We start from the raw sequence: 57,671 nt of genomic DNA, 5'->3' as shown, positions 1-57,671 counted from the left end.
CCGTGAGGCGGTCGGCACCGACCCCCAGCAGCGGCTGCTGCTGGAGATCTGCTGGGAGGCGCTGGAGCGGGCGGGCATCGACCCGCTCGCCCTGCGCGGCAGCCGCACCGGGGTGTTCGCCGGCACCAACCTCCAGGACTACTCGACGCTGCTGAGCCTGTCGTCGAACGCGGAGGACGGGGTCGGCAACGCCTCCAGCGTGGTGTCCGGGCGGATCTCCTACGCCCTCGGCCTGGAGGGCCCGGCGGTCTCGGTCGACACCGCCTGCTCCTCCTCGCTGGTCGCCCTGCACCTGGCGGCCCAGGCGCTGCGCGCCGGCGAGTGCGACCTCGCGCTCGCCGGCGGCGTCACCGTCATGTCCACCCCCACCGTCTTCCTGGAGTTCAGCCGCCAGCGCGGCCTGGCCCCCGACGGCCGCTGCAAGGCGTTCGCCGACGCGGCCGACGGCACCGCCTGGGGCGAGGGCGCCGGCGTCCTGGTCGTCGAGCGGCTGTCCGACGCGCGCCGCAACGGGCACCCGGTGCTGGCCGTGCTGTCCGGCAGCGCGATCAACCAGGACGGCGCCAGCAACGGCCTGACCGCGCCCAGCGGTCCCGCCCAGCAGCGCGTCATCTGGGAGGCCCTCAAGAGCGCCGGCCTGTCCGCCGCCGACGTCGACGCGGTCGAGGCGCACGGCACCGGCACCAAGCTCGGCGACCCGATCGAGGCGCAGGCGCTGCTGGCCACCTACGGCCAGGACCGGCCCGCGGACCGCCCGCTGTGGCTGGGCTCGGTGAAGTCCAACGTCGGCCACACCCAGGCCGCCGCCGGTGTCGTCGGCGTCATCAAGATGGTGCTGGCCATCCGCGAGGGACTCCTGCCGCGCACCCTGCACGTCGACGGTCCCACCAGCCACGTCGACTGGACGCAGGGTCAGGTCGAACTGCTGTCCGAGGAACGTTCCTGGCCGGCGGTCGACCGCCCGCGCCGGGCCGGCGTCTCCTCCTTCGGCGTCAGCGGCACCAACGCCCACGTCATCATCGAACAGCCCCCCGCGCCGGCCGCCCCGGCCGACGCGGCACCGCGCCCGGACACCACCGGCACACCGCTGGCGTTCACCGTCTCCGGCCGCACCCCCGCCGCCCTGCGCGCCCAGGCCGAACGGCTCGGCGAGCACCTGCGCACCGGCGCCGGAGCGGCCCAGCGCCCCGAGGACCTCGCCTGGTCCCTGGCGGCCACCCGGCCCGCGCTGGAGCACCGGGCCGTCGTCGTCGCCCGCGACCGCGCCGAACTGCTCACCGGCCTCGACGGTCTCGCCGCCGGCGAGCGCAGGCCCGAGGTGGTCCAGGGCGCGGCCGACCTCGACGGCGGAACCGTCTTCGTCTTCCCCGGGCACGGCCCGCAGTGGGAAGGCATGGCCACCGGCCTGCTCGCCGACGACGCCGGCTTCCGCGAGCACTTCACCCAGGTCGCCGCCGCCGTCGAGGCGCACACCGACTGGTCGGTGCTCGACGTCCTCAACCGCACGCCCGGCGCACCGCCGCTGGAGCGCCTCGACGTCGTCCAGCCCGTGCTGTTCGTCGTGTGCGTCGCGCTGGCCCGGCTGTGGCAGTCCTGCGGCCTGCGCCCCTCGGCCGTCGTCGGGTCCAGCCAGGGCGAGATCGCCGCCGCCCACGTGGCGGGCGCCCTCACCCTGGAGGACGCCGCACGCCTCGTCGTCGCCCGCGGCCTGGCCCTGGCCCCGCTGGCCGGCCGCGGCGGCATGATCTCCGTACCCCTGCCGCTCGCCGAGGTCGAGGCCCGGCTGGAGCGCCACGCCGGCCGGCTGTCGGTCGGCGGCGTCAACGGCCCGCGCTCCGTCGTGGTCTCGGGCGACGCCGACGACCTCGCCGAGCTGCTGGAGCAGCTGACCGGCGAAGGCGTCAGGGCCCGCCGGGTGGCCATCGCGTTCGCCTCGCACGGCGCCCACGTCGAACAGGTCCGCGACGAGCTGATGGCCGGATTCGCCCCGGTGCGCCCGCGCGCCGGCGACGTGCCGTTCTTCTCCACCGTGACCGCCGGCCCGCTGGAGACCACCGGGCTGGACGCCGGCTACTGGTACGACAACGCCCGCCGGCCGGTGCGCCTGGAGGAAACCGTGCGCGCCCTGAGCGCCGCCGGACACCGCGCCTTCGTCGAGGTCGGCCCGCACCCGGTGCTGACCGCCCCGATCCGCGACACCCTCGACACCCTCGACGTCACCGACGCGGCCGTCGTCGGCACGCTGCGCAGGGACAACGGGGGAGCCGCGCGCTTCCTGCTCTCCCTCGGCGAGCTGTCCGTGCGCGGGGTGCCCGTCGACTGGCCCGCGGCCCTGCACGCCGGCGGCAGCCGCGTCGACCTGCCCGTCTACGCCTTCCAACGGCGCCGCTACTGGCCGGAGTTCACCCTGCCGACCGCGGCGGCGGCCACCGCCGGCTCCTCGGACGCCGGGTTCTGGCAGGCCGTCGAGGGCGAGGACAGCGGGACGCTGGCCGCCGCGCTGGGCGTGGAGGAGGCCGCCCTGTCGCAGCTGCTCCCCGCCCTCACCCAGTACCGCCGCCGCGCCGCGCGTACCGCGGCCGCCGACGCCTGGCGCTACCGCATCGTCTGGCGCCCGCTCGACGACGAACGCCCGGCCCCCTCGGCCGCCGGCACCTGGCTGGTCGTCGTCCCGCGCAGCCACGAGAGCGACCCCGCCACGACCGCGCTGCTCGGCGCGCTCGCCCGGGCCGGCGCCTCGGCCGTCACCGTCGCCCTGGACCCCGAGGGCGACCGCGCGGCCTTCGCCACCGCGCTGGCCGGCGCGCACGACAACGCCCGCGGTGTGATCTCGCTGCTCGCCCTGGACGACGCGCCGCACACCACCCTCGCCGGCCTGCCACGCGGCTTCGCCGCCACGGTGACCCTGGTCCAGGCCCTCGACGACCTGACGGCACAGCTCCCGGTGTGGTTCACCACCCGCGGCGCGGTGGCCGTCCAGCCCGACGCCGGGGTCGACGCCCCCTGGCAGTCCCTCGTCTGGGGCTTCGGCCGGGTCGTCGCCCTCGAACAGGCCGACCGCTGGGGCGGCCTGGCCGACCTGCCGCAGACGGTGGACGACACCGCCGCCGACCGCCTGGTGGCGGTACTGGCCCGCGGCGACCACGAGGACCAGGTCGCCATCCGCCCCAACGGAGTCCTGGGCCGGCGCCTGAAGCGCGCCGCGACCGGCGACCTGTCCGCCGACCCGGTGTGGACCCCGACCGGCACGGTGCTGGTCACCGGCGGCACCGGCGCACTGGGCCGGCACGTCGCCCGGTGGCTCGCCCGGGCCGGCGCCCCCCACCTGCTGCTGGTCAGCAGGTCCGGCGCCGACGCGCCGGGCGCCGGCGAGCTGAGCGCCGAACTGACCGCCCTGGGCGCCCGGGTGGAACTGGCCGCCTGCGACATCGCCGACCCCGCCGCGCTCACCGCCCTGGTCGCCGCGATCCCCGCCGACCGCCCGCTCACCGCGGTCTTCCACACCGCCGCCGTCCTCGACGACGGCGTCATCACCTCCCTGAGCCCCGAACGCCTCGCCCAGGTGCTGCGGGTCAAGGTCGGCGGCGCGCTCAACCTCGAAGCGGCCACCGCCGGCCTGGACCTGTCGGCGTTCGTGATGTTCTCCTCCTCCTCCGGCACCTTCGGCAGCCCCGGCCACGGCAACTACGCGCCCGGCAACGCCTTCCTGGACGCGCTGGCCGAGGTGCGCCGCTCCCGCGGCCTGCCGGCCACCGCCATCGCCTGGAGCGGCTGGGCCGACGGCGGCATGGCCACCGGCAACGTCGGTGAGCGGCTGGAACGGCACGGGGTGCGCCTGATGGACCCCGACACGGCCGTGGACGCCCTCCAGCGCGCCCTGGACCACGACGACCCCGCCCTGGTCGTCTCCGACATCGACTGGGAGGTCTTCGGCCCCGAACTGGTCAAGGGCCGCCCCCGCCGCCTGTACGCCGACCTGCCCGAGCTGCGCGGGCTGCTGGAAGCCCGCCGCGACGACGCCGAGCGGCCCCGCGACGAGACCACCCTGGCGCAGCGGTTCGCCGCGCTCGCCGAGGGCGACCGGCGCCAGGCGGCGATCGACCTGGTGCGCGGGCACATCGCCTACGTGCTCAACCACCCCAGCCCCGACGACGTCGAGCCGACCCGCGCCTTCCGCGAACTGGGCTTCGACTCGCTGACCGCCGTCGAGCTGCGCAACACCCTCGGCGAGGCCACCGGCCTGCGGCTGCCCGCCACCATCGTCTACGACTACCCCACCCCCCTCGCCCTCGCCGACCACCTGCGCACCACCCTGGCCCCGGCCGGCACGCCGACCGCCGCCGCGCCCGCCGTGGTGAGCGTGCGCCGCGACGACGAACCGGTCGCCATCGTGGCCATGGGCTGCCGCTTCCCCGCCGGGATCGACTCCCCCGAGGGCCTGTGGCGGCTGCTGAACGACGGCGCCGACGCGATGGGCCCGTTCCCCGCCGACCGCGAGTGGGACCTCGACGCCCTCTACGACCCCGAACCGGGTCTGCCCGGCAAGACCTCCACCCGCGAAGGCGGCTTCCTCGACGGCGTCGCCGACTTCGACCCCGGCTTCTTCGGGATCTCGCCGCGTGAGGCGACCGCGATGGACCCCCAGCAGCGGCTGCTGCTGGAGATCTCCTGGGAGGCGTTCGAACGGGCCGGCATCGACCCGGCGCTGCTGCGCGGCAGCCGCACCGGCGTCTTCGCCGGCACCAACTACCAGGACTACTCCTCCCGCGCGCTGGCCCCCGGCCAGGAGGACGCCACCGCGCACCTGGGCACCGGCAACTCCGCCAGCGTGATGTCGGGCCGGCTGTCCTACACCTTCGGCCTCGAAGGCCCCGCCGTCACGGTGGACACCGCCTGCTCCTCCTCGCTGGTCGCCCTGCACCTGGCGGCCCAGTCGCTGCGGCTGGGGGAGTGCGACCTGGCGCTGGCCGGCGGCCTGACCGTCATGTCCACCCCCGGCCTGTTCGTGGACTTCAGCCGGCAGCGCGGCCTGGCCGCCGACGGCCGCTGCAAGTCCTACGCGGACGCCGCCGACGGCACCGGCTTCTCCGAGGGCGGCGGCATGCTCCTGGTGGAGCGGCTGTCCGACGCCCGCCGCAACGGCCACCCGGTCCTCGCGGTCATCGCCGGCTCCGCCGTCAACCAGGACGGCGCCTCCAACGGCCTGAGCGCCCCCAACGGCCCCGCGCAGCAGCGGGTCATCCGGCAGGCGCTGGCCAACTCCGGCCTGGCGGCCGCGGACGTCGACGTCGTCGAGGGCCACGGCACCGGCACCACGCTGGGCGACCCCATCGAGGCGCAGGCGGTGCTGGCCACCTACGGCCAGGACCGGCCGCAGGACCAGCCGCTGCTGCTCGGCTCGGTGAAGTCCAACATCGGCCACACGCAGGCCGGCGCCGGTGTGGCCGGCGTCATGAAGATCCTGCTGGCGATGCGGCACGGCCTGCTGCCCAGGACCCTGCACGTCGACGCCCCCTCCACGCACGTCGACTGGGACGCCGGCCAGGTGCGCCTGATGACGGAGAACTCCGCCTGGCCGCAGCGCGAGGACCGCCCCCGACGGGCCGCGGTCTCCTCGTTCGGCATCAGCGGCACCAACGCCCACCTCATCCTGGAGGAGCCGCCCGCCGAGGCCGCTCCCGAAACCCCCGCCGACTCTGCCCCCTCACCGCGGCCGGCGGCCGCAGGCACCGTGGCGTGGCCGCTGTCGGGCCGCACCCCGCAGGCCCTGCGCGACCAGGCCCGCCGCCTGCTGGACCACCTCACCGACCGGCCGGCGCTCGACCCGCGCGACGTGGGCCTGACGCTGGCCACCGGCCGCTCCCTGCAGGACCACCGCGCCGTCGTGCTCGGCGAGGACCGGGTGGCCCTGATGGACGGCCTGCGGACCCTGGCCGACGGCAACCCCACCCGCGAGACCCCGGTCGGCTCCGCCAGGACGGGCGGCAGGACCGCCTTCCTGTTCACCGGCCAGGGCGCCCAGCGGCTGGGCATGGGACGCGCGCTGCACGAGGCGTTCCCGGTCTACGCCGAAACCTTCGACGCGGTCTGCGCCCGCATCGACGGACTGCGCGAGACGGTCTTCGGCACCGACGCCGCCGCCCTGGAGCGCACCGCGTTCGCGCAGCCCGCGCTGTTCGCGGTCGAGGTCGCCCTCTTCCGGCTCCTGGAGTCGTGGGGGGTGACCGCCGACCACCTGGCCGGCCACTCCGTCGGCGAGATCGCCGCCGCCCACGTCGCCGGCGTGCTGTCGCTGGACGACGCCTGCGCGCTGGTCGCCGCCCGCGGCCGCCTGATGCAGGCCCTGCCGTCCGGCGGCGCCATGGTCGCCGTCCAGGCCTCCGAGGACGAGGTCCGCCCGCTGCTGGAGCCCGAGAACGGCACGGTGGACATCGCCGCGCTCAACGGCCCCGCCGCGACCGTCGTCTCCGGCGACGAGCAGGCCGCCCTGCGCGTCGCGGCCCACTTCGAGGCCCTGGGGCGCCGGACCAGCCGGCTGCGGGTCAGCCACGCCTTCCACTCCCCGCTGATGGAACCCATGCTCGACGAGTTCCGCGCGGTCGCCGCCGGCCTGAGCTACGCCCCGCCCCGGCTGGGCATCGTCTCCTCCGTCACCGGCCGGGCGGCCACCGCCGCGGAACTGACCGACCCCGAGTACTGGGTGGGCCACGTGCGGGCGACCGTGCGGTTCCACGACGCGGTGCGCACCCTGCGCGAGCTGCGGGTCACCCGCCTGCTGGAGACCGGACCGGACGCCACGCTGACCGCCATGGCCCGCGGCTGCCTCGACGCCGACGAGGCGCTGGTGGTGCCGGCCCTGCGCAAGGACGCCCCGGAGGTCCGCAGCCTGCTGACCGCCGTCGGCGCCCTGCACACGCACGGCCTGTCGCCCGACTGGCGCATCCTGTTCGCCGGCGCCCGGCAGGTCGAGCTGCCCACCTACGCCTTCCAGCACGACCGCTACTGGCTGCGGGGCGCGACGTGGGCCGGCGACCTCGAAGCGGTCGGCATCGACCGCGTCGGCCATCCCTTCCTCGGCGCGGCGCTGAGCCCCGCCGGGTCCGACAGCGTCGTCTACACCGGACGGCTGTCGGTGCACACCCACCCCTGGCTCGCCGACCACGCCGTACTGGGCCGGGTCATCCTGCCCGCCACCGGTTACCTCGACCTGGCCGTGCACGCCGGTGACCGCGCCGGCTGCGGCCACCTGGCCGAACTCACCCTCCAGACCCCGCTGGTGCTGCCCGAGGACGGCGGCGTGCAGATCCAGCTCGTCGTCGAAGCGGCCGACGACAACGGCCGCCGCGCCTTCGCGGTGCACTCGCGGGCCGAGAACGACGACGCCGCATGGGAACGGCACGCCCAGGGCACCCTCGCCCCGCAGCCGGACACCCTGCCCGAGCGGCTGACCGAATGGCCGCCGCCCGGCGCCCAGCAGGTCACCGACGGCGCGCACTACGAGCTGTTCGCCGCCGCCGGGTTCGACTACGGCCCGGCCTTCCAGGGCCTGCGGACCGTCTGGCGGCGCGGCGAGGAACTGTTCGCCGAGGTCGCCCTGCCCGAACCCGACCGCGCCGAGGCCGACCGCTTCACCCTGCACCCCGCGCTGCTCGACGCCGCCGTCCAGTCGCTGCTGGTCAACGCCGGCGCCGACACCGGCGCCGACACCGATGCCGGACAGCAGGCGGAGCCGGCCGGTGAGGCGATGCTCCCGTTCGCGTGGAACGGCCTGTCGCTGTACGCCCGGGGCGCCACCGACCTGCGGGTCCGCCTGGCCCCGGCCGGCCACCCCAACGGGTTCTCCGTGCTCGTCACCGACCCCGAGGGCGCCCCGGTCGCCTACGCCGACGCGCTGACCCTGCGCGCGGTCTCCGCCGACCAGATGCCGGACCGCGCGGCCGCGGCCGGGCAGAGCCTGCTCCACCTGGAGTGGCGCGCCCTGACCGCCGCGACCGCGGTGCCCGCCCCGGAGTCGGTCCGCTGGATCGTGCTGGGCGAGGGCGACGACCGGGTGGCCGGCGCGCTGGACGCGGCCGGTGTGCACCTGGAGACGTACGCCGACCTGGAGTCGCTGGGCAAGGCCGTCGACACCGCCATGACCATGCCCGACGTCGTCCTGGTCGCCCCCGAGGCGCGCGACGGCGACGGCTCGGCCGTACCGCGGGCCGTGCGCGGCCTGCTGGCCGCCAGCCACGACATCTGCCGCGGCTGGCTCCAGGACGAGCGCTTCAGCGGCTCGCGGCTGGTCTTCGTCACCCGCCGGGCCATCGCCACGGTCCCCGACGAGGACGTCGCGGACCTGGCCTCCGCCGCGCTGTGGGGCATGATCCGCGCCGCCCAGACCGAGAACCCCGACCGCTTCCAGATCATCGACCTCGACGCCGCCGAGACCTCCGACCAGGGACTGCTGGCCGCGGTCGCCGCCGCGCACCCGCAGTCCGCGGTCCGCGACGGCCGCCTGCTGCTGCCGGGACTGGCCCGCACCGAGGCCGGCGAACCCGCCCCGGCACTGCCCGACGGCGCGACGGTGCTGGTCACCGGCGCGACCGGCGCGCTGGGCCGGCTCGTCGCCCGGCGCCTGGTCGACGCCCACCGGGTGCGCAGCCTGCTGCTCACCAGCCGCAGCGGGCCCGACGCCCCCGGCGCCGCCGACCTGGTCGCCGAACTGACCGCCGCCGGGGCCCGGGTGGACCTGGTCTCCTGCGACGTCGGCGACCGCGCGGCCGTCGAACAGCTGCTGGCCCGGGTACCGGCCGACCACCCGCTCGGCGCGGTCGTGCACGCCGCCGGCGTCCTGGACGACGGCACCGTGACCTCGCTGGACGCCGCCCGCTTCGACCGCGTGCTGCGGCCCAAGGCCGACGCGGCGTGGCTGCTGCACGAGCTGACGGCGCGACTGCCGCTGGCGGCGTTCGTCCTGTTCTCCTCGGTGGCCGGCTCCTTCGGCTCCCCGGGACAGGCCAACTACGCCGCGGCCAACGCCTTCCTCGACGGCCTGGCCGCCAGGCGCCGCGGCCTCGGCCTGCCCGCGACCTCCCTGGCGTGGGGTTCGTGGGACGTCGGCGGCGCGATGACCGGCAAACTGGGCGAGACCGACCGGCGCCGGATGGCCCGCGGCGGTATGCGCCCGCTGTCGGCCGAGGAGGGACTCGACCTGTTCGACGCGGCGCTCGCCGTCGCCGACCGGTCGGCCCTGGTCGCCATGGGCACCGCGCCCGGGCGGCACGCCATCGACGCGCTGCTGCGCCCGTCCGCCGCGGCCCCGCGCCGCGCCGCGGCCGGGGCGCTCGCCCCGGCGGGCGGCCTGCCGGCCCTGCTGGCCGGCCTGGACCAGGACAAGCGGCGCGAGACGCTGGTCGGCCTGGTGCGCGAGCGGGCCGCCGCCGTGCTGGGCCACGCCTCGCCGGACGCGGTCGAGCCCGACCGGCTCTTCACCGAGCAGGGCTTCGACTCGCTGACCGCGGTCGAACTGCGCAACCAGCTCGCCACGGTCACCGGGCTGCAACTGCCGCCGACGGTGCTGTTCGACTACCCCGACGCCCACGCGCTGGCCGGCCACGTCGACCAGCTGCTGCTGGCCGGCCCGGCCGCGGCCGGCGCGCAGGCGGGGGTGCCGGCCAGCAGCTCCGGCGGCGAGGACACCCTGGGCGCCCTGTTCAAGCAGGCGTGCGAGTCGGGCAAGGTCGACGAGGGCTTCACCCTGCTGCAGGCGGCGGCCGAACTGCGGCCGCGGTTCAGCAGCCCCGGTGAACTGCCCGTCGTCCCCGAGGCGATCCGGCTGACCACCGGCGCCGCCGGGGTCGCCCCGCTGGTGTGCTTCAGCTCCTACGTGGCGCTGGCCGGCGTTCACCAGTACGCGCGGTTCGCCTCCGCCTTCCGCGGTGAGCGCGACGTGTGGGCGATGCCCACCCAGGGCTTCGGCGCCGGGCAGATGCTGCCCGAGTCGCTCGACGCGGTCGCCGAACTCCAGGCGGAGTCGGTGGCCCGGTGCGTGGGGGACGAGCCCGTGGTCCTGCTGGGTTCCTCCTCCGGAGGCATCCTGGCCCTCGCGACCGCCTGCCACCTGCAGAAGGCGGGCCGGCCGCCGGCCGCGGTGGTCCTGCTGGACACCTACATGCCGCGGGCCGACTCCCCGTTCCTGCGGTTCTCCCAGGAGATGATCGGCGGGATGTTCGACCGGGAGTCGATGTTCGCGCACATGGACTCGGCCCGGCTGACCGCCATGAGCTGGTACGTCAGCATGATCGGCGAGTGGGAACCGGGCGAGCTGTCGTGCCCGGTGCTGCTGGTGCGCTCCTCCGAGCCGCCGCTGTCGGCCGACATCATCGGGGTGCTGGAGCCCGAGGAGTGGCAGGCGGCCTGGGAGCGGGCGAACACCGTGATCGACGTGACCGGCAACCACTTCACGATGATGGAGGCCTACGCCCGCGGCACCGCCGCGGCCACCGCCGACTGGCTGGCCACCACCATCGGGAACTGACCGGCGGCACCGCAGGACCCGGCGCCGTGGCGGAGCGGACCCCGCCACGGCGCCGTCCTGTCACCGCCCGGCCGCCCGGCCCCGCCCGTCCTCACCCGTCTCGATCGGCACACCGAAACGCCCGCCGGCCACCGCGTATCGCGGTGGCCGGCGGGCGTTCGTCCTGCCGGGCGGTGCGGTCAGACCGCCCAGGGCGGGGTGTCGGTGATGGTCACCACGGCCGCGGTGGAGATCCAGCCGGGCCCCTGGGAGAACAGCAGGACGTTGTCGCCCGGTCCCACCTCCCGGGTGCGCACCAGGTGTTCGAGGGTGATGAAGACGTCGGCACCGCCGACGTGGCCCACCGACTTGCCGAAGTCCCAGGCCGAGCGGGACATCGGCAGACCCAGCGGCATCATGATCGAGTACTCGATCATCCGGCCGTCCATGTTGATCGAGACGACCTTCGCGATGTCGGAGGCGTTCAGGCCGGCGTCGACCAGCGAGCGCTGCATGACGTCCAGGCCGAACCGGGTGACCTTGTCCAGCGTCTCCGACAGCGACATCTCCGTCTCGTTGAACTGGGTCGCGCGCTCCGGCATCCCCGGCGTCGGCACACCCGTGTCGCGCAGCAGCAGCGGCCCGTTGCCGCGGTGCCACTTCTCCAGCACGTTCAGCACACCGGCGTTGAGCGAGCGGACCCGGGCGAACCCCTCCTCGGCGCCGACCAGCACCGCGGCGGCGCCGTCACCGGAGATGTAGGACTGGCCGAAGCCCTTCCAGCGGTCCACCCCCGGCGCGGAGAAGTTCTCCCCCGTCGTCAGCAGCACCGCCTCCGCCTCCGCGGCCCCGGTGATCTGCCCGATGGCCACCTCCAGGGCACCCAGCATGCCGTTGCAGCCCTGCTGGAGGTAGAACGCCGGCATCACCGGCAGCCCGAGCTCGCGCAGGATGTACCCGGGCGGGTACGACGCCTCCGGCCCCTGGTAGTGCACGGCGCTGTGGATGTGCGCGCCGATCTCCTCCGGGTCGAGCTTGGAACGCTCCAGTGCCGTGCGCGCCGCGGTCACCGCCATGTCCAGCGCGGGGACGTCACCGGCGATGTGCGCCCCGGTGAGCCCGTTCAGCTTGATGATCTCCGCGTCCAGCAGACCGTCGGCGACGGCCTGCTCGGCGCTGGCCCACTCGGGGAGCACGACCCCCAGCGAGTTGATGTGGACGTTGTCGACCTTCATCGCCCATCTCCTGTTCTGTCCGGTGTACGACGGGTACTCAGCGGGCGAGAAGCTCGCTCTTGAGGTGCAGCGCGAGCGCGGCCGGCGTCGCGAAGTCGAAGACCACGGCCTGGGCCAGGGTGAGGCCGGTGGCCGCGTTCAGTGCGTTGCGGACGGTCAGCGCCGTCAGCGAGTCGAAGCCGAACTCCTTCATGGTGCGCTGCGCGTCGACCGCCTCCGCCGACGCGTACCCGAGCGAGACGGCCACCTGGGACCGCACCAGATCGAGCAGAACCGCGTCCCGCTCCTCCTCGGTCATCGCCGCGGTCCGCTGCCGAAGGTCCAGCGCCCCGGCCGGGGTGTCGCACGCGCGGCGGCGGGCGGCGGCGGGCAGCAGCCGGCGCAGCAGCGTCGGAACCTCTCCCGCCCGGGCCCGGTCGCGCAGCGCGGTGAAGTCCAGCGGCGCGGCGACCACCGAGCCCAGCCCCGTCGACCACGCGGCGTCCACCAGCAGCAGCCCCTGCTCGGCGGTGACGGTCGACAGCCCGTCGCGCCGGGCCCGGCGCCGCTCCGGCGAGTCCGCCGCCGGTGCCGCGCCGTCCGGCTCCCACGGGCCCAGCGCCACGCAGCGGGCCGCAACGCCCTCGGCGCGCAACCCGTGCGCCCAGGCGTCGACGAACGCGCCGGCCGCCGCGTGGGCGCCGCGCCCCGCGCTGCCCAGCACCCCGGCGACGGTGCAGAACACCCAGAACGCCGAAAGGTCCAGACCCGCCGTCACCTCGCGCAGCACCGCCAGCCCCTCCACCGCCGAGCGGGTCGCGGTGGACAGCCGGTCCGGCGTCAGGGAGGTCAGGATGCCGTCGTCGGCCACCCCGGTGGCGTGCACCACCGCCGTCAGCGGCCGGTCGGCGGGCAACCGCTCCAGCAGCCCGGCCAGCGCGGCGCGGTCCGTCACGTCGCAGGCGGCCACCGTCACCCGGGCGCCCAGCGCGGCCAGTTCGGTCCGCAGATCGCCGGCGCCCGGCGCGTCCGGGCCGCGACGGCTGACCAGCAGCAGGTCGCGCGCGCCCCGTTCGGCGACCAGGTGCCGGGCGACCAGGGCGCCCAGCCGGCCCGTGCCGCCGGCCACCAGCACCGTGCCGCCGTCCAGGGCCGGCGTCAGCGGGCCCGGAGCGGCCGGATACTCACGTTCCAGGACCGGCACCCGCACCGTCCGGCCGTGCACCGCCACCTGCGGCTCGCCCGACCCGAGGGCACGCCGCACGGCACGCCAGGCCGGCTTGCCGCCCTCGAAGTCCACCAGTACGAAACGCCCCGGTGCCTCGCTCTGCGCGGCCCGCACCAGCCCCCACACGGCACCGGCCGCCGGGAGCGGGGACGGCCCGTCGCCCGGGGCCGGCACCGCGCCACGGGTCAGGAACACCAGCCGCGAACCGTCGAACGCCGCGCTCGTCAGCCACGAACGGGCCCAGCCCAGCGCCTGCCCGGTCGTGCGGTGCGTGACCGCGGCGACGTCCTGGCCGGCGGCCGGGTCCGGGGCGCACGTCACGACCACCACGTCCGGCACCGAGTCCGCCGCGGCCCGGGCCGCCAGCGTTTCCAGGTCGGGGTAGGACTCGGCGTACTGCCCGGCCGCCATCAGGCCCGCGCGGGCCTTCAACGGGTCCTCGCCCACCACCGCCCAGCGCTGCGGACGCGGGTCCGCCGGCGCCGGCAGGTCCACGTCCTGCCACTCCACGCTGAACAGGCCGTCCTGCTGTGCCGCGCCCGCCACCCGCAGCCGCGCCCGCGAGACCGGCCGGGCCTCCAGCGAGTCGACCGTCAGCACCGGAACGCCGGTGGCGTCCGCCGTCTCGATCCGTACCGCGCCCTGCTCGGCCGGGGTGATCCGCACCCGCAGGACCGCCGCGCCCGCCGCGTGCAGCGACACCCCGCGCCAGGCGCCCGGCTCGGTACCGGCGTCCGGGCCGGCCAGTCCGGCCCGCAGCGGATGGATCGCGGTGTCCAGCAGCAGCGGGTGCAGGCCGAACGCGGCGCCCTCACCGGCCCGTTCGCCGTCCAGCGCCACCTCCGCGAACACCTCGTCGCCGCGCCGCCACACCCCGCGTACCCGCCCGTGGCCGGCCGCGGCCTGCTGCGCGGGGTCGGCGGGCAGCGGTAGGGGCTCGGCGTCGACCGGGGGCCACACGCTCGCGTCCCACGCAGCGGTCGCCGTGTCCGGGGCGAGGATGCCGTTGGCGTGGCACATCCACTGCCGTCCGCTGACCTCCCCGTCGCCGCGCGAGTGGACGGTGAGCGGCCGCCGCCCGGTGTCCCAGGCCGGTCCCACGGTCACCCGCACCTGCACACCGCCGGACGGCGGCAGCACCAGCGGCTCGGCGGGCACGAGGTTCTCCAGGCGTCCCGCCCCGACCTCGTCGCCGGCCCGGACCGCCAGTTCGACGAGCACGGAACCGGGCACCCCCCGGGTACCGGCCACCAGGCAGTCGTCCAGCCAGTCGTGCCGGTCCGCCGACAGGCGGCCGGTGAAGACCACCGCGTCGGAGTCCGGCAGGTCCACCACCGCGCCCAGCAGCGGGTGGTGCGCCCCGACCGCGCCGAGCATGGCCGGCGTGGCGTGGTCCGCGCCCTGCGCCGGACCCTCCTGCTGCGGCCGGGCGGCCGTCACCGGGTTGACCGCCAGCGACCTGGCGGGCAGCCCCGCCAGTTCGCGCCGGGCGATCTTCCCGGCCGCGGTGCGCGGGATCGCCTCGACCTGGAGCAGCTCGTCGGGGATCTTGAAGTACGACAGCCGGGCGCGGCAGGTCTCCAGCACCAGCTGCGCATCGATGCCCTCCGGGCCGGCCACCAGGTAGGCCACCGGCACCTCACCGAGCGCGTCGTGCGCCCGGCCGCCCACCGCGGCCTCCGCGACCCCCGGCACCGAGGCCAGCACGCGTTCCACCTCCGCGGGGTGGATGTTCTCCCCGCCGCGGATGATCAGTTCCTTGATCCGGCCGGTGATGCTGATGTACCCGGCCGCGTCCCGGCGTGCCAGGTCACCGGTGCGGTACCAGCCGTCGGACATCACGGCGGCGGTCTCGGCGGGCTTGCCGTGGTAGCCGGTCATCATCGCCGGGCTGTCCACCCAGATCTCGCCCTCCGCGCCCTGCGGCACCTCCTGGCCGGTCCCCGGGTCGGTCAGCCGCAGCTCCAGCCCGGGCAGCGGCAGCCCGCAGGAGCCGGGCACGCGCGGCCGGGCCGGCCAGTTCGTGGTGATCGCCCCGCCGGTCTCGGTGGAGCCGTAACTGTCCAGCAGCGAGATGCCGAACGCCTCGGCGAACGCCTCGTGCAGCGGTTCCGGGCACGCCGAACCGGCGACCATGCACACCCGCAGGTCGTGCACCGGCACGTCACCGGCCAGCGCGGCCTCCACCATGTGGTGGAACATCGTCGGAACGCCGACCAGGAACGTCGAACGCTCCTCGCGCACCGTGCGCAGGATCTCCTCGGCCGCCAGCCCGTCCATGATGTGCGCGGTCGCCCCGACCGCCAGCACACCCAGCACGCACAGGTTGTGCGCCACGCAGTGGAAGAGCGGCATCGGCCACAGCATCCGGTCGTCCTCGCACAGGCCCAGGATGGGCGCGTTGCACGAGGCGGTCGCCCACAGCGAGCCGCGCTGGGTCGACGGCACGCCCTTGGGCGATCCGGTGGTGCCGGAGGTGTAGAGCATCCAGGCCGGCTCGTCCAGCCCCAGGTCGTCGCGCGGCGCGGCGGGCGGCTCGGTGGTCGCCAGCGTCTCGTAGTGCCACCGGCCCGCGGCGGGCTCGTCCGGTCCGACGACCACCACGCCGACGCCGGCCCCGGCGACCCGCGCGACCTGGTCGGCGCGGGCCCGGTCGGTGATCACCAGGGCGGCCGAGCAGTCGTCCAGCAGGTAGGCCAGTTCGTCGTCCGAGCAGTTCGGGTTGATCGCCACGCCCACCGCGGCGGCCCGGGTGACGGCGAGGTAGCTCTCCACCATCTCCACCCGGTTGCCCAGGCACAGCGCCGCGCGGGCCCCGCGCTCCAGCCCCAGGGCCGCCAGGTGTCCGGCCAGCCGCCCGGTGCGCCCGGCGAGTTCGCCGTACGTCACCGACGTACGGGCGTCGTGGTAGGCCGTCTTGTCCGGTCGCTCGGCGGCATGCGTCGCGATCAGTTCGTGCAGCGGCCGGATGAGTTCGGTGCGCATCTCGTGGCTCACGCCTCCAACGTCCAATCACCTCGGGTACGGCTGCCGGTGACGGACGGTCCGCGCCGGGACCGGCGGCCGCACCGGCCGGGTCAACGTCCGCGCGGGGCCTGTCCTGGACGGCGGCCGGGCCCCGCGCCCCGCGCGGCGACGGTGTGCCACCGGGCCGGCGGCACCGGTGCCGGAAGGTGGGCGACCTCCCGGCACCGGCACCGCCGGCACCGTGTCAGGCGCCCACCGAGCTGTACTTGCGCACCGCCAGCGTCCGGCAGATCACCGCGATGCCCACCGACCACAGCAGCGACACCAGGGCGGGGTGCAGCATCGGGAAGGTGTGGGTCTGCATCAGCGAGGGGTTGCCGAACTGGTTGCGGCACGCCTGGATGGTCGCGCTGATCGGGTTCCACTCGGCGGCGAACCGCAGGACCGCCGGCAGCGTCGACGGGGTGACGAACGCGTTCGACAGGAAGGTCAGCGGGAACAGCCACAGGAAGTTGCCGCTGCCGGCCGCCTCGGGCGTACGCACCGCCATGCCGATCAGCACGCCGACCCACGACAGGGCGTAGCCCAGCACCAGCAGCAGCAGGAAGCCCAGGATCGCGTGCCCCAGGCCGCGGTGGATGCGCCAGCCGACGACGACCGCGCAGATGACCATGACGACGATCACCAGGCAGTTCTGCACGATGTCGGCGGCCGCACGCCCGTTGAGCAGCGCCGCGCGGGAGATCGGCAGCGAGCGGAACCGGTCCACCATGCCGCGCTGGATGTCGTTGGCCATGCCGATGCTGCTGTTGCCGGCCGTCACGAACGCCACGGTCTGGGCGAAGAAGCCCGGCATCATGTACTCGCGGTACGCCATGCTCCCGCCGCCGCCCGGGACGGTGAAGGTGCCCGCGAAGATGTAGGCGAAGAGCAGCACGAACACCACCGGCTGGGCCATGCCCAGCAGCAGCGCCTCGGGTATGCGCATCATGCGCAGCGTGTTGCGCTTCGTGATCACCCAGGTGTCGCGCAGGGACTTGAGCGTGCCCCCGGCCGCCAGGACGTCCTGCGCCGTCGGCTCCGGCGCCACCGCCACCGTCATCGCTTCTCCTCGTCGCTGTTCGCGGGGGTGCCGCCCGTCAGGGACAGGAAGACCTCGTCCAGGGTCGGGCGGCGCAGCCCGATGTCGTCGATCTCGATGCCGGTGGCGGCCAGTTCGTGGATCACCTCGGACAGCAGGTTCGCGCCGCCGTCCACCGCCACCGACAGCCGGCCGCTGTCGCCGTCCACTGTGGGCTTGGCCTTGCCGAACCGCAGCAGCAGCGAGGTCGCGTCCTCGATCCGGGCCACGTCGCGCACCGTCATCTCGATGCTCTGGTTACCGGTCTGGGCCTTCAGCTGGCCGGGCGTTCCCCGCGCGATCACCTGTCCGCGGTCCACCACGGCGATGTTGTCGGCGAGGCGGTCGGCCTCCTCCAGGTACTGCGTGGTCAGCAGCAGCGTCGTGCCCTCGGCGGCGAGCTTCTCGATCGCCTCCCACAGCATCAGCCTGCTGCCGGGGTCCAGGCCCGCCGACGGCTCGTCGAGGAACATCACCGACGGGCGCACCACGAGCGCGGCGGCCAGGTCCAGCCGGCGCCGCATGCCTCCGGAGTAGGTGCTCGACCTGCGGTCCGCGGCCCCGTTCAGGTCGAACTGGTCGAGCAGTTCGCTGGTGCGGTCGCGCGCCGCGCGCGACCGCATGCCGTACAGCTCCCCGACCATCCGCAGGTTCTCCCGGCCGGTCAGCCGGTCGTCGACCGCGGCGAACTGGCCGGACAGGCCGATGGCGCGGCGCACCTTCTCCGGCGAGCGCACCACGTCGTGACCGGCGACCGTGGCGGTACCGGAGGTGGGGCGCAGCAAGGTGGTCAGCAGGCGGACCGTGGTGGTCTTTCCCGCGCCGTTGGGCCCCAGCAGCCCGAGGACCTGGCCTTCCGGGACATCCAGGTCGACGCCGGCCACCGCCGTGACCTTGCCGAATTCCTTCACCAGACCTTCGGCGTGAATAGCGCCCGGCATGGTTTCTCCGTCCTGTTCGTGAGATGGGTTGTGCCGGCGCACCCGCCCTCGCGCGGACGGGGTGCGGGGGCGCCGGAACGACCCGTCGGCCCCGGCCCGCCGGTACGGGCCGGCCGGGGCCGACAGGGCCTCCGGTCAGGTCGCCGAGAGCAGCTTCAGCTCGGGGTGCGCGGTGCCGCCCTCGATGGCCGTGGAGGACAGGTGGGAGACGACCAGGTCGTCGACCGGGTCGTTGGCCGGGTCGTCGTGCACCAGGAGGTGTTCGTAGGTGGTGTTGCGCTGCGCCGGCACGCGGCCGGAGCTGCGGATGAGGTTGATGATCTCCATGCGGTTGGAGCGGTGCTTGGCGCCGGCGGAGGACACGACGTTCTCCTCCAGCATGATCGAGCCGAGGTCGTCGGCGCCGTAGTGCAGCGACAGCTGGCCGATCTCCTTGCCGGTGGTCAGCCAGGAGCCCTGGATGTGGGCGACGTTGTCGAGGAAGATGCGGGCGATCGCGATCATCCGCAGGTACTCGAACGACGTGGCGTGGGTCTGGCCCTTGAGGTGGTTGTTCTCGGGCTGGTAGGTGTACGGGATGAAGGCGCGGAAGCCGCTGGAGCGGTCCTGGGTGTCGCGGATCATCCGCAGGTGCTCGATGCGCTCGGCGTTGGTCTCACCGGTGCCCATCAGCATGGTCGTGGTGGATTCCACGCCCAGCCGGTGCGCGGTCTCCATGATCTCCAGCCAGCGCTCGCCGGACTCCTTCAGCGGCGCGATGGCCTTGCGGGGCCGGGCGGGCAGCAGTTCCGCGCCGGCGCCGGCGAACGAGTCGAGGCCGGCGGCGTGGATGCGGCTGATGGCCTCCTCGACGCTCACCTTGGAGATGCGGGCCATGTGCTCGACCTCGGAGGCGCCGAGCGAGTGGATGACCAGCTGCGGGTAGGCCTCCTTGATCGCGGAGAAGTGCTTCTCGTAGTACTCCACGCCGTAGTCGGGGTGGTGGCCGCCCTGGAACATGATCTGGGTGCCGCCCAGCTCGACGGTCTCCGCGCAGCGGCGCAGGATGTCCTCGAGGTCGCGGGTCCAGCCCTTGGCGGTGTCCTTCGGCGCGGCGTAGAAGGCGCAGAACTTGCACGCCGTGACGCACACGTTGGTGTAGTTGATGTTGCGCTCGATGATGTACGTCGCGATGTGCTCGGTACCGGCGTACCGGCGGCGGCGGATCGTGTCGGCCGCCACGCCCAGCGCGTGCAGCGGCGCCCAGCGGTACAGGTCGAGCGCCTCTTCGGGGGTGATCCGGCCTCCGGCGGCGGCACGGTCGAGCACGGACTGCAGTTCGGACAGGGGAACAGGGGGCATGGTGCCGGCCTTTCCGGGAGATGTCGGTGACGTGGTGCGGGTCATGTCGGCCTACTGGCCGTCTGCGGCGTCGAGCAGCCGCACGTGGACGTCGGAGGGGAAGCCTTCTTCGTCGCCGCCGACCCGCCGGGCGAATTCCTTGATGCCGGCGAGCTGGCGCTCACCCAGGCTGAAGTCCAGCGCCGTGGTGTAGTAGCGCTCCAGCGTCTGGGCGTCGAACGATTCCCAGCGCGAAGCCTGTTCGCAGACCTTCGACACCTCGGTCAGCGACAGGTCGCGCGAGGCGAGCAGGTTGGCATGGACCTCACGGACGGTCTCGGGCTCGGCCGCCAGGTAGTCGCGCCTCGCGGCGAACACCGCGAAGACGAACGGCAGCCCCGTCCACTCCTGCCACATCTGGCCCAGGTCGTGGACGTGCAGCCCCATCCGCGGGGCCTCGTACAGCGCCGCCCGCAGCGCGGCGTCGCCGATGATCACCGCGGCCTTCGCCTCGTTCATCATCGCCCGCAGGTCCGGCGGACACACGAAGTACTCCGGCTGCACGCCGACCTTCTCCGCCAGCAGCAGCTGGGCGAGCCGGACCGACGTGCGGCTGGTGGACCCCAGCGCGACGGGCGCGCCGTCCAGCTCCTCCAGCGGCACCTGGCTGACGATCAGGCACGACATGACGTTGCCCGCGCTGCCCACCGCGATGTCGGGCAGCGCGACCAGGTCGTCGGCGTGGCGCAGGAACTCCACCAGGCTGATCGGGCCGATGTCGAGGTCGCCGCGCACCAGCGCGTCGTTGAGGCCGTCGGGGTCGTCCTTGCGCAGGTCGACGTCGAGCAGGCTGCCGGTGCGGGCCAGGCCCCAGAACAGCGGGAGGCAGTTGAGGAACTGGATGTGACCGACCCGCGGCCGCCGGCGGTGGGTCCGGGCCGGCGTCGGGTCCTCCATGAGCAGTTGTTCAGCCATCTGTCGGTGCTCCCAGGTGGGGTTCAGTGAATGGACGGCGAACGGCGGGACGGCCCGGGGGCCGCGGGGCATCCCTAGGCCCGGTGGGCGGTGCCCGCCATGCCGACGTGTTCGGACAGCACCGCCAGTACCTCCGCGGAGCGGCGGGAGAGGTAGAAGTGACCGCCGTTGAAGATCCGCATGTCGAACGGACCGGTGGTGTGCAGCTTCCAGGCCCGCGCGTCGTCGAGCGTGGTCTTCGGGTCGTCGTCGCCCACCAGGACGGTCACCGGGCAGGCGACCTGGGTCTCCTCCGCGCAGCGGTAGGTCTCGATCGCCGTGTAGTCGCTGCGGGTGGCGGGCAGGATCATCGCCAGCAGCTCCTCGTCCTCCAGCAGCGAGGAGTCCGTGCCGTTGAGGTTGCGCAGCTCGGCGATCAGGCCGGCGTCGTCGCGCAGGTGCACGTTCTCGTCGCGCGGCCGGGAGGGGGCGTTGCGCCCGGAGGCGAACAGCCGCACCGGGCCGCGGCCCTCGGCCTCCATCCGGCGTGCCACCTCGAAGGCCACCGCGGCGCCCATGCTGTGGCCGAAGAAGGTCAGCGGCTTGTCGTCCCAGCCGGTCAGCGCCTGCGCGATCCGGTCGGCCAGGTCGGGGACGGAGGGGATGCCCGGTTCCGCCCGGCGGTCCTGCCGTCCCGGGTACTGCACGGCCAGCACCTCGACGCCCGGACTCAGCGCGGTGGAGACCGGCAGGAAGAAGCTCGCCGATCCGCCGGCGTGCGGGAAACAGACCAGGCGCTCGCCCGCTGCTGGAGCGGGGTGGAACCTGCGGATCCACAGAGTGTCCGGGGGAAGAGAACTCATGGGGCCGGCGTGTCCTTTCAGCGGATCGGTACCGCGACCGGAGGGGCCGGGGCGTTCCGAACGGATCGGGAAGACGAGCGGTGCGCCCACTATCCAGCTCACGCACACGGCCAACACAAGCTCTCCAGGGCGCCCGGGGCGGAAGTCTGGGCGTTTCCCCGGTTCTTGCGGGGGCCTTTCCGGAGCGACTGGTACCGCATCGCGCGGGCCCGCTAATCTCCTTCTGGGGCCGCCGGTACCCCGGCCCATCGTCGCGGCTCAGTGCCGCTGTTGCGCCGGGCCGCTTTCCCAGGAGGACACCCCCATGACGACCCCGCCCGCCCCGCACCCCGAGACCAACACCCGTCGCGCGCGGTTGCTCGCCGTACTCGCCGGGATGCTGGCGGCGTTCGTCGTCTGGCTGGTGACCGCGCAGTTCATGAGCGTCGACCTCGCCACCCGCACCGGCTCCGGCGCCAAGGCCAGCACGACCAAGATCAATGTCGCCGTCGTCATCGTGGCCGCCCTCATAGCCGGGCTGCTCGCCTGGGGCCTGCTCGCCCTGCTGGAGCGCCGCATGCCGGGCCGCGCCCGCACCGTGTGGACCACCATCGCCGCGGTCGTGCTGCTGCTGTCGCTGGCCGCCCCGCTCAGCGAGGGCGTCGGCACCGGGGCCAAGGTCGCCCTGCTGTGCATGCACCTGGTGACCGGCGGGGTGTTGATCCCGGCCCTGGCCCGCACCTCGGCGCGGGCGTGACCGCGCGGCGAACCCCCGCGCTCCCCTCCGGCACCCGCGGCGGATCCCGGTGCCGCCGCGGCACCAGGACCGAGGTGGCGGGATGACACTCGCGTTCATCTGCGGTACGGAACCGCTCGGCGGCGACCAGGACGGCGTACGCGCCCTGCACGCCCGCTTCCCGGTGGCCCGCCACCGGTACGCGCGGGTGGGGGAGTGGAGCGGCCTGGGCGCCGACGTGCTGCTGCGCGGCGGTGAGGGGGCCGATGCCGCCACCCGCCGCCGGGCCCGCCGCATCTCGCTGGCGACGGCGATGCTCGCGGTCCACGACGTGCTCGCCGTGCACGGCATCCGCCCCCAGGTGGTCGGCGGCACGGGCACCGGCGCGCTGGTCGCGGCGGCACTCGCCCGCTGCCTGTCCGCCCAGGACCTGATCGGCTCCCTGCTGCGCCCCGGCCCGGACGCCGCCGCCGGCGGGGACCGGGCGGCGCGGCCGGAGGTCGCGCTGGCCTTCCTGCCGCCCGCGCACGACCCCGACTGGTACCTGCACGCCCGCGAGGGCGGCGCGGTGCGGGACGTCGGCGGCCTCGGCCTCGACGAGGACAGCGGCCGGCACCGCGTCGTGCTGCTGTCCGGCACCGGTGAGGAACTGGCCAGGCTCGCCTCGGTCGCCCCGCGCGGCGCGATCCGCGCCCGCCGCGGCGCGGACCCGCTCGTCCCGGTGCCCCCGGCCGGCCCGGCACCGCACGACACCTGGAGCCCGGTCCTCAACGCCCCCACGCTGCCGCTGTGCTCGCCGCGCGGGCCGGTGACCACCGCCGACGCGGCCGGGCAGCTGTTCGCCGCGGACGCCGGCCTGCGGGTGGACCTGGGCGACCTGGCCCAGTGCCTGGACGCCCACGGCACCCGGCTCGGCCTGGTGCTGGGCTCCTCACTGCCCAGGAACCTCGTGCGGTTCCCCTTCCCGGTCGTCCACGTCGAGTCGCCGGACGACCTCGGCGAGGCGGTCTCGGCCATCTTCGAGTTCGGCGCGGCCCCCCGGGCCATCGCCTGACCCGCCGGCCGCCCCGGCACCGGCGAACGCCGAAGCCGAAGGGGGTGCGCCACCGGTTTCCCGGTGGCGCACCCCCTTCGGCGTTGCGGCCGGCGCTCAGACCGCGTCGGGGCCGTAGACCTCCTGGCCGTCGCTGACCCGGCGCACGTGGATGCAGTCGCCCGGGCACTCCTTGGCGGAGTCCACCACGTCGTTCAGGATGGTCAGGGGCACACGTACCGCCGCCCCCGGTTCAAAACGCAGCTCGTCCTCGTTCTCCTTCACATACGCGAGACCGTCGACGTCCAGTTCGAACACCTCAGGCGCGTACTGGGTGCAGATGCCGTCGCCGGTGCACAGGTCCTGGTCGATCCAGACCTCGAGTTCCTGACTGTCGGTTGTCGTGGACATTTCCGCCTGCCTGTCGATCGTACGGTTGGAGGATTCCGCGGTGGTCAGCCGTCACCCGGGGCCGCAGGGCCGGTTCACACCCGCATGGCCTGCGGAGCCTCGCGACGCTCGAGGTCGGGACCGGGGAACTCGCGGAGGATCTCGTAGCGGGTGTTGCGCTCCACCGGGCGGAAGCCGGCGTCCCGGATGAGGTCGAGGATGTCGTTGCGGGTGAGCTTGTTGGGGGTGCCGAAGTCGTCGGCGTCGTGGGTGATCTTGTACTCCACGACCGAGCCGTCCATGTCGTCGGCGCCGTGGTTGAGCGCCAGCTGGGCGGTGGCCAGGCCGTGCATGACCCAGAAGACCTTGACGTGCGGCACGTTGTCGAACAGCAGCCGGGAGACGGCGAAGGTCTTCAGGGCCTCGGCGCCGGAGGCCATGGTGGTGCGGGCCTGGAGGCGGTTGCGGACCTTGCCGTCCTTCATGTCGACGAAGTCGTGCTGGTAGCGCAGCGGGATGAAGACCTGGAAGCCGTTGGTCTCGTCCTGCAACTCCCGCAGCCGCAGCACGTGGTCGACGCGGTGGCGGGGCTCCTCGATGTGGCCGTACAGCATGGTGCAGGGGGTCTTGAGCCCCTTCTCGTGCGCCAGCCGGTGGATGCGGGACCAGTCCTCCCAGTGGGTGCGGTGGTCCACGATGTGCTGGCGCACCTCCCAGTCGAAGATCTCCGCGCCGCCGCCGGTCAGCGACTCCAGGCCGGCGTCGATCAGCTCGTCGAGGATCTCCGAGGCGGTCAGCCCGGAGATGGTCTCGAAGTGGTGGATCTCGGTGGCGGTGAACGCCTTCAGCGAGACGTTCGGCAGCGCCTCCTTCAGCGCCCGCAGGCTGCGCGGGTAGTACCGCCACGGCAGCGTCGGGTGCAGACCGTTGACGATGTGCAGCTCCGACAGGTGCTCGCTGACCATCGTCTCGGCCAGCCGGACGGCCTCCTCGATGCGCATGGTGTACGCGTCCTTCTCGCCCGGCTTGCGCTGGAACGAGCAGTACGCGCACGACGCGGTGCACACGTTGGTCATGTTCAGGTGGCGGTTGACGTTGAAGTGGACCGCGTCACCGTTCTTCTGCGTCCGCACGTGGTGCGCGAGGCCACCCAGCCATGCCAGGTCATCGCTCTCGTACAGCGCGATGCCGTCCTCGCGGGACAGCCTCTCGCCGGAGTAGACCTTCGCCTCAAGTTCGCGCTTGAGCCCAGCGTCCATTCCCAGCAACCTTCCTCGGTGAGTGCCTGTGGCAAGTGGTGAGCGGCGTCCGCGACGTCCGCTCAGTGGATCCCCTCGGGCACGGCCCATGTCGGCTGCAACGGCTGGATGTTGGCGACCGCGTCACACGGCCGGCCGGGGCCGGTCCGGTGGCGGATCGCCTGATCGCGTTCCATCACGTTGGGCAGGAACAGGTCCTCGTGGAGCAGGGTGAGCCGCAACTGGCCGACCTTCCCGTACTCCACGATCCGTGCGGGGTCGTTCCGGTCGACGACCGTCATGGTCACCTGCGGATAGTGCGGCAGGTACGGCAGCACCGCGCCGCCGTCCTCCGCGGGCAGGCCCATCGCGGCGCCGAACGCGTTCTCATAGGTGAGCCCGACGACGCCGCCGTCGAGCGCCTCGGTGAACTGCCGGTACATCGCCGGCAGGACACGGCTGCCGCTCAGACCCACCCCGGCGAGCTTCGCCGCCAGGTCCGGTCTGCGCTGCACCAGCGCCTGGAACAGTGCCGGCGTGGTCTGCAGGTAGTCCACCTGCGCACCGGCCAGCACATCGGTGATCTGGCCGACCAGGTGGTCGACGTAGCGGTTGACCTCGGTCAGCCGGGCCTGGCGCATCAGCTGTTTGACCCAGCGCCAGTCCAGATCGATCCCGTAGACCACCGCGGCGTGCGCGAGAGCGGTCTGCCCGCTCCCCTGCCCCGCCGGGTGCGGTCCGCCGGGCGCGGCGTACAGCCAGGTGCCGTCGGGGCGGAAGCCCGCCTCACGCAGACCGCGTTCCCGCCATGCGGCGCGGTGCTCGCGCATCGCGCCGGTCTGCAGGATCCGGCACGGCCGGCCCGAGGAACCGGCCCTGTCGTAGACCGGACCCGTCAGCGGGCGCGGCAGTCCCTGCGGAAGCAGGTCGACCGGGTCCACCTCGCGCAGGACGTCCTGCGTGAGGGGCCCGAACTGGGCGAGCTCCGCGTACCGCGTGACGTCGAACGGGTCGAAACCCAGCGAGCCACGCCGCTTCAGCCAGAACGGGCTGCCCGACGTGGCGTCGAAGTGGCATCTGACGACGTGCCGTGTCCACGCGTCGAGATCCACGGCGGGCGGCCGGTCGTCGGAAAGAACATCGGGTGATTCGTAGACCGTCATCACCGATCCTTTCTCATCCTCCGGTGCGTCGCGGCCCTGGACGCGAGGTGGCGTACGGATTCCCGCACGGGGCCGGAGCGGATCGGAGACCGTGGTTGGGCAGGCAGGAAACATGCCCCGGACCGACGCCGTGGGGAAAGCCCTCCCATGGTCGCTGGTTGCGGTCTGGGGAAAACCCCACACCCCGACCGGTTTGCTGAATAGCGGTGCCCGACGCCCCTCACCGTAGAGGCGGCAGCGCGACCGGCACAGCTCGGCGCCCGGCGCGGACCGGCACGGACCGGCGCGGACCGGCGCGGACCGGCAGAGACCGACAACGACCGACAGGGACAGAAAGGGCTTCTCATGTCAGACCGGCTCACCTTGGCGCATTCACCGTGCCCCAACGACACCTTCGTTTTCCACGCGTGGACGCACGGTCTGGTGCCAGGAGCCCCACAGGTCGACGTCACCCTCGCGGACATCGACATCACCAACGGCCTCGCCGAGCGCGGCGAACTCGACATCCTCAAGATCTCCTTCGGCGCCCTGCCCCACGTCCTGGACCGCTACGCCCTGCTGCCCTGCGGCGGCGCCCTCGGCCGCGGCTGCGGACCCCTGGTCCTGACCAAGGAGCCCGGCGGCCCCGAGACGCTGGTCGGCAAGCGCATCGCCGTGCCCAGCACCCGGTCGACGGCCTACCTGCTGTTCCGCCTGTGGGCCTCCCGGGACGTGCCCGGCGGCATCGGCGAGGTCGTGGTGCTGCCCTTCGACGACATCATGCCCGCCGTCCGCGACGGCCGCGTCGACGCCGGCCTGGTCATCCACGAAGCCCGCTTCACCTACCAGCAGTACGGCCTGTTCCGGCTCGCCGACATGGGCGAGGAGTGGGAGAAGCACACCGGACTGCCCATCCCGCTCGGCGCCATCGTCGCCCGCCGCGACCTCGGTGACGAACGGCTCGCCGCGCTCGCCGACACCATCAGGACCTCGGTGCGCTTCGCCTGGAACGCCCCCGAGGCGTCCAGCGAGTACGTGCGGGCCCACGCGCAGGAGATGGAGACCTCGGTCGTCGAGCAGCACATCGAGCTGTACGTGAACCCGTTCACCGCCGACCTCGGCGACGAGGGCTACGCCGCGGTGCGCGAGCTGCTCAACAGAGCGGCCGACGAGGGACTGCTGCCCGCCCTGAAGCCGAACGCGCTGGACTTCCCCGTCCCGGCCTGAGCCCGGCGTGCCCACCGCCGTGCCCCGGGACGCCCGGGGACGGCGGGACACCGCCAACGTTAGAAGTTCGCTTAGAGCTGTCCGGCCGAAGCCCGGGAGCGTCCCGGCGGCTCCGCATAATCGGCGGGAAAGGGCGGATGCACCTGGGGAGTCACGGCCCCAACACCCGGTCCCGCCCCGGCACGGGCGGACACGTCCGGGGAGTCATGGCCTCACACCCCGTCCCGCCGCACGGCTGACGGAACCGACATCCGGCGGTGTCCCGGCGACACCGTGCGCCCGCTGCTGAAGGGATCGATCTGTGAGCGACGACAGGCTTCGCGACTTCCTCAAGCGTGTCACCGCGGATCTGCAACGCACCCGCACCCGCTTGCGCCAGGTCGAGTCGAAGGCAGCGGAGCCCATCGCCGTCGTCGCGATGAGCTGCCGTTACCCCGGCGGTGTCAGGACACCCGAAGACCTGTGGCGGCTCGTCGACACCGGCGGCGACGCCATCTCGCCGTTCCCCGAGGACCGCGGCTGGAACGTCGACACCCTCTACGACCCCGACCCGGACCGCCCCGGCACCTGCTACACCCGCGAAGGCGGCTTCCTGCACGACGCCGCCGACTTCGACGCCGAGTTCTTCGGCATGTCCCCCCGCGAGGCACTCGCCACCGACCCCCAGCAGCGGCTGCTGCTGGAGGTGTCCTGGGAGGCGTTCGAACGCGCCGGCATCCGCCCCTCCGCCCTGAGGGGCACCCCCACCGGTGTCTTCGTCGGCGTCATGTACAACGACTACGGCTCCCGCTTCACCGAGCCGCCGGCCGGCCTCGACGGCTACATCGGCAACGGCAGCGCGGCGAGCATCGCCTCCGGCCGGATCTCCTACACCTTCGGCCTCGAAGGCCCCGCGGTCACCGTCGACACCGCCTGCTCCTCCTCGCTGGTCGCCCTGCACCTGGCCACCAACGCCCTGCGCTCCGACGAGTGCGACCTGGCACTGGCCGGCGGCGTCGCCGTGATGTCCACCCCGGTGACCTTCATGGAGTTCAGCCGGCAGCGCGGCCTGTCGCCCGACGGCCGCTGCAAGTCCTTCGCCGACGCCGCGGACGGCACCGGCTGGGGCGAGGGCGTCGGCATGCTCCTGCTGGAGCGGCTGTCGGACGCCCGCCGCAACGGCCACGAGGTGCTCGCGGTGATCCGCGGCTCCGCGGTCAACCAGGACGGCGCCAGCAGCGGGCTGACGGCCCCCAACGGCCCCTCGCAGCAACGCGTGATCCGCGCCGCCCTGGCGAGCGCCGGCCTGACGGCGGCCGACGTGGACGCGGTCGAGGCGCACGGCACCGGAACGGTGCTCGGCGACCCCATCGAGGCGCAGGCGGTCCTGGCGACCTACGGCCAGGACCGGCCCGCCGACCGGCCGCTGTGGCTCGGCTCGCTGAAGTCCAACATCGGTCACACCCAGGCCGCGGCCGGCGTCGGCGGCGTCATCAAGATGGTCCAGGCACTGCGCAACGAGCGGCTGCCGCGCACCCTGCACGTCGACGCCCCGTCCTCCACCGTCGACTGGTCCGAGGGCAACGTGCGGCTGCTCACCGAACCGGTGGAGTGGAACAGCCCCGACCGCCCCCGGCGTGCCGCGGTCTCCGCCTTCGGCGTGAGCGGCACCAACGCCCACGTCATCCTCGAACAGACCCCGCCGGAACCGCCGACCCCCGACAGCCCCGAGGGCGCAGAACCGGCCGACGACGCCGAGGCCGTCCCGGTCGTCACGGCGCCGCCGCTGCCCGTCGTGCCCTGGCTGCTGTCGGCCACCAGCGCCGAGGCGTTGCGGGCCCAGGCGGCCCGGCTGCTCGGCCCGGCGGCCTCGCACGAGGACCTGCACGCCACCGCCGCCTCCCTCGCCACCACCCGCTCGGTCTTCGAGCACCGCGCCGTGGTGCTCGGCGAGGACGCCGACGCCCTCACCCGGGCCCTCACCGCCGTCGCCGACGGCCGGACCACCCCCGACGCCGTCCTCGGCAAGGCCAGGCGCGGCGGCAAGCTGGCGTTCGTCTTCGCCGGCCAGGGTGCGCAACGGCTGGGTATGGGCCGTGAGTTGTACGAGGCGTTCCCGGTGTACGCCGAGGCGTTCGACGCCGCGTGTGCCGTTCTGGACGGTGAGTTGGGCTGTTCGCTGAAGGATCTGGTGTTCGGTGCTGATGCGGAGTTGTTGAACCGGACGGAGTTCACGCAGCCGGCGTTGTTCGCGGTCGAGGTGGCGTTGTTCCGGTTGGTGGAGTCGTGGGGTGTGCGTCCGGACTTCCTGGTCGGTCACTCGATCGGTGAGATCGCCGCTGCGCACGTGGCCGGTGTGTGGTCGCTTGCGGACGCGGGCCGGGTCGTCGCGGCTCGTGGCCGGTTGATGCAGGCGTTGCCCGCCGGTGGCGTGATGGTCGCTCTTCAGGCGTCCGAGGCCGAGGTGTTGCCGCTGCTGGAGGGGCTGGCCGACCGTGCGGGTATCGCCGCGCTCAACGGTCCGACCTCGACGGTGGTCGCCGGTGAGGAGGCCGCCGTCGCCGGTGTCCAGGAGCATGTCGCGGGTCTGGGTCGTAAGACGACGCGGTTGCGGGTCAGTCACGCGTTCCACTCGCCGCTGATGGAGCCGATGCTGAAGGAGTTCAACGCCGTTCTGTCCGGCGTGCAGTTCGGAACCCCGTCGATGGCGGTGGTGTCGAACGTGACCGGACAGGCCGCCACGGCCGCGGAGTTGGGGTCGCCGGAGTACTGGGTGGAGCATGTGCGGCGTCCGGTGCGGTTCGCCGACGGGTTGGAGTGGCTGGCCGGGCACAAGGCGACGCGGTTCCTGGAGATCGGCCCCGACGGGTCGCTGACCGCGATGGCGCAGGCCGTGCTCGATCCCGACGACACCCTCACCGTCCCGGCGCTGCGCAAGGACCGGCCCGAGACCGCGGCACTCCTGGCGGCCATCGGCGGTCTGCACGTGACCGGCGCGGCCGTGGACTGGACGGCGATCCTCCCCGCCGGCCCAGCCGTCCAGCTGCCCACCTACGCCTTCCAGCGCCGCCGCTACTGGCTCGACCCCGAGCGCGCGACGGCCTCCCCCTCCACGGCCGCCGGGCACCCGCTGCTGGACGCCACCGTCACCCTCGCCGACTCGCGCGCCGTCATCTCCACGGGCCGGCTCTCCCGCCGTACGCACCCCTGGCTCGCGGAGAACGAGGTCCTCGGCAACGTGCTGCTGCCGGTCGGCGCCTTCGTCGACCTGGCCCTGCACGCCTGCGGCCGGGTCGGCAGCCACCGGGTGACCGGGCTGACCACCGATGTCCCGCTGCTGCTGCCCGCCGACGACACCGTCGAGATCCAGACCGTGGTGCACGCCTCGGACGGCACCGGACAGCGGGCCTTCTCCCTCCACTCCCGCCCGCTCGACGGCGACGCCGACACCGACGACGACCGCCCGTGGACCCGGCACGCCCACGGCACCGTCGCCGATGCCACCGCGCCGCAGCCCGACAGCGGCGCGCGGCTGAAGGCGTGGCCGCCGCACGGCGGGGTCCGCGTCGCCCCCGAGACCGTCCACCGCTCCCTGGCGGAGCACCAGGTCGACCTCGGCCCGGCCTTCCGCTGCCTGCGCGAGGTGTGGCGGGTCGGCGACGAGGTGTTCGCCGAGGCCGCCCTGCCCGACGACCACCGCCCCGACGCCGGCCGCTTCGTGCTGCACCCCGCGCTCCTGGACGCCGCCCTGCACGCGCTGGCCGCGGTGGACTCCACCGCGGTGTACGCCGTGGAGTGGGGTGACCTCACCCTGCACGCCCAGGCGGCCGAGTCGGTGCGGATCCACCTCGCGCCGCTCGCCGACGGCTCGTGGACCCTGCGGATGGCCGACGGACTGGGCGAACCGGTGCTCTCCGCCGGGCCGTTGACCGTGCGCCCGGTCGCCGGGCTGGAACTGCCCGACGCCGACACCGGCGACGACGACCTCTTCACCCTGGAATGGACACCGGCCGGCACCCCGGACGGTACGGCGGCGGCCGGCGCCCAGCTCCACACCGACCTCGACAGCCTGCTCGCCGCCGCGGCGACCGGCGCACCGGTGCCGTCCACGGTCGTCCTGGCCTGGGACAGCGCCCCCGCGGACGGCACGGAGCTGTCCGCCGCGGTCCGCGAGGCGACGGCCCGCGCCCTCACCCTGCTCCGGACCTGGCTCGCCGACGAACGGTTCGCCGCCTCACGCCTCGTGCTGCTCACCCGCGGCGCGGTCGCCACCGCGCCCGGCGAGAGCGTGCGGGACCTGCCGGCCGCCGCCGTCCTGGGCCTGGCACGCTCCGCCCAGTCGGAGAACCCCGAGCGGTTCGCCCTGGTCGACACCGACGCGGCCGAGCCGACCGCGGCCGATGCCGCGGCGGCCCTGCTGCCGGGCGAACCCCAGGCCGCCGTCCGCGCCGGACGCGTCCTCGTGCCGCGCCTGACCCGGCTGCGCCGTGACGCGGCCGGCCCCGGGCAGCCCATGACGTTCGACCCGGACCGGACGGTCCTGGTCACCGGCGGCACCGGCACCGTGGGCACCGCCGTCGTACGCCACCTCGTCGACCGCCACGGCGTGCGCGACCTCCTGCTGGCCGGCCGCCGGGGCATCGAGGCGCCCGGCGCCCGCGAACTCGTCGCCGAACTGTCCGCCGCCGGTGCCCGGGTCCGGGTCGAGGCGTGCGACGTGGCCGACCGCGCCGCGCTGGCCGCCCTGCTCGCCACCGTCCCGCAGGACCACCCGCTGGGCGCCGTGGTCCACGCCGCGGGCGTGATCGACGACGGCGTGATCACCTCGCTGACCCCGGAACGCCTGGCGACGGTGCTGCGCCCCAAGGCGGACGCGGCGGCCCACCTGCACGAACTCACCCGGGACCTGGACCTGTCGGCGTTCGTGCTGTTCTCCTCGGCCGCCGCCACCTTCGGCGGTCCCGGCCAGGGCAACTACGCCGCCGCCAACGGGTTCCTGGAGGCGCTGGCCCACCGGCGCCGCTTCGACGGCGCGCCCGCCGTCGCCATCGGCTGGGGCCTGTGGGCGCAGAGCAGCGCCATGACCGGCACCCTGGACGACTCCGACCGCGGCCGCATCGCCCGCGGCGGCATCGGCGCCCTGCCGACCGACGACGCCCTCGCCCTCTTCGACCGCTGCCTGACCCCGTACCCCGCCGCACCCCTGCCGGTGCGGATCGACGTGGCCGCGCTGCGCGTGCAGCGGGCCGGCGGCGCCGAACCGCCGCAGGTGCTGCGCAAGCTGGCCGGGAGCACGCTGCGCACCGCGGCCGGCCCCGGTGCCGGTGGCGACAGCGGGTCCGGCCCGGCCACCGGGTTCGCCGGCCTGTCGTCGAAGGAACTGCGGGCCGCGGTGCGCGAGATCGTCGTCACCGCGACCGCCGCGGTCCTCGGCCACGACTCCGGCTCGGCCGTCGACGTCGAGCGGACGTTCAGCGGCCTGGGCTTCGACTCCCTCACCGCCCTGGAACTGCGCAACGCCCTCAGCCGCTCGACCGGCGTGAAACTCGACGCCACCCTGGTCTTCGACCACCCCACCCCGGCGGCGGTGATCGACCACCTCGCCGTCGTGCTGAACGGCGCGACCGCCGCGTCCACCACCGGCGGCCCGGGCACGACCGACGCGGACACCGGCTCGGAGCCCATCGCCATCATCGGCATGAGCTGCCGTTTCCCCGGCGGCGTGGCGGAGCCCGAACAGCTCTGGTCGCTGCTGGCGAACGGCGCCGACGGCATCGGCGACTTCCCGCCGGACCGCGGCTGGGACGTCGAGGCGCTCTACGACCCGGACCGCGAGAACCACCGCAAGGGCACGACCTACACCCGCAACGGCGGGTTCCTCACCGGGGTCGACCGCTTCGACGCCTCGTTCTTCGGCGTCTCGCCGCGCGAGGCCCTCGCCATGGACCCGCAGCAGCGGCTGCTGCTGGAGTCCGCCTGGGAGGCGGTGGAACGCGCCGGCATCGATCCCCGCGCGCTGCGGGGCAGCCGGACCGGGGTGTTCGCCGGGACCAACGGGCAGGACTACACCAACGTCCTGAGCGCCGCCGAGGAGAGCGCGGAAGGCTACCTGGGCACCGGCAACGCGGCGAGCGTGATGTCGGGCCGCGTCTCCTACGCCCTGGGCCTGGAAGGTCCGGCCGTCACGCTGGACACCGCCTGCTCCTCCTCCCTGGTCGCCCTGCACTGGGCCGCCCGCGCGCTCCGCTCGAACGAGTGCTCGCTGGCGCTGGCCGGCGGCGTCACCGTCATGTCCACCCCCGCCGCCTTCGTGGAGTTCGCGCGGCAGGGCGGTCTGGCCGGTGACGGCCGGTGCAAGGCGTTCGCCGAGGGTGCGGACGGCACCGGCTGGGGCGAGGGCGTCGGCGTCCTGCTGCTGGAACGCCTGTCGGACGCGCGGGCCAACGGCCACCGGGTGCTGGCGGTGGTGGCCGGTTCCGCGGTCAACCAGGACGGCGCGAGCAACGGCCTGACGGCGCCGAACGGTCCCTCGCAGCAGCGGGTGATCCGGGCCGCGCTCGCCAACGCGGGGCTGTCGGCGTCGGACGTGGACGCGGTGGAGGCACACGGTACGGGGACGTCGCTGGGCGACCCGATCGAGGCGCAGGCGCTGCTGGCCACCTACGGCCAGGAGCGTGCGGAGGACCGGCCGCTGTGGCTGGGCTCGGTGAAGTCGAACCTGGGCCACACCCAGGCCGCCGCCGGTGTGGCGGGTGTGATCAAGATGGTGCTGGCGATGCGGCACGGTGTGCTGCCGAAGACGTTGCATGTGGACGCGCCGTCGTCGCACGTGGACTGGTCGGCGGGCAACGTGCGGTTGCTGACGGACGCCGTGGAGTGGCCGCAGACCGCGGGCCCGCGCCGGGCCGGCGTCTCCGCCTTCGGCTTCAGCGGGACCAACGCCCACGTCATCCTGGAGCAGGCGCCGGAGTCGGTCGCCGAGGCGGCCGGGGCGCCGGTGTCGTCCGGGTCTTCGGTGTCGCCGGTGGTGCCGTGGACGGTGTCGGCGCGTAGCCCGGAGGCGTTGCGGGCGCAGGCGTTGAGCCTGGCGGCGTTCGTCGGTGCGGGTGCGGATCTCGATGTGCGGGATGTGGGGCTGTCGTTGGCGGCGTCACGTTCGGTCTTCGAGCACCGGGCGGTGGTCTCCGGTCGTGACCGCGAGGAGTTGCTGGCCGGGCTCGCTGCGGTTGTTGACGGTACGTCAGCTCCGGGTGTGGTGTCCGGTTCCGCCCGCGGTGAAGGCAAGCTCGCGTTCGTCTTCGCCGGTCAGGGTGCCCAACGGCTCGGTATGGGCCGTGAGTTGTACGAGGCGTTCCCGGTCTACGCCGAGGCGTTCGACGCCGCGTGTGCGGTGCTGGACGGTGAGTTGGGCCGTTCGCTGAAGGACTTGGTGTTCGGTGGCGACGCGGAGTTGTTGAACCGGACGGAGTTCACGCAGCCGGCGTTGTTCGCGGTTGAGGTGGCGTTGTTCCGGTTGGTGGAGTCGTGGGGTGTGCGTCCGGACTTCCTGGTCGGTCACTCGATCGGTGAGATCGCCGCTGCGCACGTTGCTGGTGTGTGGTCGTTGGAGGATGCCGGCCGGGTCGTCGCGGCCCGTGGCCGGCTGATGCAGGCGTTGCCCGCCGGTGGGGTCATGGTCGCCCTTCAGGCGTCCGAGGCCGAGGTGTTGCCGCTGCTGGAGGGCCTGGAGGACCGTGCCGGTATCGCCGCGCTGAATGGCCCGACGGCCACCGTGGTCGCCGGTGCGGAAGCGGCCGTTGCCGGTATCCAGGAGCACTTCGCGGGTCTGGGTCGTAAGACGACGCGGCTGCGGGTCAGCCACGCGTTCCACTCGCCGCTGATGGAGCCGATGCTGAAGGAGTTCAACGCCGTTCTGTCCGGGGTGGAGTTCGGAACCCCGTCGATGGCGGTGGTGTCGAACGTGACCGGACAGGCCGCCACCGCTGCGGAGTTGGGGTCGCCGGAGTACTGGGTGGAGCATGTGCGGCGTCCGGTGCGGTTCGCGGACGGGCTGGAGTGGCTGGCGGGTGCGGGTGCGACGCGGTTCCTGGAGATCGGCCCCGACGGGTCGCTGACCGCGATGGCGCAGGCCGTGCTCGATCCCGACGACACCCTCACCGTTCCGGCGTTGCGCAAGGACCGGCCCGAGGTCGAGGCGGTGCTGACCGCGCTGGGCCGGTTGCACGTGGACGGTGTCGAGGTCGAGTGGGCCGGGTTCTTCGCCGGTTCCTCGGTCGTGGAGCTGCCGACCTACGCCTTCCAGCGCGAGCGCTTCTGGCCGGTCCCCGCCGCCGTCGTGTCGTCCGGTGCGGGTGACGCGGTGGACGCGGCGTTCTGGGACGCGGTGGAGCGCGGTGACCTGGACGGTCTCGCCGGGACGCTGGGCGTGGACGAGGGGCCGTTGGGCGAGGTCGTGCCGGCGTTGTCGTCGTGGTGGCGTGGGCGGCGTGAGCAGTCCGTGGTGGACAGTTGGCGTTACCGGGTGGTGTGGCGTCCGGTGGACGGGCTGGCTCCGGGTGCGCGGCTGGAGGGGCGTTGGCTGGTGCTGGCGCCGTCGGCTTCGGTGCCGGGGGAGTGGGGGCTGGAGGGTCTGGCCGGTTCGGTGGACCGGTTGGACACCGTGGTGGTGGAGGCGGGTGCCGGCCGCGCGGAGCTGACCGCGCTGCTGCGGGACGCCGCCGCTGACGGGCCGGTCGACGGCATCGTCTCCCTGCTGGCGTTCACCGGTGGATCGGCGGGTGGATCGGTCGGTGGCGAGGACCCGGTGCCGGTGACGGTCGCGCTGGTCCAGGCGATCGGTGACGCCGGGATCGGCGCCCGCCTGTGGGCGGTGACCTCGGGTGCGGTCGCGGTCGCGGGGGAGTGGGCTCCCGATCCGGCGTCGGCCGGCGTGTGGGGCCTCGGCCGGGTCGTCGCGCTCGAACACCCCGACCGCTGGGGCGGGTTGGTCGACCTGGCCGGACCGCTGGACGTGAATGGCCTCGGCCGGTTGGTCTCCGTTCTCGCGGGGGGTGGTGAGGATCAGGTGGCGTTGCGGTCTTCGGGTGTGTTCGCTCGTCGTTTGGTGCGGGCGTCGGGTGTGGGTTCGTCGGTGGGTTCGTGGTCGCCGAAGGGTGCGGTGTTGGTGACGGGTGGTACGGGTGCGTTGGGTGCGCGGGTGGCGCGGTGGGCGGTTGGGCGTGGTGCGGGGCATGTGGTGTTGACGAGTCGGCGTGGTGTGGGGGCGCCGGGTGCGGTGGAGTTGGAGGCGGAGTTGGAGGCGTTGGGTGCGCGGGTGTCGGTGGTGGCGTGTGATGTGGCTGATCGGGGTGCGGTGGAGGGGTTGTTGTCGCGGTTCGAGGTGGATGCGGTGTTTCATGCGGCGGGGGTGGCTGATGTGACGCCGTTGGGTGAGTTGGATGGTGTGCGGTGGGGTGAGGTGGCGGGTGCGAAGGTGGGTGGTGCTGTGGTGTTGGACGAGTTGACGCGGGGTCGTGGGTTGTCGGCGTTCGTGTTGTTCTCGTCGATCGCGGGTGTGTGGGGCAGTGGTGGTCAGGGTGCGTATGCGGCGGCGAACGCGCAGTTGGACGCGTTGGCGGAGGGTCGTCGTGCGCGGGGTGAGGTGGCGACGGCGGTGGCGTGGGGTCCGTGGGCCGACAGTGGCATGGCCGCCGGCACCGAGGCCGAGGAGCAGTTGCGGCGGTGGGGACTGGTCTCCCTGCGGCCGGACACCGCCCTGCTCTCCCTCGGGCACGCCCTCGCCTGCGACGACTCCGCGGTGGCCGTGGCGGACGTGGACTGGCAGCGGTTCGCCCCGGCGTTCACCAGCCGCCGGCCCAGCCCGCTGCTCGGCGAACTGGCCGAGGTGCGCGACGCGCTGGACGCGGCCGAGGGTTCCGCCGCGGACGCGCCGGACGACGCCGTGCGGCAGCGGCTGGCCGGGCTGTCCCCCGGCGACCGCGACAGCGCGCTGCTCGACCTGGTCCGGGACTGCGCGACGGCCGTGCTGGGCCACCGGGACGCCCGTTCCGTTGGCTCCCGGCAGCCGTTCCGCGACCTGGGATTCGACTCGCTCACCGCGGTCGAACTGCGCAACCTGCTCAACAGCGAGACCGGGCTGCGGCTGCCGAGCACGCTGGTCTTCGACTACCCGACCCCGGCGGCGCTGGCCGACCACCTGTCGGGAGCTCTCTTCCCCGCCGGGGACGACGGGGACGACGCCGGGCACGGCGACCCCGCGGCCGTGCGGGCGATGATCGCCACCATCCCGCTCTCCCGCCTGAAGGAGAGCGGACTGCTGGACACCCTGCTGGCCCTCGCCGGGCCGGCCGGCGGGCATTCCCCCGAACCCGAGACCGCGGAAGGCCCCACCGCGGACGAGGACGCCATCCACGCCATGGCGATCGACGATCTCGTCGACCTGGCGCTCGGTGGTTCGGACGGCTGAGCCGGCCGGCGCACCAGGTCACCTCCCCCGACACGTCCACCAGGCAAGAAACGCGGAGCTGAGCATGGCCACTTCCGAGGAACGAGTCGTCACTGCCCTCCGGGCGTCGCTGGTTGAGAACGAGAGGCTGCGCAAGCAGAACGACAAACTCTCGCGCGCGGCCACCGAACCCGTGGCGATCGTCGCCATGGCGTGCCGTTACCCCGGCGACGTGCGGTCCCCGGAAGACCTGTGGCGGCTGCTCGCCGACGGCACGGACGCGCTGTCCGACTTCCCCGCCAACCGCGGCTGGGAGACGGCCGGCGCGACCGGGGGCGACGGCGACGGGCCGCGCGGCGGGTTCGTCCACGACGCCGACGAGTTCGACGCGTCGTTCTTCGCCATCTCCCCGCGCGAGGCCGCGGCGATGGACCCGCAGCAGCGCCTGATCCTTGAGGCGTCCTGGGAGGCGTTCGAACGGGCCGGCATCGACGCGGCCGCCGTGCGCGGCAGCCGCACCGGCGTCTTCGTCGGCAGCAGCAACCAGAACTACGGCGCCGCGGCCGCCGGCAACCTGCCCGAGGGCGTCGAGGGCCACCTGCTGACCGGCAGCGCCGCCGCCGTGGTCTCCGGCCGGGTCTCCTACGCGCTGGGCCTCGAAGGCCCGGCCGTGACGGTGGACACCGCCTGCTCCTCCTCCCTGGTCGCCCTGCACCTCGCCGCCCAGGCGCTGCGCTCCGGCGACTGCGACCTCGCGCTGGCCGGCGGCGTGACGGTCATGTCCACCCCCGACGTCTTCGCGGAGTTCGCGCGGCAGGGCGGTCTGGCGGGCGACGGCCGGTGCAAGGCGTTCGCCGAGGGTGCGGACGGCACGGGCTGGGGCGAGGGTGTCGGCGTCCTGCTGGTGGAACGCCTGTCGGACGCGCGGCGCAACGGTCACCGGGTGCTGGCGGTGGTGGCCGGTTCCGCGGTCAACCAGGACGGCGCGAGCAACGGCCTGACGGCGCCGAACGGTCCGTCGCAGCAGCGGGTGATCCGGGCCGCGCTGGCGGGTGCGGGCCTGTCGCCGGCCGACGTGGACGCGGTCGAGGCGCACGGCACCGGCACCGCGCTGGGCGACCCGATCGAGGCGCAGGCGCTGCTGGCGACCTACGGCCAGGGTCGGTCGCAGGACCGGCCGTTGTGGCTGGGCTCGGTGAAGTCGAACCTGGGCCACACCCAGGCCGCCGCCGGCGTGGCGGGTGTGATCAAGATGGTCATGGCGATGCGGCACGGGTTGCTGCCCAGGACGCTGCACGTGGACGCGCCCTCCTCGCACGTGGACTGGGACGCGGGCCAGGTGCGGCTGCTGACGGACGCCGTGCGGTGGCCGCGTACGGACGACCGCCCGCGCCGGGCCGGCGTCTCCGCCTTCGGCGTCTCGGGGACCAACGCCCACGTCGTCCTGGAGCAGCCCCCGGCCCCGGCCGCCGCCGAGGACGGCCCCGCCGCCGCCCCGGCCGCCCTGCCGCTGGTCGCCTGGCCGATCTCCGCCCGCGAGCCGGAGGCGCTGAAGGCCCAGGCCAGGAACCTCGCGGCGGCCGTCCGGGCCTCCGGGGCCGACCCGGCCGACGTGGGCCTGTCGCTGGCGGTGTCGCGTTCGGTCTTCGAACACCGGGCCGTCGTGCTCGGCGGCGACCGGGACACCCTGCTGCACGGCCTCGACGCGGTCGCCGCCGGCACCTCCGCCTCCGGCGTGCTGACCGGCACCGTGCGTGGTGAGGGCAAGCTGGCGTTCGTCTTCGCCGGTCAGGGTGCCCAACGCCTGGGTATGGGCCGGGAGTTGTACGAGGCGTTCCCGGTGTACGCCGAGGCGTTCGACGCGGTGTGCGCGGTGCTCGACGGCGAACTCGACGTGCCGTTGCGGGACGTGGTGTTCGGTGCCGACCCGGAGGCGCTGAACCGCACGGGGTACACGCAGCCGGCGTTGTTCGCCGTCGAGGTGGCGCTGTACCGCCTGGTGGAGTCGTGGGGCGTTCGCCCGGACTACCTCGTCGGCCACTCGATCGGTGAGGTGGCCGCGGCCCACGTGGCCGGTGTGTGGTCGTTGGCGGATGCCTGCCGGGTGGTCGCGGCCCGTGGCCGGCTGATGCAGGCGCTGCCCGCCGGCGGCGTGATGGCCGCCGTCCAGGCGTCCGAGGCGGAGGTGCTGCCGCTGCTGGAGGGCTTGGCCGACCGTGTGGGAATCGCCGCGCTGAACGGTCCGGCCTCGACGGTGGTCGCCGGTGAGGAAGCCGCCGTTGCCCAGGTTCAGGAGCACTTCTCGGGTCTGGGGCGGAAGACGACGCGGTTGCGGGTCAGCCACGCGTTCCACTCGCCGCTGATGGAGCCGATGCTGAAGGAGTTCGCCTCGGTGCTGGCCGGGGTGGAGTTCGCCGCGCCGTCGATGGCGGTGGTGTCGAACGTGACCGGGCAGGCCGCGACGGCCGCGGAGTTGGGGTCGCCGGAGTACTGGGTGGACCATGTGCGGCGTCCGGTGCGGTTCGCCGACGGGTTGGAATGGCTGGCCGGGCACAAGGTGACCCGGTTCCTGGAGATCGGTCCCGACGGGTCGCTGACCGCGATGGCGCAGGACGTGCTGAACGGCGAGGAGACCCTCACCGTTCCGGCGCTGCGCAAGGACCGGCCCGAGACCGACACGCTGCTCGGCGCGGTGGCCCGGCTCCAGATCGACGGCGCCGCGATCGGCTGGGCCGGCTACTTCGCGGGCTCCGGGGCGCGCACGGTCGAACTGCCGACCTACGCCTTCCAGCGCCGCCGGCACTGGCTCGACCCCGCCACCGCGGCGTACCGGCCCGCGGACGACGGCAGGTTCGCCGCCACCCTCGTCGACACCCGGTTCTGGGAGGCGGTCGAACGCGAGGACGCCGCGGAACTGGCCGAGGTCCTCGACGTCGACCGGGACGCGCTCGTCGCGGTGATCCCCGCCCTGTCCTCCTGGCGCCGCAAGCAGAGCGCGCAGTCCGCGGTGGACTCCTGGCGCTACCGGATCGTGTGGAAGCCGCTTCCCGCGGTCGCGGACGCCCCGCTCGCCTCCGGGCGCTGGGTGGCCGTGCACGCCGGGCCTGCGCCCGAGGGGGCCGACCTCGCCGTGCTCGACGGCCTCAGGACCTGCGGGCTCGACGTCGTGTGCGTGGCGGCCGACGGGCTGGACCGGGCCGCGCTGGCCGCCGAACTCGGCCGTACGGCGCAGGACGGTCCCGTCGACGGCGTGCTGTCCCTGCCGGCGCCGGCCGACGGCGCGGCGGCGGTCGCCCTGCTCGCCCAGGCCATGGGCGACGCCGGCACGCCCGGCCGGCTGTGGACGCTGACCAGCGGCGCGGTCTCCACCGGACGCACCGACCCGCTGCGGTCCCCCGGGACCGCCGCGGTCTGGGGTCTGGGCCGGGTCGTCGCGCTGGAGCACCCCGACCGCTGGGGCGGCCTGGTCGACCTGCCGCAGGACCCGGACCCGCGCGCCGTCGCACGGCTGGCGAAAGTGCTCGCCGGCCTGCCCGGCGACGAGGACCAGGTCGCGGTCCGCTCCACCGGTGTCTTCGGACGCCGCCTGGTGCGCGGCCGGAGCGGCGAAGCGCGCCCGTGGACCCCGGCCGGCACGGTGCTGATCACCGGCGGCACCGGTGCTCTCGGCGCCCGGGTGGCCCGCTGGGCCGTCGAACGCGGGGCGCGGGACCTCGTCCTGGTCAGCCGCAGCGGCCCCCAGGCCCCGAACGCCGACGCGTTGCGCGCGGAACTGGGCGCCCTGGGCGCCAACGTGACGGTCGCCGCCTGCGACGTCGCCGACCGCGAGGCGCTCGCCCTTCTGCTGGACCGCCACGCCGTGGACGCGGTGTTCCACACCGCCGGTGTCCTCGACGACGGGGTGGTCGACTCGATCGACGCGGCGCGGCTCGCGACCGTTCTGCGGGCCAAGGCGGTGGCGGCCCTGCACCTGGACGAGCTGACCCGGGACCGTGAGCTGTCCGCCTTCGTCCTGTTCTCCTCCCTCGCCGGTGTCATGGGCAGCGCCGGGCAGGGGATGTACGCCGCGGCGAACGCCGTGCTGGACGCCCTGGCCGAGCGCCGGGTGGCCCAGGGACTGCCCGCCACGTCGGTCGGCTGGGGGCCGTGGGGCGGCGGCGGCATGGCGGCCGCCGGTGCCGTCGAACGCCGGCAGCGCCGGGGTTCCGTCACCGCGCTGGACCCCGGACTGGCCCTGCTCGCCCTGCGGGACGCGATGGAGTCCGGCGGGGCGACCGTCATGGTCGCCGACGTCGACTGGGCGCGCTTCGCCCCCGCCTTCACCGCGACCCGGCCCAGCGCCCTGCTGCGCGAGATCCCCGAGGTCCCCTCGGGCACGGGAGCCTCCGCCGAGAAGACCCCGTCCTCCGTCCTGCGTGATCGGCTCCTCGCCCTGTCGGCGGGGGAGCAGGCGCGGCAGTTGGTGGAGTTGGTGCGTTCCTCGGCCGCGGCTGTCTTGGGTTTCGCGGGGATGGGGGATGTGGCCGCGGATCGGGCTTTCCGTGATCTGGGGGTGGATTCCCTGATCGCGGTGGAACTGCGGAACGTGCTGGCCGCCGAGTGCGGCATATCGCTGCCGTCGACGGTGGTCTTCGACTATCCGACGCCGTTGGCGTTGGGTGGGTTCCTGCGTGATGGTGTGGTGGGTGTCGCGGCGGAGGGTGCTGCCGCGGGTGTGGTGGGCGGTGCGGTGGTCTCCGGTGATCCCATCGCGATCGTGGGGATGAGCTGCCGTTTCCCCGGTGGTGTGCGCGGGCCGGAGGAGCTGTGGGGTCTGCTGGCGGCCGGCGGGGAAGGGCTTTCCCCGTTCCCGGACGACCGCGGGTGGGACCGGCTCGACGGCTTCTTCGCCGAGGCGGCCAGGGCTTCCGGCTGGGGCAGTGGCGTCGGTGGGTTCTTGTCGGGGGTGGGGGAGTTCGACGCGGGGTTCTTCGGGATTTCGCCGCGTGAGGCGTTGGGGATGGATCCGCAGCAGCGGTTGTTGCTGGAGGCGGCGTGGGAGGCGGTGGAGGGTGCCGGGGTTGATCCGGTGTCGTTGCGGGGGAGTCGTACGGGGGTTTTCGTAGGGACGAACGGTCAGGATTATCCGGCGTTGCTGGGTGCGTCGGACGAGGACTTCGTGGGGTACGTCGGTACGGGTAACGCGGCGAGTGTCGCGTCGGGCCGTATCTCGTACGTGTTGGGGTTCGAGGGTCCTGCGGTGACGGTGGACACGGCGTGTTCGTCGTCGTTGGTGGCGTTGCACCTGGCGGCGCAGGCGTTGCGGTCGGGTGAGTGTGACTTGGCGCTGGCCGGTGGTGTGACGGTGATGTCGACGCCGGGTGCGTTCGTGGAGTTCGCGCGGCAGGGTGGTCTGGCCGGTGATGGCCGGTGCAAGGCGTTCGCGGAGGGTGCGGACGGCACGGGTTGGGGTGAGGGTGTCGGCGTTCTGCTGGTGGAGCGGTTGTCGGACGCGCGGGCCAAGGGGCACCGGGTGCTGGCGGTGGTGGCCGGTTCCGCGGTCAACCAGGACGGTGCGAGCAATGGTTTGACGGCGCCGAACGGTCCGTCGCAGCAGCGGGTGATCCGGGCCGCTCTCGCCAGTGCGGGTTTGTCGGCGTCGGATGTGGACGCGGTGGAGGCGCACGGTACGGGGACGTCGTTGGGTGACCCGATCGAGGCGCAGGCGTTGCTGGCGACGTATGGCCAGGAGCGTGCGGAGGACCGGCCGTTGTGGCTGGGGTCGGTGAAGTCGAACTTCGGTCATACGCAGGCTGCCGCGGGTGTGGCGGGTGTGATCAAGATGGTGCTGGCGATGCGGCACGGTGTGCTGCCGAAGACGTTGCATGTGGATGCGCCGTCGTCGCATGTGGACTGGTCGGCGGGCAATGTGCGGTTGCTGACGGATGCGGTGGAGTGGCCGCGGACGGGTCGGGTGCGTCGTGCGGGTGTCTCGTCCTTCGGGCTGAGCGGGACCAACGCGCACATCGTGCTGGAGCAGGCGCCGGAGTCGGTCGTCGAGGTCGCCGAGGCGGTCGGGGCGCCGGTGTCGCCGGTGGTGCCGTGGACGGTGTCGGCTCGCACTCCGGAGGCGTTGCGAGCGCAGGCGTTGAGCCTGGCGGGCTTCGTGGGTGAGGGTGCCGGTGCGGATCTGGATGTGCGGGATGTGGGGCTGTCGTTGGCGGCCTCGCGTTCGGTCTTCGAGCACCGGGCGGTGGTCTCTGGTCGTGACCGCGATGAGTTGCTGGCCGGGCTCACTGCGGTGGCTGACGGTACGTCAGCTCCGGGTGTGGTGTCCGGTTCGGTGCGCGGTGAGGGCAAGCTGGCGTTCGTCTTCGCCGGTCAGGGTGCGCAACGGCTGGGTATGGGCCGTGAGTTGTACGAGGCGTTCCCGGTCTACGCGGAGGCGTTCGACGCTGCGTGTGCCGTGCTGGACGGTGAGTTGGGCCGTTCGCTGAAGGACTTGGTGTTCGGTGCTGATGCGGAGTTGTTGAACCGGACGGAGTTCACGCAGCCGGCGTTGTTCGCGGTTGAGGTGGCGTTGTTCCGGTTGGTGGAGTCGTGGGGTGTGCGTCCGGACTTCCTGGTCGGTCACTCGATCGGTGAGATCGCCGCTGCGCACGTTGCTGGTGTGTGGTCGTTGGAGGATGCCGGCCGGGTGGTCGCGGCCCGTGGCCGGTTGATGCAGGCGTTGCCCGCCGGTGGGGTGATGGTGGCTCTTCAGGCGTCCGAGGTGGAGGTGTTGCCGCTGCTGGAGGGCCTGGAGGACCGTGCCGGTATCGCCGCGCTGAACGGTCCGACGGCTACCGTGGTGGCCGGTGCGGAGGCGGCCGTTGCCGGTATCCAGGAGCACTTCGCGGGTCTGGGGCGGAAGACGACGCGGCTGCGGGTCAGTCACGCGTTCCATTCGCCGCTGATGGAGCCGATGCTGAAGGAGTTCAACGCCGTTCTGTCCGGCGTGGAGTTCGGAACGCCGTCGATGGCGGTGGTGTCGAACGTGACCGGACAGGCGGCCGGTGTCGACGAGTTGGGGTCGCCCGAGTACTGGGTGGACCATGTGCGGCGGCCGGTGCGGTTCGCCGACGGGCTGGAGTGGCTGGCGGGTGCGGGTGCGACGCGGTTCCTGGAGATCGGCCCCGACGGCTCGTTGACCGCGATGGCGCAGGACGTGCTGTTCGGCGAGGAGACCCTCACCGTTCCGGCGCTGCGCAAGGACCGGTCCGAGACCGACACGTTGCTCGGTGCCCTGGGCCGGTTGCACGTGGACGGTGTCGAGGTCGAGTGGGCCGGGTTCTTCGCCGGTTCGTCGGTCGTGGAGCTGCCGACCTACGCCTTCCAGCGCGAGCGTTTCTGGCCGACGCTGACGGTGTCGTCCGGTGCGGGCGACGCGGTGGACGCGGCGTTCTGGGACGCGGTGGAGCGTGGTGACCTCGATGGTCTCGCCGGGACGCTGGGCGTCGGCGAGGGGCCGTTGGGCGAGGTCGTGCCGGCGTTGTCGTCGTGGTGGCGTGGACGGCGTGAGCAGTCCGTGGTGGACGGCTGGCGTTACCGGACGGACTGGGCGCCGTTGACGATGCCCGTGCGGGGTGCACGGCTGGAGGGGCGTTGGCTGGTGCTGACGGCCGGGGCGCCGGTGCCCGAGGCGCTGGAGGCCGTGGCCGACGGGCTGGAGATCGTGACGTCCCCCGCGGGGAGCGGGCGGGACGAGTGGGCGTTGCTGCTGCGGGACGCGGTGTCCGGCAGTGAACCGGTCGCGGGCGTGGTGTCGTTGCTGGCGATGCCGGGAGACGGGTCCGACGAGAGCGCCGGGGTCCTGGCGACGCTGGGCCTGGTCCAGGCGCTGGAGGACGTCGGTGTGCCCGGGCGGCTGTGGGTGCTCACGTCGGGTGCGGTCGCCGCGGTGGGTTCCGACGGGGCCCCGGACGTCGGCCAGGCGGGCGTGTGGGGCCTGGGCCGGGTGGTGGCGCTGGAGTTCCCGGACCGCTGGGGCGGCCTGGTGGACCTGCCGCCGGCCGGGGACGGCCGGGTGGCGGAGTGGCTGACGGGTCTGCTCGCGGGGGGTGGCGAGGATCAGGTGGCGTTGCGGTCTTCGGGTGTGTTCGCTCGTCGTTTGGTGCGGGCGTCGGGTGTGGGTTCGTCGGTGGGTTCGTGGTCGCCGAAGGGTGCGGTGTTGGTGACGGGTGGTACGGGTGCGTTGGGTGCGCGGGTGGCGCGGTGGGCGGTTGGGCGTGGTGCGGGGCATGTGGTGTTGACGAGTCGGCGTGGTGTGGGGGCGCCGGGTGCGGTGGAGTTGGAGGCGGAGTTGGCGGCGTTGGGTGCGCGGGTGTCGGTGGTGGCGTGTGATGTGGCTGATCGGGGTGCGGTGGAGGGGTTGTTGTCGCGGTTCGAGGTGGATGCGGTGTTTCATGCGGCGGGGGTGGCTGATGTGACGCCGTTGGGTGAGTTGGATGGTGTGCGGTGGGGTGAGGTGGCGGGTGCGAAGGTGGGTGGTGCTGTGGTGTTGGACGAGTTGACGCGGGGTCGTGGGTTGTCGGCGTTCGTGTTGTTCTCGTCGATCGCGGGTGTGTGGGGCAGTGGTGGTCAGGGTGCGTATGCGGCGGCGAACGCGCAGTTGGACGCGTTGGCGGAGGGTCGTCGTGCGCGGGGTGAGGTGGCGACGGCGGTGGCGTGGGGGCCGTGGGCCGACAGCGGCATGGCCGCCGGCACCGAGGCCGAGGAGGCCCTGAGCCGGCGCGGTCTGCCGGCGCTGCCGCCTCAGGGGGCGCTCGCGGCGCTGGGTTACGCGCTGGAGGGCGACGAGGCGGCGGTCACGGTGGCGGACGTGGACTGGCAGCGGTTCGCGCCGGCGTTCACCAGCCGCCGGCCCAGCCCGCTGCTCGGCGGCCTGGCGGAGGTGCGCGACGCGCTGGAGGCCGCCGAGGCGCCGTCCGCCGGCGGCTCGGCGGGGGAGACGCTCGCCAGCGAACTGGCGGAGTGCTCCGCGGACGAACGCACCCGCCGGCTGGTGGATCTGGTGCGCGGCCACGCGGCGCAGGTCATGGGGTTCGCCGGGGTCGCCGCGGTGGAGTCCGGGCGGGCGTTCAAGGACATGGGGCTCGACTCGCTGACCGCCGTCGAGCTGCGCAACCTGCTCGGCGCGGCCACCGGGCTGCGCCTGCCGAGCACGATGGTCTTCGACCACCCCACGCCGGCCGCGCTCGCCGACCACCTGGACGGCCTGCTGGGCGGCAGGGACGCGCAGACCGGCGCGGCCCTGCTGGCCGACCTGGAGAAGACCGCGGCGCGGATCGGCAGGGCGTCGCTGGACGACGACGTGCGGGTGCTGGTCAAGGCCCGGCTGAAGTCGCTGCTGGCCTCCGTCGACGAGGACGGGGAGGACGGCGAGGACCGGGCCGCCATCTCCGATCAGCTGGGCGAGGCGTCGGACGACGAGCTGTTCGACTTCATCAACACCCTGCGCCGGGACTGACGGGGGCGCGGAACGGCCGCCGGGCCGCCGTACCCTGGGTACGGCGGCCCGGAACGGCCCCACGAACAGAACCGCGGGCGATGCCACTGTCACTGGCATCGGCCGCGGTTCTCTTGGTGGGGCCGTCGAAGCGGTTCTGTTGCTGGTGCCGTCGAACGAGCGGGTACGGAAGGCCCGGGGTTACTTGACGAACTCGGGCAGCACGCGCGGCGGCCAGTGACCGACCGTCAGCATGCCCATCGAGTGCGCGCGGGCCACCAGGGCGGCCCGGTTGGGTGCCTTGAGCTTCCTCAGCATCAGGCCGACGTGGTATTCGACGCCCTGACGGCTCAGGTAGAGGCGTGCGGCGAGCTGGACGGTGGACGCGCCACTGGCGACGCCCTCCAGCACGAGCGCGTCCAGCTTGCTCAGGATCGGCTTGCGGTGGCCGAGGGACTCGTCGGACGCGGGGTCCGTCGCCTCCTCGTCGGGCTGCACCATGACAACGATGCCAGCCAGCCGATCGGTGCTCTGGTGGACCGCTATGCCGATCAGCTCCCCGGAGAAGGGGTTCTCACCGTTGAGCCCCACCATTCTCTCGACGAAGCGGTTGCATCGTCGCTCCGCCAGCCGGGTGAAGTGCCGCCCGATGACGGCCGGCGCGCTGGGGTGGAGCAGGTCGTAAAGACTGCGGCCGCAGATGTCCGACGCGGTGCGGCCGAACTGGCGGTAGAAATCGGGGTCGGCCGACGTGACGTTCAGTTCGGGGTCGAGGTTGGCCGTATAGGTGTGGCGGCGCGAACGCCGCATCCGGAGATCTGTCGTCTGTCCGGAAGCGCCCGAATGCGCCGAGTTGAGCGGACCATGACCCGTCACCGTCGTGCTGGGTGATTCCTGGGGTCGCGTGATGGTTTCCTGGATCATCAAGGTGGGTCATCCTTCTGATTTCAGGAGGGAGCGGAGAGATCAGGGCTCGGGCGCAAGTGGGGAACGCGCCCGGGTGTTGCCGGTGACGAAGACCGAGGCATAAGGGAACGCGCCCCGGCGCTTCGCCGGAAAGACCTGAAGAACTGGAGAAGACTAATTTCCGTGCTTTGCTCATCCGTGCAATGAGCTTAGGAAGGGGCCTCAGGTCGGTCAAGCAAACTTCTGCACAGGGGTCAAACACTGTGGTTCGGTGGTTCGGTCGCCGCGTGGTTCGGTCGCGTGGTTCGGTATGGTTCGGTCAACTCTCCGTGCCCGTACGGTCATTGTGAGCGCATGGCGCGGGGCGGAAAACGGCGTGCCGGGCGGCCGGACCGGTCAGTCGCCGCGTGACGGGCGGGCCCGGCCCCCTGGGCGGTGCCAGGGGCCGGGCCGCGCGCTCACAGCGGCCGGTCCACCTCGTGCTCGTCAAGGGCCGCCCGCAGGGCCGCCCTGCCCTTGATGCCGAGCTTGCGGTAGCAGTTGGTCAGGTGCTTCTCGACCGCGCGGGTGGAGATGGCCAGCCCTTCGGCGATCGCCTGGTTGCTGGAGCCGGAGACGGCGAGCTGGGCGACCTTCAGCTCCGCCGGGGTGAGGGAGGCGTGGGAGGCGGGGCGGTCGGCGTGGTGGTCGCCCGTGCCGTTGCGCACGCGGTCCGCGATGAAGCGCGCCCCGCACTCCACCGCCATCGTCTCGGCCTGGCGCAGCACCGCCCTGCCGTGCGGGTCGGACCGGCCCAGCCGGTTGCCGTACGCCTCCAGCGCGCGGCACAGCTCGTAGCGGTTGGGCGAGGTCTCCAGCACGGCCACCGCCTCCTCCAGCAGGAGCAGCCCGCGCCGGCCGGAGGTGATGCGGCCCTGCACGATCAGGGCCCGGCCCAGCGGGGCCGCCGCTCCCCAGGCGCGCGCCGCCTCGATCTCCTGGGTGACGAGCTCCTCGGCCCGTACCGAGTCGCCGAGCCGGTGGTGGACCATGGCGGCCAGCGAGGCCCAGGGCGCCAGCACGGGGTTGTGCCAGCTGATGAGTTCCATCCGGTGGCCGGCGTTGAGGAAGTGCTCCAGCGCCGTGCGCAGGTCGCCGGCGCGGACCGCGATGCTGCCCTCCGCGGTGGCCAGCAGCGCCGCGATGTGCTGGGCACCGGCCCGCGGGCGGTGCTCCCTCAGCACCCGGCGGGCCAGCTCGGGCTCCTCGGTCTCCAGGGCCACGAAGGCCAGCACGGTGGCCGACAGCGTGGTGAACCCGTCCTGCTCGCCGGGGGCGAACCGGTAGGCGTCCAGGATCTTCGCCCGGGCGTCCATCGGGTCCCCGCACGACAGCGCCACCATGGCCTGTTCGACGCGGATGACGGCCTGCTCGACCTCGCCCTCCCGGCCCTCGGCGATGCGGTACGCCTCGTCGAGCCACGGCATCAGCCCCTGGGCGCTGTCCGCGGCGGCGAGGGTGCACACCACCAGCGGCAAGGTGGTGTGCACGTGCAGTGGCGAGGGGGGCTCGCGCTCCAGCAGCCGGGCCGACAGCCGGGCGGACTCGGCCGCGGAGATGGTGTTGGTGGCCATCGCGCCGTAGATCTGCACCGCCAGCAGCTCGCGCTCGCCGACCGTCTCGATGGGCGGGTCGGTGCCCAGCCGGGCCAGCGCGCCGGTCGAGGCCGACTGCTCGTTCGGCCCCCTGACCGACATGTGCGTCAGCCGGGCCTCCAGCCGCATCATCAGCTCCCGGTCCGCCCCCGCCGGGTCACCGGTCTCGGCCAGGTCGCGGGTGACGCGTTGCAGCATCTCGCCGATCTGCAGGGTCTCCGGGTCCAGGACGATCGGCCCCAGCCGGGCCATGGCGGCGGCCTGCTCGTGGACGGTGCACAGCAGCGGAACGGCCTGCGCGATGTGCCGCAGGGAGGCGCCGGTGGCGAAACTGCGTTCCACGGTGGCCAGGTCGATGAGCAGCCGGGCCCGCTGCGGTCCGGCGGGCGGGCTGTCCATGAGGGCGCGCCGCAGGTAGCGGGTGGCGGCCTTGGGCATGCCGCGGCGCAGGGCCTGGTCCGCGGCGGTCCGCAGTACCTGCACCGCCCACGGCCCCTGGAGGGAGACGACCTCCAGCAGCTGGTCCGCCACCTGCTCCGCCGGGTGCCCGCTGCCGTGCAGGAGTTCCGCGGCGACGACGTGGAAAGCCGACCGCTCGGGCAGTGGCATGCCCTCCTCGATGGCCTCCTGCACCGCCCGGTGGGTGAACCGGGGCGCGGCGGGGTCGTCGATCAGGCCCAGCGCGTGCAGCACCCGCATGGCGTCGACCCGCTGCACCGCGTCCAGCTCGGCGAGCCGGCCGATGATCTCGGCGCTCACCCCCTCGCCGAGGATGGTCAGCGCGTCGGCGGTGCGGCGCACGTGCTGGGGCAGGTGTTCCAGGAAGACCAGCAACTGCTGCCGCAGCAGCGACGGGCGCAGTGCGGCCAGGCGCGGGGCGTCGGCGGTGGTCGGCTTCAGCCCGCGGAACGCCGCCTCGACCAGTATGCAGTTGAGGAACAGCGGGTTGCCGCCCGACAGTTCATGGCAAACGGTGACGAAGTCCTGCTCCACGGCCGCGCCGTAGTGCTGCCGTACGACGCTCCCCACGCCCTCCGCGCTCAGCCGTTCGGGCGTGACGGTGTCGCGGGCGTGCGGCAGCAGCTCGTGCAGCAGGGGCTGCTCCTCGCCCAGTTCGCCGTCGAGCAGCGCGCACACCAGCAGCACGCGCCGGTCCGGCGCCCGGCGCACCATCTTGCGCAGCCACCGCAGCGATTCCGCGTCCGCCCACTGGATGTCGTCGACCAGCAGCAGCACCGGGCCGTCCTGGCTCATGTTCTCCACCAGGGCGGACAGGCCCTCGTGGACCTGCTCCAGGTCGCTGTCCTGCCACGGCGACTCGCAGTCGGTGAGGGCGACGTCGGCCAGCGCGGCCCGCGACAGCGCCGCGCTGCCCGCCCCCCAGACCTCCAGTTCGGCCGGGGAGGCGCCGCCCAGCGCGGGCTCCAGCAACTGCCGGACCACGCCGAAGGAGTAGTCGTGCTCCGCGGCCGCCGCCTGGGCCCTGAGGGTCAGCGCCCCTTCCCGGGTGCCGAGTTCGTGCAGGCTCTCCAGCAGCGCGGACTTGCCGATGCCCAGCGGGCCCCGGACGACGACCAGGGACCCCCGGCCCGCCCGCGCCTCGTGCAGCGCAGCGGTCACCAGGTCCAGGTCTCTACCGCGTTCCAGTAACAGCACGTTCCTACCCCGTTTGCGGTCACAGCCAGGGATGGCTGTCGATCAGTGGCACATGGCGGACACCGGGTCGTTCCGCGTGACCGAAGAGTCGTCCGGCGGTGGGGATGTCGGTCATGTGTCGGGAGATGTCGCCAGGGAGAACGCTCCGATGGGTCGAGAGCGTAGCGCCGGATGCCATGCCGGGTGGGCAGGCGTGATCAGTGGCCGGTGGATTGTCGGCGCGGACCGTCTGAACCGCCCGGCGGTGAGGTCAGCCGGCGCAGCGTGTAGGTGTGCAGGTCGGTGGACGGGAAGTCGTCGATTTCCGCCAGGATCTCCTCCAGCCAGACCGCCGCGCGCAGCCGGTCGGCCGGGCCCACGGGCGCCGTCCGGGCCGGCCCGGACGCCGGGCGCTGTCCCTCCACGACGAGCCGTACCGCCTCCGCGCGGTCGCCCGACCAGGCGTGGGCCACCGCGGACAGCAGCCGCCACGGGAACAGCGCCGGACTGGTCCAGCCCTTGGCCAGCAGCCACTGTCCGCAGGCGGTGAACTCCGCCGCGGCCTCGCGCGGCTGCTCCTGGGCGAGGTGCAGCAGGCCCCGGGCGTAGCGCAGCTGGAGCCAGCCGAACCGCTGCTCCACATCGGCCCGGAAGTCGCCGTAGGCGGTGCGGGCGGCCGCGTCCACCTCGCCGCGGGCGAGCAGGACCCGTACCTCCAGGGCCTGGGTCAGCGGGGCGACGGCCGGGTGCCAGGAGCTGATCGGCATCTCCGCCCGGGCCATGGCCAGGTCCCGCGACGCGCGGTCGGTGTCCTGGCACCGCAGGTGCAGCGAGCAGGTGGCCAGCAGCACGAAGCCCGACAGGGAGTAGGCGTGCCGGCGCCTGGCCTCGGCGAGGATCACCGACAGCTCCGCGCAGGCGGTGTCGGTCTCGCCGGCCCATCCCAGGGCCAGGCAGGCCAGCATGCGGGGGTACAGCGGCAGGTGGCGCACCGGGAAGGCCAGCGCGGTGCGGGCGAGCCGGCCGATCCGCTCGGTGTCCGCGCTCGTCGTCGCGGCGTGCCACGCCAGTGCGGCGGCGCCGCAGGCGTCCTGCGGGTGCTGGGACAGCGTGGCGGCCTCGTACGGCATGCCCTCCAGGCCGCCGGTGTCCAGCTGGGTGTCGCCGGCCAGCCAGAGCATCGCCTGGAGGGACTCCTGCTCGCGCGGGTCCTCCGCCCTCGCCACCGCCAGCGCCTGCCGGGCCGCGACGGCGTCGCCGCGGGCCAGCAGCAGGTCGGCCGCCGTCAGCTGGCGCCAGACGCCGCCCGGACGGCTGGGCCGGCGCACCACCTCGGCGAGGAAGCGGTCGCCGGCGTCGGGGTCGGTCAGGCAGCTGGCCGCGCCGATCTCCAGCAGCAGGTCCGCGCGCTCGTCGCCCGACAGCGGCTCCTGCAACGCCCGGTCCAGGCACCGTACGGCCTGCTGGTGCTCGCCGCGGGTGCGGCAGGCCGCCGCCACCCGGCGCAGCAGCGCGACCACCCACGCGGCGCCCGACGGCCGGGAGCCGAGCACCAGGTCGGCGAGCTCCTCGTCGGGCAGCGCGGCGCGGTGGCCCAGTTCGGCGGCGCGTTCGTGCAGCGCCTGCCGCTCGGTGTCGTCCATGGCCGACAGCACCCGTTCGACGCTCACCCGGGAGGTCAGCCGTACCGGGAGTTCCGGGGCGACCAGGCCGGTGGTGCGCAGGGTCCGCAGGGCCGAGACGGTCGAGGTCTCCCGCAGCCGCACGACGGAGCCGACCAGCTGGAGGGGCAGCAGGTTGCCGCACACGGCCAGCCCGCGCAGCAGCGCCAGGGGTTCCCGCGCCAGGCCCCAGGTGGGGTCGGGGTCGGGGGAGGACGGTGCGGGCCGGGGCGCCGGGACCGTGGCGGGCGGCAGGCTGCCGCCGGGGGCGCGCATCGGGCGGCGGCCGATCATGCCGGGCGCCTCGCGGGGACGCGGCACCCGCGGCGGCCGGCCGGCGTCCGGGCGCCGGGTGCCCGGCGTCGGATCGAACCGCGACGTCAGACGCAGCACGTGGCCGCGCACCGAGGGCGAGCAGATCAAGGAGAGCAGCTCCATGCAGGGGGCCGCGACGTCGGGGGCCGTTCCGGTGGTGGAGATCAGCACCGACAGCCGGCTGCTGTGCAGCCGCCGCAGCACCGCGCACAGCACCTCGAAGGAACCGGAGTCGGCCCACTGCACGTCGTCGACGACCAGGGCCGTAGGGTGTTCCCGGGCCGCCCGCAGCAGGGTCCGGCTGAAGCTCTGCACCAGTGCCGAACGCGGCAGCCGGTCGATCCCGCCCCGCAGCGGCAGCACCGGCCGCCGGTCTTCGGGCAGCGCGGAGATCAGCTGCTGGATCAGGCCGTAGGGACTGGAACTGCCGGAGGGCGAACCGATGGCGGTCAGGACCGACATGCCCGATTGGGCAGCCAGCGAGGACGCGCGCCGGACGAAGGCGGTACGCCCGGCGCCGCGGGGTCCGACCACCGCCGCGGCGACGGGGACCCCGCCGCGCAGTTCTCTGGTCAGCCGGCGGACCAGGGCGCGGTCGACTTCTCCGACGGCGAACGGCAGGCCGGCCGGGGGAAAGACTTCACCGGAATCGTCGGCGGCGGTGTGCCACCGTGGCCGAGTACTGGCCATATCGTTTCCTCCTCCACAGTCTGCCCCCGTCTATTCACCGGACGACGTGGACTGTGTTCTGACGCATCGGTCCCGGCACGACGGGATCATTCGGCGGTTTCATTTCCAGGAGGTCTCCGCCAAATGAAATCCAGTCGCTTTACGCCTTGCTGCGAGTGGCCGCTTAGTCTAGGCCAGCAATCTTGATATCTGCAAGATTCCACAGATTAATGGCCTCCGGGTGACCTGGGGGTTGAATTTACGGGCGGGCGTGGAACGGGCGCGGAGTCGGACCGAACGGGCACGGGGTAATGCCCGAGGTGCGCCTCGCGGGGGTGAACCGGCCGCCCGCCCGGTGTGGTGGGGGTTCGTACGGTGCGCCCGAACCCAATGAATCATGCCCGTCGCGCGGGTCGAACCCACATTCCATTGCCGCAAGATATGCCTGCCGCATAGCCCGAGGTGTTTGGATTGCGTCACCTAAATGTGAAGCTATTGTGTGGCACGGTGATGACAAAGTGGGTCATGAGCGCACATCAAGACCGGGCGTGAAAATGGCTGTGCTATGCGTCGTCGCAGGTGGTGGGCGTGGGGAGTGGATCCATGCGGGCGCACGGATGGTCATGAGGTGAAGTTGCCGGTGGAGGGACCCTCCGTTGCCGCCTCCCGCGGCCTCCGGAGCCGCCGGGAAGCACGGTCGCCGGGACGCGGGAACCCGGCCGGGCCCGGCGCCGCCCGAAGCGCGGCGGACCGGCGCGTGCGGGCCGGCGGGACACCCGCCGGGCACCGCACGCCGGCCTCAGGCCGACCTGCTCTCCGCGCCCTCGTGTAAGACGTCACGCAGCATGCGGCGCCCGGTCAGCCCCAGCTTGCGGTACACCGAGGTCAGGTGCAGTTCAACCGTACGCTGCGTGACGAACAGGGCGGACGCGATCTCCTGGTTGCTGCGCCCGGCGGCGGCCAGCCTGGCCACCTCGGCCTCGCTGCGGGTCAGGGAGTCGACCCCGCTCGACACCGTCCGGCGCGGCCGCGCCCCGGTCGCGGTCAGCGCCGCCAGCGACCACTCGCGCAGCGCCTTCGCCCCCACCGCCTCCGCCAGCTCCAGGCCGCGGCGCAGCACGTCACGCGCGACCGCCACCTGGCCGGCCTCGTGCAGGGCCCGGCCGTGGGCCAGCAGCACCCGGGCCAGCTCCAGGCGCGCGGTCGAGCCCTCCAGGACCGCGACCGCCTCCGCCAGCAGCGCCGACCTGCGGGGTCCGGGTTCCGTCGCCGCCTGCAAGGACAACGCCATGCCCAGCGCACGGGGAAGATCGTTTTTGCGGGCTGCGCCGACCATCTCCTCGGCCAGCGAACGCGCCGCGTCGACCTCCCCCGACGCCAGGTGCGCGTGGCCGGCCCAGAACCACCACGACGACACCCCCGGGCTGGTCCTGCCCCACTTGCGCTGCCGCCGGCCGCACTCCAGCAGGTCCACCAGCGCCGTCTCCGGCCGGTGGTGCGCCAGGTGCAGCCGGCCGCGTGCGCACAGGTACTCGTTCCACCGCCAGTTGTCCCGCGGCGGCACGCGCAGGTCCTCGCCGACGACGACATCGGCGCCCGCCAGGTCACCGGCGTCCAGCAGGGCGTGCACCCGGACCGCGATCAGCGGCAGGTTGACGCCTGCCGACCGGTGCGCCGGGCCGTCCGCGGCCGCCGTGCCGACGGGCGCCAGGATCTTCGACAGCTCGCCCAGCCGGTAGTACGCCTCGGCGCGCAGGGCGGGGAAGTCGCGACCGGGACGGGAGCCGTCGCTGCCGCCGATCCGGGCGCAGAAACGTTCGGTCTCCTCGGCCCGGTCCGCGTACAGCAGGGCGACGGCGGCCGCGTTCAGGGGGAACGGGGAGTCCTCGGCCGGTATCCCGAGCCGCAGCACCAGCCGGGCGGCGTCGACCGCCTGCGCCACCCGGTGCCCGCGCAGCACGCTCAGCACCGACTGCGAGGCCAGCAGCGCCCGCTCACCGGCGGTGCCGCCGTCCGACGCCAGGTCGTCGCAGGGCGCCGCGGTCCCGCACACCTCGTAGGAGGCCAGCAGCCGCCGCGCCTCCAGCGTCCGCTCCGACGCCTCGTCACCGTGCGGCGCCCGCGCGCGGTGCTCGGCGAGCACCCGCACGGCACGGTCCGCCCGGCCCTCGACGAGCAGCCCCTCCACCAGCGTCGTCACCACGGTCAGCCGCCGCGCCGGGTCGCTCACCCCGGGCAGCGCCAGTTCCAGGGTCCGCACGCTGGCGGACACGTCCACCGACGCCTCGGCCAGCCCGAGTTCCACCAGCAGTTCGGTGTCCTCCTGCGGCTCGTGCGCCCGGCAGTACCGCAGGATGGTGACCGCACCGGGCTGGTCGCCGCGGCCGACGGCCTCGCGGGCCGCCTCGCGCAGCGCGGCCGACGCCCAGGCCTCGGTGACCGCGGCCCCGGCCTTCAGCAGGTGGTCGACCACCTGCCGGGCGTGCGAGCCGTTGACGGCCAGCAGCCGGGCGGCCCGGTGGTGCGCCGAGGAACGCTCGTAGCCGTCCATCGCCGCCAGCACGGCCCGCTCCAGCAGGGGCGAGGACAACGACCACGTCCGGTCGTCCGCCGAGCCCCTGACCAGGCCGATGGCGCACAGCGTGCGCAGCGCCGGGACCAGCCGGCCGGCGGGCACACCGGTCAGGTCGGCGCACATCTCCGAGGTCGCCCCGTCGCCCAGGACCGCCAGCGCCCGGGCAGCGGCGGCGGCGGCCGGCGTCTGCTCGCCGACCACCCGCAGCACGCACGCGCCGAACAGTTCCTCCTCCTCGGCACCGCCGCGCAGCAGGCTGTCGGCGACCGGCGGCCGGGCACCGTCCCGCATCCCCGACAACGCCGCGCGCAGCAGCAACGGATTGCCGCCCGTCGCGTCCAGCAGCGCGGTGTGCAGTTCCTCGTCGCCCGCGCCGCCCGTCTCCCGCGCGACCATCGCGGCGATCCCCTCGACCGCCAGCGGGCGCGGGCACACCACCCGGCAGCGCGGCTGCGCCGCCAGCTCGTCCAGCCTCGTGCGGCGCACCATGCCGCCGGTGCGCCGGAAGACCGCCAGCAGCACCGGCAGCCCGGCCAGCCGCCGCGCGCTGAAGGACAGGAACTGCACGGTGGCCGCGTCGGCGTACTGGGCGTCGTCCACCAGCAGCACCAGCGGCTCGCGCCGGGCCAGCCGCGCGGTGAACCGGTGCAGCCCGTGCAGCACGCCGTAGGACGCCGGGGGCGCCGGCTCACCGGGGACCGGGTGGGCCAGGGCCGAGCGCGCGGCGCTGGTGTACCCCTCCAGCAGCACGTCCCGTTCCGCCTCGTCCAGCGATTCGAGCAGGGGGACGAACAGCTGCCGCACCCCGGAGAAGGGGACGTCGCCGTCGGCCGGCCGGCACGCGGCGCGCAGCACCCGCATCCCGTGCGGCCCGGCCGCGTCCGCGAGCCGGCCCAGCAAGGTGGTCTTGCCGATGCCGACCGGGCCCTCCACCAGGACGACGCCGCCGATGCCGGACCGCGACCCTTCCAGCAGGTCGCACACCACGCCCAGCTCCTGCTCGCGGCGCGGGTCCTGCGTGCGGGGGAGTGGGTGCGCCGCCGTCTGTCCGTCCCGGTCCGGTCCGCTCATCCCCACCTTCTCGCCCGTCGAACTGTGCCTGGTGCAACGGCGACGGAGCGCGGCCGCTCCCGGCCGCCGTCAGCCGTCAGGTGCGCCTGTGTCCGAAGTCACTGCCCATTTTCGCCGAAACGGTCTAAGGATATCCCTAGGGGGCGGCTTTGTGGATCTTGATGGAGCAAGAGGTTGCGACCGGTGCGGTCCGGCTCCGGACACCACACCCGCACGGTGCCCGCACGGCTCCGGACGCCACGACCGCATGGCACCGGACACCACGCCCGCACCGCTCCCGCACCGCTCCCGCACCGCTCCCGCACCGCCCCGGACACCGCTCCCGCACCGCGCCCGCACCGCCCCGGGCGGTGACGGCTGCGGGTTGTACTCCGGGAGGGGGAACGGCGGCGCGACCACGTGGGCCAGCAGCTCGTTGCGGTGGCTGACGCGCGGGTCGGCGAGGAGCTGCCGCACGTAGTCGTGC

Annotated in this window: 19 protein-coding genes and 3 pseudogenes (1 of these 22 running past the window's edge); 8 read left to right on the top strand and 14 right to left on the bottom strand. The window is 73.9% G+C overall.

Annotated features, from left to right (window positions below; genetic code table 11):
* A pseudogene (locus POF43_RS09870) lies at positions 1-10,519 on the top strand (type I polyketide synthase); its annotated part reaches 305 nt to the left of the window's first position; the annotation flags it as partial.
* Between the two features lie 179 nt (positions 10,520-10,698).
* Here POF43_RS09870 and POF43_RS09865 read toward each other — a convergent pair.
* From POF43_RS09865 to POF43_RS09835, 7 genes are all read right to left on the bottom strand, one after another.
* Positions 10,699-11,733 (bottom strand): ketoacyl-ACP synthase III family protein, encoded by a 1,035-nt coding sequence (locus tag POF43_RS09865; RefSeq protein ID WP_271313915.1) that lies wholly within the window; start codon positions 11,731-11,733, stop codon positions 10,699-10,701.
* Positions 11,734-11,770: 37 nt separating this feature from the next.
* Positions 11,771-15,937, bottom strand: coding sequence for an AMP-binding protein (locus POF43_RS09860; RefSeq protein WP_271323808.1), 4,167 nt, complete (start codon positions 15,935-15,937; stop codon positions 11,771-11,773).
* Positions 15,938-16,151: 214 nt separating this feature from the next.
* The gene (locus POF43_RS09855; protein ID WP_271313913.1) at positions 16,152-17,009 is read right to left on the bottom strand and encodes an ABC transporter permease; all 858 of its coding nucleotides are present in this window, start codon (positions 17,007-17,009) and stop codon (positions 16,152-16,154) included.
* A complete protein-coding gene (locus POF43_RS09850; protein WP_271313912.1) occupies positions 17,006-17,968 on the bottom strand; it encodes an ATP-binding cassette domain-containing protein in 963 nt (320 codons plus the stop codon). The genes POF43_RS09855 and POF43_RS09850 overlap by 4 nt, the downstream gene beginning before the upstream one ends.
* Before the next feature lie 135 nt (positions 17,969-18,103).
* Positions 18,104-19,309 (bottom strand): cyclic dehypoxanthinyl futalosine synthase, encoded by a 1,206-nt coding sequence (mqnC, locus tag POF43_RS09845; RefSeq protein ID WP_271313911.1) that lies wholly within the window; start codon positions 19,307-19,309, stop codon positions 18,104-18,106.
* A gap of 51 nt (positions 19,310-19,360) precedes the next feature.
* Entirely contained in the window at positions 19,361-20,263 is a 903-nt protein-coding gene (locus POF43_RS09840; protein WP_271313910.1) for a menaquinone biosynthetic enzyme MqnA/MqnD family protein, read from the bottom strand.
* A gap of 74 nt (positions 20,264-20,337) precedes the next feature.
* Entirely contained in the window at positions 20,338-21,105 is a 768-nt protein-coding gene (locus tag POF43_RS09835; protein WP_271323809.1) for a thioesterase II family protein, read from the bottom strand.
* 304 nt (positions 21,106-21,409) lie between these two features.
* Between POF43_RS09835 and POF43_RS09830 the strand changes: the two genes are divergently transcribed.
* Positions 21,410-21,841: a DUF6069 family protein gene (locus tag POF43_RS09830; RefSeq protein WP_282698514.1), complete on the top strand. Its 432-nt coding sequence runs from the start codon at positions 21,410-21,412 to the stop codon at positions 21,839-21,841.
* Positions 21,842-21,923: 82 nt separating this feature from the next.
* Positions 21,924-22,874, top strand: coding sequence for a hypothetical protein (locus tag POF43_RS09825; RefSeq protein ID WP_271313432.1), 951 nt, complete (start codon positions 21,924-21,926; stop codon positions 22,872-22,874).
* Between the two features lie 96 nt (positions 22,875-22,970).
* Here the strand turns inward: POF43_RS09825 and POF43_RS09820 are convergent, their stop codons facing one another.
* The 3 genes from POF43_RS09820 to POF43_RS09810 form a co-directional block, all read right to left on the bottom strand.
* Complete coding sequence (locus POF43_RS09820) at positions 22,971-23,264, bottom strand: ferredoxin (RefSeq protein ID WP_271313431.1); 294 nt, start codon at positions 23,262-23,264, stop codon at positions 22,971-22,973.
* Positions 23,265-23,338: 74 nt separating this feature from the next.
* Positions 23,339-24,502, bottom strand: coding sequence for an aminofutalosine synthase MqnE (gene mqnE, locus POF43_RS09815; protein ID WP_271313430.1), 1,164 nt, complete (start codon positions 24,500-24,502; stop codon positions 23,339-23,341).
* A gap of 62 nt (positions 24,503-24,564) precedes the next feature.
* A complete protein-coding gene (locus POF43_RS09810; protein WP_271323217.1) occupies positions 24,565-25,644 on the bottom strand; it encodes a phenylacetate--CoA ligase family protein in 1,080 nt (359 codons plus the stop codon).
* Between the two features lie 345 nt (positions 25,645-25,989).
* Between POF43_RS09810 and POF43_RS09805 the strand changes: the two genes are divergently transcribed.
* The 5 genes and pseudogenes from POF43_RS09805 to POF43_RS09795 all read left to right on the top strand — a co-directional run bounded on the left by POF43_RS09805 (position 25,990) and on the right by POF43_RS09795 (position 46,760).
* Positions 25,990-26,850, top strand: coding sequence for a 1,4-dihydroxy-6-naphtoate synthase (locus POF43_RS09805; protein WP_271323218.1), 861 nt, complete (start codon positions 25,990-25,992; stop codon positions 26,848-26,850).
* 343 nt (positions 26,851-27,193) lie between these two features.
* Positions 27,194-30,592, top strand: a pseudogene (locus tag POF43_RS35275) (type I polyketide synthase); the annotation flags it as partial.
* Between the two features lie 120 nt (positions 30,593-30,712).
* Positions 30,713-37,294 (top strand): type I polyketide synthase, encoded by a 6,582-nt coding sequence (locus POF43_RS09800; protein WP_443732100.1) that lies wholly within the window; start codon positions 30,713-30,715, stop codon positions 37,292-37,294.
* A gap of 64 nt (positions 37,295-37,358) precedes the next feature.
* Positions 37,359-37,433 (top strand): annotated as a pseudogene (locus POF43_RS35270) (polyketide synthase docking domain-containing protein); the annotation flags it as partial.
* Entirely contained in the window at positions 37,422-46,760 is a 9,339-nt protein-coding gene (locus POF43_RS09795; RefSeq protein WP_443732099.1) for a type I polyketide synthase, read from the top strand. The pseudogene POF43_RS35270 and the gene POF43_RS09795, both read left to right, overlap by 12 nt.
* Positions 46,761-46,940: 180 nt before the next feature.
* Here the strand turns inward: POF43_RS09795 and POF43_RS09790 are convergent, their stop codons facing one another.
* The 4 genes from POF43_RS09790 to POF43_RS09775 form a co-directional block, all read right to left on the bottom strand.
* On the bottom strand, positions 46,941-47,549 hold the full coding sequence (locus POF43_RS09790; RefSeq protein WP_282704506.1) for a LuxR C-terminal-related transcriptional regulator: 609 nt from the start codon (positions 47,547-47,549) through the stop codon (positions 46,941-46,943).
* 554 nt (positions 47,550-48,103) lie between these two features.
* On the bottom strand, positions 48,104-50,935 hold the full coding sequence (locus tag POF43_RS09785) for an ATP-binding protein (RefSeq protein ID WP_271316563.1): 2,832 nt from the start codon (positions 50,933-50,935) through the stop codon (positions 48,104-48,106).
* A 197-nt stretch (positions 50,936-51,132) separates the two neighbouring features.
* Positions 51,133-53,580: an ATP-binding protein gene (locus POF43_RS09780; RefSeq protein ID WP_282704505.1), complete on the bottom strand. Its 2,448-nt coding sequence runs from the start codon at positions 53,578-53,580 to the stop codon at positions 51,133-51,135.
* A 778-nt stretch (positions 53,581-54,358) separates the two neighbouring features.
* Positions 54,359-57,205, bottom strand: a complete 2,847-nt coding sequence (locus POF43_RS09775) for an ATP-binding protein (RefSeq protein WP_271322303.1) — start codon at positions 57,203-57,205, stop codon at positions 54,359-54,361.
* Positions 57,206-57,671 lie beyond the last annotated feature (466 nt).

It is taken from the genome of Streptantibioticus silvisoli (genome assembly GCF_027947535.2).
Lineage (GTDB): Bacteria > Actinomycetota > Actinomycetes > Streptomycetales > Streptomycetaceae > Streptantibioticus_C > Streptantibioticus_C silvisoli.
The sequence above is the reverse complement of the archived record's forward strand: the minus strand, read 5'-3'. Positions and strand labels throughout refer to the sequence as shown.

What these genes read in the sequence shown, in the direction of transcription:
- POF43_RS09865 (WP_271313915.1), bottom strand. Translation starts at nt 11,733, where the DNA reads ATGAAGGTCGACAACGTCCACATCAACTCGCTGGGGGTCGTGCTCCCC.
- POF43_RS09855 (WP_271313913.1), bottom strand. Translation starts at nt 17,009, where the DNA reads ATGACGGTGGCGGTGGCGCCGGAGCCGACGGCGCAGGACGTCCTGGCG.
- POF43_RS09850 (WP_271313912.1), bottom strand. Translation starts at nt 17,968, where the DNA reads ATGCCGGGCGCTATTCACGCCGAAGGTCTGGTGAAGGAATTCGGCAAG.
- mqnC (WP_271313911.1), bottom strand. Translation starts at nt 19,309, where the DNA reads ATGCCCCCTGTTCCCCTGTCCGAACTGCAGTCCGTGCTCGACCGTGCC.
- POF43_RS09840 (WP_271313910.1), bottom strand. Translation starts at nt 20,263, where the DNA reads ATGGCTGAACAACTGCTCATGGAGGACCCGACGCCGGCCCGGACCCAC.
- POF43_RS09835 (WP_271323809.1), bottom strand. Translation starts at nt 21,105, where the DNA reads ATGAGTTCTCTTCCCCCGGACACTCTGTGGATCCGCAGGTTCCACCCC.
- POF43_RS09830 (WP_282698514.1), top strand. Translation starts at nt 21,410, where the DNA reads ATGACGACCCCGCCCGCCCCGCACCCCGAGACCAACACCCGTCGCGCG.
- POF43_RS09825 (WP_271313432.1), top strand. Translation starts at nt 21,924, where the DNA reads ATGACACTCGCGTTCATCTGCGGTACGGAACCGCTCGGCGGCGACCAG.
- POF43_RS09820 (WP_271313431.1), bottom strand. Translation starts at nt 23,264, where the DNA reads ATGTCCACGACAACCGACAGTCAGGAACTCGAGGTCTGGATCGACCAG.
- mqnE (WP_271313430.1), bottom strand. Translation starts at nt 24,502, where the DNA reads ATGGACGCTGGGCTCAAGCGCGAACTTGAGGCGAAGGTCTACTCCGGC.
- POF43_RS09810 (WP_271323217.1), bottom strand. Translation starts at nt 25,644, where the DNA reads ATGACGGTCTACGAATCACCCGATGTTCTTTCCGACGACCGGCCGCCC.
- POF43_RS09805 (WP_271323218.1), top strand. Translation starts at nt 25,990, where the DNA reads ATGTCAGACCGGCTCACCTTGGCGCATTCACCGTGCCCCAACGACACC.
- POF43_RS09800 (WP_443732100.1), top strand. Translation starts at nt 30,713, where the DNA reads ATGGCCGACGGACTGGGCGAACCGGTGCTCTCCGCCGGGCCGTTGACC.
- POF43_RS09790 (WP_282704506.1), bottom strand. Translation starts at nt 47,549, where the DNA reads ATGCGGCGTTCGCGCCGCCACACCTATACGGCCAACCTCGACCCCGAA.
- POF43_RS09780 (WP_282704505.1), bottom strand. Translation starts at nt 53,580, where the DNA reads ATGGCCAGTACTCGGCCACGGTGGCACACCGCCGCCGACGATTCCGGT.
- POF43_RS09775 (WP_271322303.1), bottom strand. Translation starts at nt 57,205, where the DNA reads ATGAGCGGACCGGACCGGGACGGACAGACGGCGGCGCACCCACTCCCC.